Genomic DNA, 48,271 nt, shown 5'->3' with positions numbered 1-48,271 from the left:
GTTACGTCGCGGCCCTGGATCAAGGCGCCGTTGGCGGCCAGGCGGCCTTCGGCCTGGGCCAGGTAGAGCACCGGCACCAGCACCTTCTCGCCGTTCACCTCGTGCTCTTCCAGCCAGACGATGTCGTGGGTCAGGGCCGCGACTTGCTCGCCGCTCAGGGTCACGCCCAGGCTCAGGCCGAGGGCGTCCTTGCTGGCGAGGGCGTTGTCCATCAGGTAGCGGTACATCGCCTCGTCGCTGGTCAACCCGGCGAGGAAGCGCTGACCGGTGCGCGCCACCACGGCGTCACGCACCAGGCGCTGCTCGTAGAGGCCATCGCCCAGGCGTTTTTGCGCCGCGTCCGGGTCGTAGCCGAGGTTGCCCAGCAGGTAGTCCGAGCCCATAAACTGCTTGAGGTTGGTCAGCTCGGGGTTGGTTTCGATCAGGTATTTGTGGCTGCTCGGCGGGGCGACGCTTACGCCTTGCGCCAGTTGTTGGACAGCGGGATCTTCGGGGAGCGCGGTCTGCGCACTGGGGACGCCGGTGAAGACGCCCTGATCGCTGGCAGCGGCTTGAGCACCCTGGGTGTCCACGGTAAAGCTGCGCCCCTGGGCATTGACTGCGGCCAGGCTTTGCTCCTGCTGCCCAAGCGCAACGCTGCGCTCGGCCAGAGCGCTGTCTATTACCACGCCCTGGGCCTGTTGGGCGCTGGCACTTTGGGCTTGCTGGCCACTCAAGCGGAACAGGCCGTTCTCGCCCTGCGGCAGAACAAAGCCGGGGAGGGTCAGCGGGTTAACCTGCTGCTGTTGCAGGTTCGGGGGGAGTTGCGGGTTAAGCAGAACCACGGTGGTTTTGCCGGTGCCCTGAGCGGTGGTGTTGGCGACTCGGTTGGCTCCACTCTGTAGGGCAGAGTTTTCCCGAATCAGGCCGTTTTCCAAACTGCTTGTCGCATTGATAACGACATTTCCACCCGCCTGAATGATGCCTGGGTAAGACGTACTGCCAGGCGTTGTGACCTCAACATCACTCACAAGCCTGTAATTATTTAAGCGTGAAGGAAGGTCCAACAGGTTATTAGCATTATAGCTAGACGCTGGCAACTCGCCCTGCGAGAGCATATTGGTCAGGTAGTTAGATACTGTAGCGCCCGTGACAGAGTCTCTATATTCGTTATAAGGGTACCCGTCATAATCATAACCAGGAACGGGGACTGCCAAGCGGACGCCCCCCGAGCTGGTCACATAGTGAACATTGGGGAAATCTGGACTATTGCGCCTATTGTAAGAGATGACGTCACCGGAGACAAAACGTCTAACCGAACCATCTGTCACAGCAGAGTTGTAAATTCGCGTCCGTTCAATCGTGCCGCTTACTGCACCTTGATTGGTGAAATCATCCGTATTTACGTTGATATTTCTGGCAGCCGAAACATTGCTACTCTGATTAGCAAAGCTACTGCCCTGAAAGTAAAAATCACGGCCAGCCAATATATTTGATGATGGCGAACTGCTTAAAACCTCACTCTTATACGTCTCTCTCGCAACATAGTCGACGTTATAGTTATCGCCACTGCAATCATAACAACGAACAGCGATAAACCCTGAAACCAATGTACGCCCAATACTGAATATATCGCTGCGGTTATTCAGCGTACTGGCGCGAATCGAAACGTCGCCGGCGCCCTCGATGGTAGAGGAAATATTCTCCACCAAACTGGCGTTGGTTAACTGATCATCCTTGGCAATGCTCAGGCCACCCAAACTATAAATATCTGCATATTTATTGGTGAAGTTATCCACCCGCAGCGCCATATCCTCGCCGCTAAAGATCAGGCCGTTCTCATTCAGCAGCGTCGGCGCATATAACTTGAGCGCTTCGGCACTGCCCAAAGTGCCGTAGTTGTTCAGGGTGCCGGCACGTACCGTCATATCACCGGCCGAGGTAAGCCGACCGCGGTTGGTCAATAGGCCTGTGCTGGTGACCGTGGTCAACCCGCCGCCGCTGATGCGTGCGGTTGAGGTCAGGTCGATGCTGCCGGCACTGAGGCTAAGGTTGCCGAGGCTGGTGGTCTGGCCGCTGCCGCTGTAGGCACCAGTCAGGTTGAGGCTGAAACTGCCATCGCTGGCCAGCAGGCCGTCGTTGCTCCAGGTGCCGCCGCTGCCGGTAAAGGACTGGCTGGCCAGCAGTTGGCCGCTGGCGGTTTGGCTGAAGGTACCGATGTTGAGCACCAAGCGGCCGGCTTGCAGCACGCCACTATTGGTCCAGCTGTCGGCGGTAAGAGTGAACAGACCATTGCTGCTGAGGTCGCCACCGGCGCCCATCACCTGGGCCGCGCTCAGGCCGAAATTACCAGTACCGACATGCAAAATGCTGCCATTGCTGCTCTGCAAACTGCCGACATTCATGATCAGGTTGGCGTTGGCGGTTTCGATGGCGCCGTTGCGATTGTCCAGGCCGTCGGCAGTAATGCTGGTATCGCCGCTGGTGCCCAGCGCGCGCAGGTCGCCGTATTGGTTGTCGATGCTGGCGGCGGCCACGCTCAGGGTACTGCCGCTTTCCAGAATGCCGTAGCGGTTGCTCAGTGCGCCGGAGAGGCTGAAGTCGATCTGCTCGGCTGCGGCCTTGCCGCCCATGCCAGGCGCGGCGCCGTCATTATTGACGTCGCCAGCGATCACCTTCAGCAGTTGGTGGGCATAGAGGCCGCCGCCCTGGTTGTTGAAGGTAGCGGTGCCGATAGTGATCTCGGTGTCGCCCGATAGCGCGGAGATATGCCCGGCACGGTTGTCGACGCCCTTGGCCTCAATCTCCAGGGATTGCGCCTGAGTGGTGCCGGCGTCGTTGTCGAACAGCCCGGCGCTGATCAGTTTCAACCAGCCTTTGACGCTGCTAAGAAGCCCGCCGTTGCTGTCAACCGCACTGGATTTTTGCAGGTCGAGATTGCCTTCGAGACTTTCGATACGGCCGCTCTGATTGTCCAGCTTACCGTCCAGGCTTACCGTCAAATCTTGCTGGCTGCTCAGCGCACCGCCGTTGTTGTTCAAGCTCTGCGCCTGAATATCGAGGCTGCCCAACTCGCTGTGAATCAAGCCATCGGCGCTGTTGTTCAGCGCACCGCTGAGCAACAGACTGATGCCGTTACGCGCGGCCAGGGTGCCGCCGTTGGCGTTAGTCAGGCTGCTGGCGGTGAGGTCGAGCAGGCCCTGGCTGACCAGGCTAGCGCCCTGGTTATCGATGGCGGTGGCCTTGAGCACCAGGGGGCCGGCGCTGGCCAGTTGGGCCTTCTGAGTATTGGTCAGCTTACCGGTCAGGGTCAGGGTCAGCGCCGCCTCGCTGGAAAGCTGGCCGGCGCTGTTGTCGAGGCTAACGGCGGTGACGCTGGCGGCCTTCTCGCTGCCGATCTGGCCACTGCGGTTGTCTACTTCGCCAGCAGTCACGGTCAGCACGCCCTGGGTATCGATCAGGCCGCCGTCGTGGTTGTCCAGTTTTTTGGTGAGGATCAGCTCGAGGTCGCCCTCGCTGGAAAGAATGCCCTTGTCGCTGTTGTTCAGGTTGGCGGCATCGACCGTCAATTTGCCCTTGCTGACCAGAGCGCCTTCGCCACTGTTGTTCAGTACACGGGTGCTGCCGCTCAGCTCCACCGTGAGTGCACCGTCGCGGCTGGACAGAGTGCCCAAGCCGCTATTGTCCACATCGCCGGCCTTTACCGTCAGACCTTTCAGGCCGGATATAAGGCCTTCGCCTGCGTTACGTAGCGTGCTTTCACCCAGGTCGATATCGAGGGTATCGGCACTGATCAGCTTGCCCTTGTCGCCGTTGTCGATTTCGCCTGCGTGGAGGCTGTAACTCTGGCTGCTGGAGACTTCGCCTGCGCGGTTATCCAGCTTGCCCAGGTGCTTCAGGGTCAGCAAGCCCTTGGCGCTGAGCAGGCCGCCACGGTTGTCCAGGTCGCCGCCTTTCATGTCCAGGTGCAAACCGGCTTCGCCGATCAGGCGGCCTTGTTGCTGGATCAGTTGGGTCACGGTCAAATTCAGGTCGCCCTTGGCCGAGACCTCGCCACCCGTTAGTGCCAGCTCGCGGCTGGAGTTGAGACTGTCGGCAGTGAGGGTCAGGCCCGACGCACTGCTAATCAAACCGTCATCACGGTTATCCACATCTGCCGCGGTAAGTGTGAGGGCTTGCTGGCTGCTGATTACCCCGCCGCGGTTATCGAGATCGTCAATAGTGGCATTCAACGTGGTTTGGCTGACGATGCTGCCGCCCTGATTGTTCGTCTCGCCGGTGGTCAGTTGCAGGGCGCCGGCGCTGGCGAGCAGCCCCTGACTTGAGTTGTCCAGTTCGTCACTGTCGATGGTCAGCGACTGCGCGGCGGAAATCAGGCCTTGGTCGTGGTTGTCCAGCTTGCCGTCGAGGGTGACTTTCAGGTCGCCCTGGCTGGCCAGTACGCCAGCGCCGGAGTTGTCCAGGCTAGCGGCCTCGACCGTCAACTTGGCGGCAGACAAAGCCCCCTTGAGGTTGTTCAAGAGTGCCTGAGTGATATCCAGATACAGCTCCTGGCGGCTGATGATACGGCCGGCGCTGTTGTCCAACTGGTCGGCCTTGAGCAGGAAGCTTTGGTTGCTGGATATCTCGCCGCCACCGCTATTGTCGACCGCGCCCAGGTTGTTCAGCAGCAGCGCGCCGGGTGTGGCGATCAGGCCTTTTCCGCTGTTGTTCAGGGCGCCGCCCTGCAGATCAAGAGTCAGCGAGGTTTCGCTGATCAGCTCGCCGCTATCCTGTTGATCGAGGCCGGTCGCGGTGAGTTTCGCGGCGCCCTTGGCCGCGATCAGCCCCCGTTGGTGGTTGTTGATCTGGCCCGCCGTAATCGTCAGGCCGGCGCCGGTGGTGATCTGGCCCTTGTTCTGGTTATCCAGTTGGCCGGTTCCGATGGAGAGTGCCTGCCTGGCGCTGATGATGCCGCTATTGCGGTTGTCCAGGCTGCTATTGGTAATCGTCAGTTGGCCATCGCTGACCAGCTTGCCGCCCTGATTGTTCAGGGCCGCTTTATCGACGCTCAGCGCGCCGACACTGGAAAGCAGACCGCCTGCGCTGTTATTCAGGCTGGCCGCTTCGAGCGTCAGGCTGCCGCCGCTGAGCAGTGCGCCCTGGCCTTGGTTATCCAGGGCGCCGGTCAGCTGCACGTCCAGCGCTTTCTGGCTGCTCAGGGTGCCGCCAGCGCTGTTGTTCACGCTGCTGCCGATCAGCACCAGACTTTCGCGACCGGACAAGACCCCCTTGGTGTGGTTAAGCAGGCGTTGCACAGTGAGGGTCAGCCCCTGGTCGCCAATGATCAGACCGGTACCACTGTTGTCCAGCAGCGCGGTCGGTTGCCCGCTGGCCGCCTGCACGCGAACGCTGGCTTGGCCCTGGGTGGAGATTTCCCCGCCGCTGTTGCGCAGGAGCGCGCTGGCGCGAATATCCAACCCTTTGCTGGCAGCGATCAGACCGCCCTGACGGTTGTCGATGCTGTCGGCGACCAGGGTCAGTTTGCCCTCGCTGATCAGCTCGCCGGCCTGGGTCGCGGTATCGGCCTCGCCCTGCTGGCTCAGTTGCTCGACGGTAATCTCGAGATCGCCCTTGGCGGCCACCTGGCCACGGTTGGTGTTGCGCAATTCGGCGGCGGCGACGGTCATTTTGCCGTCGGCGACCAAAGTGCCTTGGTCGCGGTTGTCCAGCAACGCATCCACATCGACGCTGATGTTCGCCTTGCTGCTGACCAGACCGCCACGGTTGTCGAGGCTCTTGCCAGCGACGCTCAGTGGCTGCTCGGCAACGATCGCACCGCCTCGGTTGTCCACGGTGGCATCGGTCAGCGTCAGGCTGCCCTTGCTGAAGAGCACGCCGCCTTGGCGGTTGTCCAGCGCCTGCGCCTGGACGCTCAACGCACCCTGACTGCTGAGCATGCCTTTGCCGCTGTTGTCGAGTTCGGCGACGGTCACGTGCAAGAGGCTGTCGGAGGCAATCAGGCCACCCTGATTGTTCAACGTCCGGCCCTCAAGGGTAACGGCCGTCTGACTGGAGATTTCGCCAGCCTGGTTGTGCAGATCAGCCTTTGCTACGACGCTCAGATCCTTAGCGCTGGCGATCAGGCCGCCGCGGTTATCCAGCGCGTCGACGCCGATCGTCAGGCTGCCTTGGGACAACAGGCGACCCTCGGCGCTGTTGTTCAGGCTGGCGGCAGTGAGGATGGTATTGGTCTTGCCGCTGAGCGTGCCGGCGCGATTGTCCAGTTGCCCGTCGAGGACGGTGCTGAGTTCGCGACTGGCGATCACGCTGCCACTGTTGCGCAGGCTATCGCCGCTCAGTGTCACATCGCCGATCAGGTTGCGACTGTTATCGGCGTTCACGCCGGCTTCGATCAGCCCTTGGTTGTCCAGTTGACCGCCCTTCAGCTCAATACGCTCGCGGGCCGCCAGGCTCTGGCCCTGAGTCAGGCTCAGCGCCTGTGTGGCCTGTGCGTCTACATTGCGGCCGGCATAGGTCTTACTGGTCAGCGCGATGCTCTCGCCCTTGAGGCGGATATCGCGACTGGCTGCTGCCTGCGCCAAGGTCAACTGACCATTGGCGTCGATCTGGATATCGCCCGCACTGGCCGCCATGTCGCCGGCCAGCTTCACCCCGACCCCGCCTTCGGTTCCCACCAGGCGAATGGCCCGGGCGTACATACCGCCCAGCGCCGAGCTATCAAGGGCCAGCATCGGCTTGTCACTGCCATCATCGGCCTTGGCCGTCGCAGCCAGGCTGTCGGCATCGACCGCGTTGCGCCCGGTGACGATGTCCAGTTTGTTCGCATACAGCTCGGCGTTGAGCTTGGCGCTGCGGGTAATCAGGTCGAACTGTTCGACATTGCTGGCATTGAGGCCGGCGCCTTCGATGGCGATCTGCCCGCCATCGACGTCAAAGCGTGACAGCCGGCCATCCTCGACCACAGGCCGCCCCGTACTGAGGGTGGCGCGCGGGGTGTTGATAAAACCGCAGCCGTCGCAGGTGATGCCGTGGGGGTTGGCGACGATGACCCGCGCCGCCTGGCCAGCCACTTCGGTATAACCGCGCAGCTGGCTAGGGTTGGCGCCGGTGACCTCGTTGAGGATCATGCCGGCGGCTTTGCCCTGCAAATTGGGGTTGCCGACGATGATGCCGCCCAACTGGGTGGCCTGGGTGCGACCGGTGACGTTGTTGAGGATCAGCCCCTGCTGGCCGACGTTGTAGTCGCTGAATTTGTTGTGCGACAGGCCCTTGCCGTTGGGCGTGGCAATATTCACCACCGGGACGCCATTGCCCGCTTGGCCCAGGCTGGTATTGCCTGCGGCATTGCCGTCCACCGCCAGTTGCGCCGCAGTGGCGACGATGGGGTTGAGAAACATGACACCGGCCAGAATCAGGGCCAGGTTGCTATAGAGCGGACTGCGAACGTCCATGTAGTAATCCCCCAGGTGTTGCTCAAAGTCGTGTTGGCATGCCTGCGTCGTGGCGCAGGCGGCTTTTAGAAATACAGGTCGACGCGGAAATACAGAGGATGCTCGGCTTCAGCGATGGCATCCGGGCGCTCCAGCGACTGCGCCCAGGTCACGCTGGTCGACAGGTGCTGGCCACGCAGGTAGAACTCGATGGCCTGACCGCTCAGGCGCCCGCTCATACCCGGGTTGTAACGATTGCCCTTGATCACACCGACGTCGTAGGCCAGGGTCACCCCGTACTCACCCAGCCAGGGGCGCAGGGCCTCGACCGTGACCGGACGGCGCCAGCGCAGTTGGTTGCGCCAGTAACCGCCGCTGTCGCCAGTGAGCGATTGCTCCTTGAAGCCGCGTACCGAGTTGAGCCCGCCCACACTGATACGCTGGGGGCTGAACAGCAGGTCTTCACTCTTCTGGCCGGTGGCCAGGCTGTCGACGCTGAAGCTCTCGCCCCACAGCTGGAAAGGCTGCAAATAGCTCAGGGTCAGGCTGTACTTGTTGTAGCGGGCGACCGGCTCGCCGGGCTGCGGGTGGTTGTTGTCCTGCGCATCGAAGGCGCCAGTGCCGTGCTGCCAGCCAAGGTCCAGGTTGACGAAGGCGGTGCCAATACGGCGGCCATGGTTGAAGCCGAGCTGGAACTCGCTGAGGCGGTTACTGGACGCCTCCAGCAGGCTGTCTTCGATGTAGTTGCGTGTACGCAGGTGTGACAGGCCGACGTTGAATGCCGTCTTGCCGACGCTGTCGCGGTACACCACTCGCTCGGCCCGCAGGCTATGGCTACGGCTCTCGCCGTCGGTATGAAAGTCAAAGCCGTTAGCTTCGGCGAGGCTGCGGTAATAACTCTGGCTATAGCTGTAGTTAAAGGTCCACCAGCCATAGGGCAGGTTGTAATACAGGCTCTGACTGGCCGAGTGGCGCCAGTGATCGCTCAGGGTGTCGCCCGCGCCACGCAGGCTGACTTGATCAGCCAGACCAAGCGGGCTGTCCCAATCCAGCCCGGCGCCCCACTGCTGCTCACCACTGCTGGCCTGACCATCGTTATGCCGATTGAGCGACACGCGCCAAGGCTTGTCGCGCGCGCCTGCCAGGCGCACCCGGCTGCCGCCCACCTCTTCGCCTGGCACCAGCTCCAATTGGGCCTGGCGCGACGGCAGCCGGTTGAGCTGGTCGACCAGCTGCTCCAGCTCGCGCAGGTCCAGCACTTCACCTGTCTGGCCGGGGAAACCCATGGCCAGTTCGCGGTCACTGGCAAGCGTGGAGCTGTCCAGGCCCTCCAGGCGGCCTTCGACGACAATGACGCGCAGCACGCCCGAGGCCAGTTCCTGCTGCGGCAGGTAAGCCCGCGAGGTCACGTAGCCTCGATCGATATAGAACTGGGTGATGGCCTTGAGCAGCTCGTTGAGCTGACTTACGCCCAGGCATTGGCCGGCGAAGGGCTGGAAGATGCGGGCCTGGTCGGCCTCAGTAAGCAGTTGGGCGCCTTCCAGCCGGATCTGCTCGATCTCGAAACAGCGTTCGTCCTGGGTGGGGGCACTTTCCAGTTGCGGTGCCTCGCCCGGCAATTGGCGAAGCTCGTCCAGACGCCTCTGCTGCTCCTGCAACAGGCGCTCCTGGCGCTCGCGGATCAACTCGCGGTCGCCCGGCGTTTGCGCCAGAGCGACGACAGGAATAAAAAATAGCCAGACGGCCAAAGCACTACAGCGCAAAGACATGCTTTCAGTCCTTTGAGTAGCAGAAAAACAGCGGCGGAAAATCGACGGCGATTAGATCATGTGGCTTAAAGCCATCAAAGACGGCTTTCGTGCGTCAGTTCACAGGCGCAGGTATAGGTAGCCTTCGCCCGACAAACGGCACTTCGCCATCACGGAGCATGAACTTGATGGTTTTCAGGCCCGCATGGATGGGTGCCGTAGGCCGGCAGGCCCGATCATCGCCGCCGGCTGGCTGCGGAGGCAGCGGCCAGGGGCCGTGAGCCTCAGGTCACGCAGAGGTTGTATAGTGCGCATCGCTGTATACACCGCTATATAGCCAAGCCCCTGCGCCAACCTCACGGAATCCGCCATGCCTAGACAGCTCGTCCTGCTGCTCACTGTTCTGCTGACCGGCAGTGCCCTGGCCGACGAGGTGCATGTGGCCGTGGCCGCCAATTTCACCGCGCCGTTCAAGGCCATCGCACCCGCGTTCGAGCAGGCAACCGGACACAAGTTGGTCGCCTCCTTTGGTGCTACCGGGCAGTTCTACGCGCAGATCAACAACGGGGCGCCTTTCGATCTGTTGCTCGCCGCGGACAGCAGCACCCCGGCCAGGCTGGAGCGCGAAGGGCAGGCGGTTGCTGACTCGCGTTTCACCTATGCGATCGGCAGCCTGGTGCTGTGGTCGGCCACTGCCGGTTACCTTGACGGCAGCGACGCCGCACTCAAGGCTGGGCAGTTCAAGCACCTGGCCATCGCCAACCCCAAGGCGGCACCCTATGGCCTGGCCGCCACGCAAGTGCTGGCCAAACTGGGGCTGAGCGAGGCGACTCAGGGCAAGCGGGTCGAAGGCCAGAGCATCACCCAGACCTATCAGTTCATCGCCACTGGCAACGCCGAGTTGGGTTTTGTCGCCTTGTCCCAGGTGTACAAGGACGGTCAGCTCAACAGTGGCTCGGCGTGGATCGTGCCGAGCGCGTTGTACGAGCCGATCAAGCAGGACGCGGTGCTGCTCAAGCGCGGCGAGCACAATCCAGCGGCTGCTGCGCTGATGGACTACCTCAAGGGAGCGCAAGCGACCCGCATCATCCGTGCGTACGGTTATACGCAGTAAGCGCTTGGGCGAAGGCGGTGCGCGCGGCGCACCCTACGTGTGGGCACTCTCTTTTTCGCTGAGACCGTGGAGCTTCGATGCCGCTGACCCAGAATGACCTCGACGCCATCCTGCTTACCCTGAAGCTGGCATCGTTGACCACGCTGCTGCTGTTGCTGATCGGCACTCCGATCGCCTGGTGGCTGGCGCGCACTGCGTCCTGGCTGAAACGCCCCATCGGCGCCATCGTCGCCCTGCCGCTGGTGTTGCCGCCGACCGTGCTGGGCTTTTACCTGCTGGTGAGCATGGGGCCCAACGGCTTCTTCGGCCAACTGACGCAGAGCCTCGGCCTGGGCACCTTTACCTTCACTTTTACCGGCCTGGTGATCGGCTCACTGTTCTACTCCCTGCCCTTCACCGTGCAGCCGTTGCAGAACGCCTTCGAGGCCATTGGCCGCGCCCCGCTTGAAGCAGCAGCCACCTTGCGCGCCGGGCCCTGGGATAGTTTTTTCAGTGTGGTGGTGCCCTTGGCGCGCCCCGGCTTTATCACTGCTGCCGTGCTCAGCTTCGCGCACACCGTTGGCGAATTTGGCGTGGTGCTGATGATCGGCGGCAATATCCCCGGCAAGACCCAGGTGGTTTCGGTGCAGATCTACAACCATGTAGAAACCATGGAATACGCCCAGGCCCACTGGCTGGCGGGCGGCATGCTGGCGTTCGCCTTTATCGTGCTGCTGGCGCTGTACAGCGGGCGCGCTGGCAAGCTGAGGGCCTGGTGATGTTGAGCCATTGGTTTAGCAAAGCGCCCGTCAAAAAAGCCGATGACGGGCGCATCCAGGCGCGCTTCAAGGTGCAGCATCCGGGCTTTGCACTGGATGTCGCGCTCGACCTGCCGGGCCGTGGCGTCAGCGCCCTGTTCGGCCCCTCTGGTTCGGGCAAGACCAGTTGCCTGCGCTGCTTCGCTGGCCTGGATCGGCCCGCCGAAGGTTATCTGCAGGTCGCTGGCGAGGTGTGGCAGGACAGCGCCACTGGCTACTTTTTGCCGGCACATAAACGCGCCATCGGCTATGTGTTTCAGGACGCCAATCTGTTTCCCCACCTCAACGTGCGCCGCAACCTGGAATACGGCCAGCGGCGCATCCCCACAGCCCAGCGCCGGGTCGCCCTGGATCAGGCGCTGGAGCTGCTGGGCATCGGCCACTTGCTTGCGCGCATGCCAGCCGCGCTGTCTGGCGGCGAGCGCCAACGTGTCGGCATCGCCCGCGCCCTGGTCACCAGCCCGCGCCTGCTATTGATGGACGAGCCGCTGGCCTCGCTGGACCTCAAGCGCAAACAGGAGGTGCTGCCCTACCTGGAGCGCCTGCACGAGGAGCTGGATATTCCGGTGATATACGTCAGCCACGCCGCCGATGAGGTCGCCCGTCTGGCTGATCATCTCGTGCTTCTCGACGAAGGCCAGGTGCGCGCCAGCGGCCCCCTCAAGGATTTGCTGCTGCGCAGCGACCTGCCTTTTGCCAGCGAGGACGATGCCGAAGCGGTGATCGACGGCCTGGTCAGCGACTACGACATGCACTACGGCCTGGTGACGCTCAGTGTACCGGGCACTGCGGCCTGCCTGCGTCTGCCCCACGCAGCCCTGCCGGTCGGGCATCGCCTGCGGGTGAAGATCAAGGCGCGCGACGTCAGCCTCAGCCTGCAACGTGCCGAAGGCAGCAGCCTGCTCAACCTGCTGCCGGTGACCGTGGAACACTGGCACGACCTGAATGCTCAGGTGCTGCTGACCCTGCGCCTGGGCGAGCAGCGTCTGCTGGCGCGGATTACCCGCTACGCCTTCGACCAGTTGGCGATCCATGCCGGGCAAGCAATCTGGGCGCAGATCAAATCGGTGTCGATGCTCGCGCCGTAGCGGTTACAGCGCCGGCGCATTTCCCGGGTATCGCTCCGCTCGACCCAGGCTACCGATCTACCCGTGCCTCAGGCGCGTCGGCGCTGCTGCAGTTCGATACGGTTCTGCAGGCGATACAGGTAGGCGAAACCCTGCTCCCACTGGTGATGACCGGATTGCACGTTGATATGCCCCGCACCCCGCAGAATCACCACTTCGCTGCCCCACTGGCGCCCCAGCTCGATGGCGCGCACGGCACTGGCGGCGGCATCGTTATCGGAACCGACCAATAGACTCGGGAACGGCAGCCACACACGCGCAATCGGCGCGAAGTTCTGCAACGGGGCTGGGCAGCCGGGGCGCTCGACATCTGCCGGGGCCACCAGCAAGGCGCCGCGTACTCGACGCAGCAATTCAGCCGGCGCGTGTTGCGCCCAGTGGGCCACGGTGACGCAGCCCAGACTGTGGGCGATCAGGATGACCGGGCGCGGATCGGCCGCCAGCGCATCGTTCAGCGCCGCCACCCAGTCTGCACGGCTGGGGTTGAGCCAATCGGCCTGCTCGACCCGCACGCTGTTGGGCAGGCTGCGCTGCCAATGGCTTTGCCAATGCTCGGCGGGCGAGCCCTGCCATCCGGGCAGAATCAGATAACGGATTGCTTCGCTGCCCATGTCGGCGCCTCCTGAACCTTCTATGCCGACAGTCTAGGCAGACCTTAACCAATCTAAAAAGAATAAAAATTTATTTGCTTATTACAAAAATAATAAGCCCATGACCCGCCTTTTATTCCATAAAAGCATATAAATGTTCTTAAACAATATTTTTAAGAATATTTCAGGCTCTCTACTATCCGCTCCACGCCCCTGCTGGTGCTCACCTTCAACCAGCCCGGCAGGCGTCATCAAGGAGCCAACCCATGACCGCAACCCTGCGTAACCTCGAAGGCCAGGACGAAGCCAGCATCCTGCGCGAGATCCAAAGCGCCCTGCATGGCCTGAAGTTCGGCTCGGTGGAAATCACCCTGCACAACGGCCAGGTGGTGCAGATCGAACGCAAGGAAAAATTTCGCCTGCAGCCGCCGAGCAGCAAGAGCCTCTGAAAAACCCTAGCCCGACTGGACAACCGGAGGGCGTGACCATGAGCAAAGGCCAAACCATGACCACGCACATCCGGTACTACAGCTGTCGCCCGCGAATGCGCCGCTGAACGCACCCGAACCGCCAACATAAAAATCCAGTTTAGGAGCTGCACCATGTCCATTCGTCGTTTTGCCCTGGCCGCCCTCGCCAGTGCCCTGATCGCCGGCCCCGCTGCCGCGCAGCCCCTGCTCAACGTGTCCTACGACCCGACCCGTGAGCTGTACGTGGAATTCAACAAAGCCTTCAACGCCCATTGGCAGGCCCAGGGCAACGAAGCCCTGACCATCCAGCAGTCCCACGGTGGCTCGGGCAAACAGGCCCGCGCAGTGATCGACGGCCTGCAAGCCGACGTGGTGACCCTGGCACTGTCCGGCGACATCGACGCGATCAACCTGAACCAGCCGCTGATCGACAAGGACTGGCAGAAGCGCCTGGCCGACAACAGCACCCCGTATACCTCGACCATCGTGTTCCTGGTGCGCAAGGGCAACCCGAAAGGCATCAAGGACTGGGATGACCTGGTCAAGGATGGCGTCGAAGTCATCACCCCGAACCCGAAAACCTCCGGCGGCGCGCGCTGGAACTTCCTCGCTGCCTGGGCATTCGCCAAGAAAAAATACGGCAACGACGAAAAAGCCCTGGAATTCGTGACCGAGCTGTACCGCCACGCCCCGGTACTCGACACCGGCGCCCGCGGCTCGACCATCAGCTTCGTCCAGCGTGGCCTGGGTGATGTGCTGCTGGCCTGGGAAAACGAAGCCTACCTGTCGCTCGCCGAAGAAGGCGGCGACCAGCTGGAAATCGTCACCCCGTCGCTGTCCATCCTCGCCGAGCCGCCGGTGGCCGTGGTCGACAAGAACGTCGACCGCAAAGGCACCCGCAAAGCGGCCGAAGCCTACCTGCAGTACCTGTACAGCGAAGCAGGTCAGCGCATCGCCGCGAAGCACTTCTACCGCCCGCGCAACGCTGAAGTGGCCGCCGAGTTCAAGGATCAGTTCAAGAACCTGGCGCTTGTGACCATCGACAAGGACTTCGGTGGCTGGGCCAGCGCACAACCCAAGTACTTCGATGATGGCGGCGTGTTCGACGAGATCTTCCAGAAGATCAATCAATAACTGCGGTGGGTGCCTACACGAGCAGCACGCTCAGCCTGAGGTGCACCGTAATCCGGGAAGACAACCCGGGTTAGGTGGCGCCCGACTGATAAGGCCCACTCCAAGCCCGAACCCGCGCCACTCACCCAGGCCACGCAATGGTGTCCGCCACACACCCGTAGCCTGGGTAGAGCACCGCGAAACCCGGGGGACATCTTCCGGGTTACCGAACGTCGTCATGTGCAAAGGACGTCTTATGTCTCGTCGAACCGCCTCGGTCATACCCGGCTTCGGGCTGACCCTGGGTTACACCCTGACCTACCTGGCGCTGGTGGTACTTATCCCGCTGGGCGCCATGTTTCTGTTTTCCTTCCAGCTGACCCTCGAACAGTGGTGGAACCTGATCAGCAACCGCCAGGTACTGTTCTCGCTCAAACTGTCATTCGGTACAGCCCTGGCCGCCGCGCTGCTTAACGGCATCCTCGGTACCGTCATCGCCTGGGTGCTGGTGCGCTACAGCTTCCCCGGCCGGCGCATCATCGATGCCATGGTCGATATGCCGTTCGCCCTGCCGACGGCCGTGGCCGGTATCGCCCTGACCGCGCTGTACGCGCCCAACGGCCTGATCGGCTCGCTGTTCCCCTTCAAGATCGCCTACACGCCGCTGGGCATCACCCTGGCGCTGGTGTTCGTCACCCTGCCGTTCGTGGTGCGCACCCTGCAGCCCGTGCTCGCGGACTTTCCCAAGGAAGTCGAAGAAGCCGCCGCCTGCCTCGGCGCAAAACCGCTGCAGGTGTTCTGGCATGTGCTGCTGCCCAGCCTGCTGCCGGCCTGGATCACCGGTTTTGCCCTGGCCTTTGCCCGTGGCGTGGGTGAGTACGGCTCGGTGGTATTCATCGCCGGCAATATCCCGATGAAGACCGAGATCTTGCCGCTGCTGATCGTCTCCAAGCTGGACCAGTACGACTACCCCGGCGCCACCGCCATCGGGGTGTTGATGCTGGTGGTCTCGTTCATTTTGCTGCTGCTGATCAACATGCTGCAGCGGCGCATCCAGCCGCCAATCTGAGGAGTCCGTCATGAGCCTTGCAACCCTTGGCAAGAACCGGACGCGGCCCGCCAGCCGCTCCCCCGGCGCCATCGCGCTGATCGTTATCGCCTGGGCGGTGTTCGCGGTGATCCTCGTGCTGCCGCTGTATATCGTCGTCACCCAAGGCCTGAGCCGCGGCCTGGCATTCTTCTGGGAGGCGATCCGCGAGCCGGACGCCATCTCCGCGCTCAAGCTGACCCTGCTGGCCACAGCCATTTCCGTACCGCTGAATCTGGTGTTCGGCGTCGCGGCGGCCTGGGCAGTGACCAAGTTCGAGTTCCGCGGCAAGAGCATTCTGGTGACCCTGATCGACATGCCGTTCTCGGTCTCACCGGTGGTCGCCGGCCTGATCTACGTGCTGCTGTTCGGCGCGCAGAGCAAGTTGGCGCCGTACCTGCAGGAGCAGAACCTGCAGATCATCTACGCCGTGCCGGGCATCGTCCTGGCCACGCTTTTTGTCACCTTCCCCTTCGTGGCGCGCGAGCTGATCCCGCTGATGGAAGAACAGGGCACCACCGAGGAAGAGGCCGCGCGCCTGCTCGGCGCCAACGGCTGGCAGATGTTCTGGCATGTCACGCTGCCTAACGTAAAATGGGCGCTGGTTTACGGCGTGGTGCTCTGTACGGCGCGGGCGATGGGCGAGTTTGGCGCGGTCTCGGTGGTCTCCGGGCATATCCGCGGTTACACCAACACGCTGCCGCTGCACATCGAGATCCTTTATAACGAATACAACATCGTCGCCGCGTTCAGCGTGGCCATCCTGTTGCTGCTCATGGCCCTGATCGTGTTGCTGCTTCGCCAGTGGAGCGAAGCGCGCCTGAGCCGGCAGCTCAAGGCGAATCAGGATATTTGAATCATTCCGCTGGCTGCCCGACGCGCAGCCCGGCAATACAGATCAGCAGGTGTAACCCATGAGTATCGAAGTTCAAGGCATCAACAAGCACTTTGGCCAGTTCAAGGCGCTGACCGACATCAACCTGAATATCAACAGCGGTGAGCTGGTGGCCCTGCTCGGCCCGTCCGGTTGCGGCAAGACCACCCTGCTGCGCATCATCGCCGGGTTGGAAACCCCGGACAGTGGCAACATCGTATTCCACGGCGAAGACGTGTCCGAGCACGACGTGCGCGAGCGCAAGGTCGGCTTCGTGTTCCAGCACTACGCCCTGTTCCGCCACATGACCGTGTTTGAGAACGTCGCCTTCGGCCTGCGCATGAAGCCCAAGGGCGAGCGGCCGAACGAGAACACCATCAAGAAGAAGGTCCACGACCTGCTCGACCTGGTGCAACTCGACTGGCTGGCCGACCGCTACCCGGAACAGCTCTCCGGCGGCCAGCGCCAGCGTATCGCCCTGGCCCGCGCCCTGGCGGTCGAGCCCAAGGTGCTGCTGCTCGACGAACCCTTTGGCGCCCTCGACGCCAAGGTGCGTAAAGAGCTGCGCCGCTGGCTGGCGCGCCTGCACGAAGAAGTGCACCTGACCAGCGTGTTCGTCACCCACGACCAGGAAGAAGCCATGGAAGTGGCTGACCGTATCGTGGTGATGAACAAAGGCGTGGTCGAGCAGATCGGCTCGCCGGCCGAGGTCTACGAACAGCCGTCGAGCGACTTCGTCTACCACTTCCTCGGTGACGCCAACCGCCTGTATGTCGGCGGCGACCACCACGTGCTGTTCCGCCCCCACGAAATCCACCTGTCGCTGCAACCCGACGCCGAGCACCGCGCCGGTGAAGTCCGCGACATTCGCCCGCTCGGCGCAATCACCCGGGTCACCCTCAAGGTCGAAGGCCAGGACGAACTGATCGAAGCCGAAGTAGCCAAGGACCATGTCAGCCTGGACCAGCTAGCCCGCGGCACCACGCTGTACTTCAAACCCAAGGCCGGTCACCCCGCGCCCTGAGCTTTAACGGGCTGTTGTAGGCGCGAAGGAGGCGCCTAGCCTTTATTCGCGATTGGCCTTGATTGCGCTGAAAGCATCGCGAATAAATTCGCTCCTACAAAAAGTACATTGATCGTTCCCACGTCGAGACGTCCACGCAGCGCGGGGGAACGATCAATAAATTCGCTCGCCGTAGCGAATTTATTCGCGATAGAACGTGCAGGCGCTGCAAGCGTCGCGGCTAAAGCGCAACGCCGACCGTTCGCTCCGCCATGTTGCCGCGAAAACCTCAGCAGCGCCTGGCAATCAAGCCGCTATCGTCTGCGAAATCACTCTTTCGGGTAATTACTTGGATGTTCGTCTGCAGTACCCTAAGCACCGCCCTTGAACTACGCTGGGGCAGTCACCCTGCTCACAACAATAATAAGGAGCGCATTGGGAATGCACATCTACATACGTTTACGCCCATTACTCGGCCACCTGCTCGGCCTGCTGATCCTCTTGTCGCCCGTGGCCTTCGCCGAAGCGGTCAGCCCCCAGGAGCAGGTTCAGGTTTTCGCCAGCCGCGCCACCAGTAGCCTGCTGCTGTTACGCGGCGAAGGTTTTCAGAAACGTCACCAGGCCCGCCTGGAGGGCGACATCGAGGCCCTCGCCAGCGCCGTGCAGGACTTGCCACAAGCCAGCGACACCCTGCGCAACAGCCATCAGCTATTGGTTACCGAACTGCGCCGCGGTGTTTCCTTTGGCCCCAGCGAAGACGATATGCCCTGGGGGTATCCCCAGGCCCTGAGCAAAGCACTGCGCGATTTTCTCCACGAAGCCCGTCAGCAACCCAATACGGGCGGCAGCGAGCTGTCGGCCAAGATCGAGTACCTGGCCGTGCAGTACCTGAGCCGCGCCTATATCGGCAGCTTCGAGATTGCCCGCGAACAGCCGGATACCTACCTGGGCCAGGACGAACGCCTGCTGGTGCCGGCCATCGACGCCGAACTGGCCGGCCTGGGAGATACCGACAACCCGGAACTCACCAAGTTGAAGGTGCGCTGGGACTACCTCAAGGCCGCGCTCAATGACATGAACAGCAAGAGCAACACCCTGCAAAGCGTCTCAGGCCGGCCATTCGCGCCCATCACCGTGGACCGTCATACCCGCTCGCTGACCTCGCAGTGGATGGCCATGTACTGACCCGCTCAGGCCCTCACGCGTTGCTCGCGCAGCGCCGTGGGGCCGGCGCGCTCGACCACCACCTGCTCCACCTCGCGGCGCAGGCCGAGGAGGAAGGCTGCCTCAGCGACCACGAACAGCGGGCCGATGATCAGCCCCATGATGTCGTCGACGAACGCCGGCTTGCGGCCCTCGTAGTAGTGGCCAACAAACTGGATCACCCAGCCGATCACGAACAAGCCCAACCCCGCGCCCAGCCAGACGCCGGTCGACTGTTGCGCCAACGCAGCCGCAGCCCACAGGCAGAGCCCGAGCAAGGCCCCCATAAACAGACCAAAGCGCAGATCCAGGCGCAGATAGAACAACCCGGCCGCCAGCGCTGCCAGGCTCGCCGGTGATAGCCACAGGCCGGCGAGCGACAGACCTGGGCGGGCGAGCAAAATGGTCACGGCCAGCAGGATCATCGGGATGCCGATGAAGTGCGTGGCGATATTGCGTGGATCACGGTGATAGGCCGCGTATTGGGCCAGGTGATCGGTCAGTGTCTTCATTGTTATTGTCCTCAACCGGGATAGGTCGGACGATAATGGCGCCAACCGCCGGCATGACACTGTCCGCTAGCCGACACACTGAGGTCCCTGAATGCCCGAACACGCGCTTTACCGCGCCCAGTTGCGCGAAGGCCACTGGTTCAGCGCCCTGCCCGAGATATTGCAAACCACCCTGTTGGCGCGCGCCAGCGTGGTCCGCCTGGCGCCCGGCCAGCGCTTGTTCCGCCGTGGCGATCCGCCCAGTGGTCTGTATGCCGTGGTCGAGGGCGCGATGCGCGTTGGAGCAGTGGCCGCCAATGGCAAGGAGGCGCTGCTGACCCTGGTCGAACCGCCCTATTGGTTCGGCGAAATTTCCCTGTTCGATGGCCAGCCGCGTACCCACGACGCCTTCGCCGACGGCGCCAGCACCCTGCTCTGGGTGCGCCAGGCCGAGTTGCTCAACCTGCTCCAGCAGCACCCCGCCTACTGGCGCGATTTCGCGTTGCTGATGAGCCAGAAACTGCGCCTGGCCTTCAATGCCTTGGAGGAAATCAGTCTGCTGCCCGCCGCCCCTCGGCTCGCCCGGCGCTTGTTGCTGATGGCGCAGAACTACGGTGAAGGTGAGCCGCGCCAGGTGCTGCACCTGGCCCAGGAGCAACTGGCGCTGATGCTCGCCCTGTCCCGCCAGACCACCAACCAGATCCTCAAGGAGCTGGAAGCTCAGGGCATCCTGCGCCTGACCTACGGCGAGATCGAGCTGCTCGACCTGCCGCGCTTGCAGGCTGCGGCACTCCAGGCCGGCGCCGCACGTTAAGATGCTGACACAGTCCCCAAACGAACACTGGCAGCTGGCCAGTGTCTGAGCGCTGTCAGCCACCATTGATCGCCTTGCCGAGAGCCCGCCGTATGCCGATGCCCCATGCCCACCCCGCCCCGTCTCTGCCCGAGGTGCTTGCCGGCCCGCTGCTGCGCCGCCTCGAACAGCAACGGCTGGTGCTCTGGCTGGTCGCATCAACGCCCTTGCAGTTGCGCCTGCAGTTGCACCCAGCCGACGCCGCGCTCCGCGACTACGCGCTGGATCAACACAGCTGCCGGGTGCTGCCGATTGGCGAGCACGCCTTTATCCACCTGATCGACCTGCAGCTCGACCAGGCGCTGCCCCAGGATGCGCAGATCGACTACGACCTGCTGATCGGCAACGCTGAGGGCGCGCGCGGCATCGCCGACTGGGCGCCGCACCTGCTGTATGGCGAGGCGCAACGGCCGAATTTCGTCCTGCGTGCACAGCTCGACAACCTGCTCCACGGCTCCTGCCGCAAACCCCACCATGCCGCCGCCGATGGCCTGCTCTGCGTCGACCGCTTGCTCGGCGAAGCCCACGCGCCCGAAGAGCGCCCGGCACTGCTGTTGATGACCGGCGATCAGGTGTATGCCGACGATGTCAGCGGCCCGTTGCTGCGCGCCATTCACCAGGTCATCGCATGCCTCGGGCTGTTTGGCGAGCGCCTGGAAGGCGCCATTGTCGAAGACAGCGATGCGCTTTATGCGCACCCGGCCGGCTACTACCAGCGTGCCGATCTGCTGCCGGAACTCGACAGCAACGAAACCCTGCGCGAGAAGTTCTTTGGCGGGGTGAAAAAACCGATCTTTACCACCAGCAGCGCCGACAACCACCTGGTGACCCTGGCCGAAATGCTGGCCATGTACCTGCTGGTCTGGTCACCAACCCCCTGGACCCTGCTTGACGCGGAAATGCCGCCGTTGAGCGAGGAGCAGGCCGCGCGCTACCAGACCGAGCGCGAACATATCGAAGCCTTCCGCGGCGGTCTCGGCAAGGTCGCACGTGCCCTGGCGCACCTGCCGACGCTGATGATCTTCGACGATCACGATGTCACCGATGACTGGAACCTCTCGGCCAAGTGGGAAGAAACCGCCTACGGCCATCCGTTTTCCAAACGCATCATCGGCAACGCCCTGAGCGCCTACCTGCTGTGCCAGGGCTGGGGCAACAACCCCGACGTATTCGACGACTGCCTAGAGGCGCTGGACGCCATGCAGGCCGGCCGCGATGGGCGTGGACACCTCGACAGCGACACCCAGGACACACTGATCGACCAGTTGCTGAGCTTTCACCACTGGCATTACGTGCTGCCGAGCAGCCCGGCCCTGGTGGTGCTCGACACCCGCACCCGGCGCTGGCGCAGCGAGCGCAACCTCAAGCGACCGTCAGGCTTGATGGATTGGGAGGCGCTGTGCGAATTCCAGCAGGCGTTGCTCGACCACCGTTCGGCAATCATCGTCTCGCCGGCACCGATGTTCGGCGTCAAGCTGATCGAGGGCATTCAGAAGCTGTTCAGCCTGGCCGGCCATCCGCTGATGGTCGATGCAGAAAACTGGATGGCGCATCGTGGCGCGGCCAAGGTCATGCTGAATATTTTCCGCCACTCGCGCACGCCGGGTAATTACGTGGTGCTGTCCGGCGATGTGCATTACTCGTTTGTCTACGAGGTGCACATCCGCCAGCGCAACGAGGGGCCGGCGCTGTGGCAGATCACCAGCAGCGGCCTGAAAAACGAATTTCCGCCCCGCCTGCTCGACTGGTTCGACCGCCTCAACCGCTGGCTGTACGCACCCTGGTCGCCGCTCAACTGGCTGACCAAACGCCGGCGCATGCAGGTCAAACCGCGCTTCCCGTCACGCAGCAAAGCCGGTGAGCGCCTGTGGAACGGCGCCGGGGTTGGCCAGGTACGCTTCGACGAGCAAGGCCGCCCGCGGGAAATCCTCCAACACAACGCCGATGGCTCGCCCAGCACCGCGTTCGTCAAAGACCGCGACCAGACCCGCCGCCCACGCTAAGCGCACGGAGTAGCCTGGGTGGAGCGCAGCGATACCCGGGAAACGATGCCCCAGTGTCGCTTCGCTCGATCAGCGCAGCTTCTCCAGCATCTGGTAGTACCACATGCCGGCCGCCAGCATCGGGTTACCGAACACGTCGCCCAGCGGCACCTTGATGTGTCTGCAGGCGGCGAAGGTGTCGTAGTGGCCCAGCGTGCCGGTCAGGGCATTGGCCATGATCTCGCCCATGATATGGGTGGTGGCGATGCCGTGGCCGGAGTAGCCCTGGCAGTACCAGACGTTGTCCGAGAGCTTGCCCAGCTGCGGGATGCGGTTGATCACGATGCCCATGGCGCAGCTCCACTGGAAGTCGATAGCGACGCCCTTGAGCTGCGGGAAGGTCTGCTCGATGCCCGGGCGCAGTTCGGCGGCGATATCCCGCGAATCACGCCCGGAGTAGTTGCAGCCACCGCCGAACAGCAGGCGACCGTCGGCGGTCATGCGGTAGTAATCGAGGACGAAGCGGCAGTCGTACACGGCCAGGTCCTGCGGGTTGATCTGCTTGGCCAGCTCACCCAGCGGCGCGGTGGTGACGATGCCGCCCATGGCCGGGAAGATCATGCCCTTGAGCTTTTTCGGTTCCAGCTTGTGGTACACGTCACCGGCCAGCAGCACCTGCTTGGCGTTGATCCGCCCGTTGGCGGTAACCACTGCTGGGTTGGCGCCGTGGATGATCTCCAGCACTTCGCAGTGTTCGAAAATCAGCGCGCCCAGGCTGGCCGCCGCCTTGGCCTCGCCAATGCACAGGTTGAGTGGATGCAGGTGCATATTGCGGGTGTTCTTCAGCGCGCCGCTGTACAGGTCGCTGGCCAGGTGGCTACACACGCCGTCGCGGTCGAGCAGGGTCACGTCGGCACCCATGCCACGGCGCTGCGCTTCGGCGTAGGTGGCTTCCAACTCCTGCATATGCGCCGGTTTCATCGCCGCGTGCAGGTGGCCGTGCTTGAGGTCGCACTGGATGGCGTATTTCTCTACGCGGTTCTTGATGATTTCGTGGCCGCGCCAGCGCAGGTGCCAGATAAAGTCCTCGACCTCATCGCCCAGGCGGTTGCGCATCTGCTTGGTCATCGCCGCATCACCTGACAGGCTGCCGGTGACTTGGCCGCCGTTGCGCCCGGTGGCGCCCCAGCCGATCTTGTTGGCTTCGACAACCGCCACCTTAAGGCCGCGCTCGGCCAACTCCACGGCAGACGCCACGCCGGTAAAACCGCCACCGATGATCACCACATCGACGCTGACCTCGCCTTGCAGGGTCGGGTAGTCGGTTTCTTCATTGAGCGAGGCCGAGTAGTAGGACGGCGCGCGCTCGGCGGCAGGTTGGTTGCTTGCGTTCATTGCATGTCCTTGGGGTGCGCTCGCACCAATGAATCAGTCGTCGCGGCTAAAGCCCCTCCCACGGAGCGGACATCCCATGTGGGAGGGGCTTTATCGAATAGGAGCCTTCAGGCGTTGCTCAGGTACCAGCGCCAATCCTGCTCGCCAACCTCGGCCATAAACTGACGGTACTCGGCGCGTTTGATCGCCAGAAACACCTTGAGAAACGCCGAGCCCAGGGCCTCGTGCGCCCAGCTCGAACGCTCCAAAGCCTGCAGCGAGGTCAACCAATCGGTGGGCAGCAGAGTCGTGGCCTGGGCATAGCCGTTGCCTTCGATGGGCGCACCAGGGTCGAGGTGCTCGACGATGCCACGGTGGATCGCGGCGAGAATCGCCGCCGCCGCCAAGTAGGGGTTGGCGTCGGCGCCGCAGATACGGTGCTCGATATGCCGAGTGACCGCCGGCCCACCCGGTACACGCAGCGACACGGTGCGGTTATCCACCCCCCAGGTCGGCGCCAGGGGCGCATAGCTATTGGCCTGGAAACGCCGGTAGGAGTTGGCATTGGGGCAGAACAGCAGTAGCGAATCGAGCAGGCTGGCGAGCATGCCGCCAACCGCCTGACGCAGCAGCGGTGTGCCGGCAGGGTCTTCGTCGGCGAACAGGTTGGCGCCCGCCGCATCGGCCAGGCTGACGTGCATGTGCATGCCAGTGCCGGCCAGGTGGTCGAACGGCTTGGCCATAAAGCAGGCCTGCATGCCGTGCTTGTGCGCCACACCCTTGACCAGGCGCTTGTAGCGCACCGCCTGGTCCATGGCCGCGAGGGCCGGGCCATGCTCCAGGGTGATCTCCACCTGCCCCGGCGCGTATTCGGAAATCGCCGTGCGCGCCGGGATGCCCTGGGCCTTGCAAGCGGCATAGAGGTCGACGAGGAACGGCTCGATCTGCTCCAGCTCGCGCAACCCGTACACCTGGGTGCTGCGCGGGCGCTGGCCGTCGGCATCCAGTGCCGGCTGCGGATGCCCGGCCGCGTCACGTTTCTGGTCGAGCAGGTAGAACTCCAGCTCGCAGGCCATCACCGGGTGATAGCCCTCGGCTTGCAGGCGCTCGATTACCTGCACCAGCACCTGACGCGGGTCGGCGACCGCCGCCGGCATGCCGGACTGCGGGTGCATGCTCACCTGCACGGCGGCCATGGGCATCTGCCGCCAGGGCATGCGCACCAGGCTGCCGGCCAACGGGTAGGCACGGCAATCAATATCACCGACGTCCCAGACCAGGCCGGAGTCTTCGACGTCATCACCATTGATGCTCAGACCAAGGATGGTGCTCGGCAGCGGCCGGCCGCTCTGGTACACGGCCAGCAGTTCATCGCGGTGCAACAGCTTGCCGCGCGGCACACCATTGGCGTCGATGATAAACAGCTCGAACAGCTCGATATCCGGGTTTTGCGCGAGGAACGCCTCGGCGTGGTGCAAGGGGGCGAATGACATGCGGCTCTCGTTAGCGCACTAGGGCGCAGGGCGGCTCGCGACAGGCGAGCGGGCAATGATCGGCAGGTGCCGAGGGTCTGTTGACGTTTCGTCGCGAGCCGCGTTGCCGCGAAAAATCTCGCCAGGCTAGGCGGAGGACGCAGGGAATGGTTATTCCCTTGCCAAGTCCTCCAACAACGCATGGCGAGATTTTGCGCGCAACCCGAAGGGCCGGGCCCGTTTTAGCGCGATGCGACGTTTCTCGATGGCTCATTTAGCTCACTAAACTTCGCATCTCGTGCCTTGCCTCGCGCTAAAACCGGCTCCGGCGCGGCCGCGAACGAAACGTCAGCAGACCCTAGAAGCGCCAGGGTTACGGATCAAGCCGTGAGAATATCCGGCGGGCGGGCGTGGCGGCAGTGCCACAGCGCCCAGAAGGCGAGCGTCTGGGGCAGCTGGGTGGCTGCCGCAAAGCCGCAACGCTTGCGCAAGGGCGCCGCGTAGAGGGGGGCGAGGGACAGCAACAAGGAAGGACACATGACCTGCAGGTTCACACAGGGCAACAGGTCAATTAAATTCTGTTTTTTGCACGCTTGGTTATTGCCCGACTAAACATTGCGCAGCGCAGATCAGCCTCCCCAACTCAGGGCTCCGGCTTGTAACCCAGGCGCAAACCGCCCCAATGCCGGCCCTGGACCATGATCGGCACCGACAGATCGTGCATCAGCTCGCCGGTGTCGCGCATGTAGGTCTGCAACAGCAACGGCTGCTGATGGCTGCCGCAACGAATCCCGGTGCGGTCATTGAACAGGCGCTTGCTGCGGCTTTTCACGGCATCCACCGCACGGTCGCCGGTAGGCGGGTGGTTGAACGCCGCGTTGTGGGTCGGCACATAGCCTTCCGGCGTGGTGCTGATGGCAAACACCATGCCTTCATGACCCTTGAGCAGCGGCTCCTGCAGTTGCGGCAAAACCTGGTCGGCATAACTGTCGAAGCGTGTGCGGTACTTGGTCGGGAAGGTGTCGGGGATGGCCTGGTAGCGGCGGTCGAACAGGTCATCCAGGCTCAACCGCCCGGCCTGCACATCGGCCTCGAAGCGCGCGGCAATAGCCGCAGCGCCCTCGCGGGCCAGGTCGTAGACGCGCTGGTGGTAATCGTCCAGGCCGACCACCGCCAGTTGCTCGCTGACGGTTTCCGCCTGGCCGACCAGTTGCTCGGCAGCGCTGGCCAACTGGCGCGTCTGGCCTTCGCTGGCCTGGGCATCACCACGCAGTTGCTCGACCGCGACGAACAGGCTCGCCAGGCGCTCATGGTTGCTCGCCGTGCCCTCGTTGATCTGCGCCACCTGGCCTTCCACCTCCAGAGCCAGGTTGGCAATGCCATGCAGTTGCTCGCCGGTGTGCTCGATCTGCGCTGCGGCCTGGTCCAGCTCGCTGGCCTGCTGCTGGATATGGCTGACCACCGCCGCGCTCTGCTGGCGGATGTCGCTGACCATCTGTCCGACTTCCTCGGTGGCCGTGGCGGTGCGCGCAGCGAGGTTGCGCACCTCATCGGCGACCACGGCAAACCCGCGACCCTGCTCCCCCGCGCGGGCCGCCTCGATGGCCGCATTGAGCGCCAGCAGGTTGGTCTGGCTGGCGATGGACTGGATCACCAGGGTGACCTTTTCGATCTGCTCGGTACGCGCGCTGAGCCCATCGATCAGCTCACGGCTGGCGGCTGTTTGCGCACTCAGGCGCTGCATGCGGGCGATGGCCTGCTGCAATTGCTCCTGCCCGCTGGCGCTGTTGTGACGCACGGTCTGCGCGGCGGCCAGGGTCTGCTCGGCGCGCTGGGCGTTATCCTGCTCGGTATGGGTGATGGCATCGGCGCCCTGGCTGATCTGCTCGACCGCGGCCAGTTGCGATTGCAGCTTACCGGCCAGTTGCTGCACCGCATGGGCCACATGAGCGGCCGACAGCGCGTTATGGCAGGTGTGCCGGGAGAGGGTCTGGCTCAGGCTGTCCAACGCTTTGCCGGCCTTGGGCGGCGCAGCATCACTCTCATCCAGACGGCGCTGCCAAGGCCCCAGCCAAGGCCACAAGGCCAGCAGCAAAAAAGACGGGATGCTCACATACCAGGGCAGCACAACCTGCTGATACACCCCCATCAAGGCCGCGAGGCCGATGGCGTGCAGGGCGCACGCCTTGGGGTGGCTGACGAATGCAGTACGACTCATGGCGAACCTCGTTATTATTCTTGGCCGCTGCCGACCACCTCCCTGTGCACGCGGCTCGAGGTGTCGAGGACGGTGCCTGTAGCCGACTGGCGACAGCGTTACACACTGCGTCGGCACGACAAGCGGAATCTGAAGCAGGCACGAAAACCTGACGCCAGAACGCCATCCCCGATTCGAACACTCTAGACGAGTTTGGGCCATGGCACTTTGGTAGCAGTCGTCCCTAGCAGGCGCACTACTCCGGCAGACGGTGGCGCTGGATAAAGCCGCGGTCCAGCCAGTCCTTCCAGCGCCCACACAGGGGCCCGCCAGCACTCCAGGTACGCCAGCCGAGCAAGGCGCCGCCATCGCCCGTGGCCAGCAAGGCCAGGCTGTGGCGCTGCGGGCGATAACGCCGCAACGGCAGACCGCGCAGGACCGCCGAGAGGTTGGCGGCCAACACCGGCCCCTGGCGCACCGCATACACCCCGCTCTTGGCCGCACCCGGCAGGCTGGCGCAGTCACCCACGGCGAACAGCGCCGGGTGCGAATGGCTTTGCAGGGTACGGCCGATTTCGACGAAGCCGCGCTCATCACACCTCAGGCCACTGCTCGCCAGCCAGGGCCAGGCCTGGGCGCCGCTGGCCAGCAGCAACCGCGGCCCACGCCAGACGCAAAGTGACCCGCTGTACAGGGCATCGTCTTCACAGCGATCGATCGGGCAGTGCTCGCGCACCCGCACCCCGCGCTGGCACAGATGGCCCAGCGCGCGCAGGCGCAAACCTGGGTTGAGCCCTGCGAGCAGGGGCCCTGCGCAAAACAGCGACACCCCCGGTACGCGGTCGACCAACGCCAGCGCCAGCTCCACCCCGGCCGCTCCGCCGCCGAGAATCGCCAGCGGCTGTGACGCCTGCTGCCAGCGACTCCAACCCTGCACGAATGCATCGAAGGGTTTCACCGCCAGCAGCTCCAGGCCCTCACCACTGTGCGCTGGCGGGCTGACCTGACCACCGACATTCAAGGACAACCAGCGCGCCTCCAGCGTGCGGCCGTCGGCCAGGTGCACCTGATGGCTGTCGGCTTCTAGGGCTGTGACCTGCGCATCGATCAGCTCGACCTTGGCCGCGCGGCACAGCGGCTGCAGCTCTACCCGGCAATCCTCGGCCTGGAAGCGCCCGGCTAACAGCCCCGGCAGCATGCCCGAGTACCAGGCCGCAGGGCCGGCACTGACCAGGGCAATACGCCCCGGCGGCCGCTCGACCAGCGCCCAGCGCCGCAGCACGCCCAAATGCGCATGGCCGGCGCCGAGTAGCAACAGGTCGTAGCTGCTCATCGGCGGGCCTGACAGGCGTTGGTAGCGATGGGGGCGTTACGGGCAGGCATGGGCACAGGAGTCCGATCAAGGGTGGGGCGCGACCACCACCCTACCGGCTGCGACCCTGGCGGTTCAAGCCGCCCCTGTATCAAGGCGTGATGCGCTGCAGGCGTGGCGCGGCGAAATAGCTCTCGGCCGACTCGCCGGTGTTGTCGCTGTCGGCGGCGAATACCACACCGAGGATCCTGCGTGGCGCGCTGCCAAAGGCGGCGATGGCGTCGGCATTCAGATCGCGGCTTTCGCTGAGCCATTGCCCCAGCGGCGCTTGCGGGCCGCGCAGCACCAGCATCTCCACCGTCTCGGTATAGGCGCTGCGGGCATGGGTACCGGGGGCTGCGCGGTTGTCCCAGACGTAGCTGAGGGTCGCCGCCGGCAGGTCGGGGTCGAAGAAGGTGCGCGCCAGGCGCAGCTTCTGCCGAGTGACAAAGCTCAGCGAATCCAGCGGGTAATCCAGCAGCACATAGACCCGTGCGGCATAGTCGTCGCCTTCACGGGTGGCGAAACGTGCCCGCTCCAGCTTGCGTTCGGTGCGCCACTGCCAGCTCAGTTGCCAGGGCTGATCGCCGGGCAGGTCCAGCGGATGCAGCAGGCCACCCGCCGCTGCATCGGCCTGAATGCGCAGCACCTGCTGACCGTCCTGCTCGACCAAGGTGCGTTCGGACGGTTTGAGCTTGGGGATATCCGCCAGGCGCCAAGGTGTCGACCACTCGCCCTTGGGCGGGCCGGCTGTCCAGGGCGTTAGCTGGTTATCGGCCTGGGCCAGCGGAGCCAAGGCCAGCAGGGCGAGCAGTAACCCGCGCATCAGCTTCTGCGCCAGCTATGAAAACGCTCGACCAGGCGCAGCAAGCCTTGCGGGGCGTGGGCGCGCTTCCACTCGCCAGCCGCATACTTGTTGGCCTCGGCCATGGTCGGGTAGGTGTGAATGGTGCCAAGCATCTTGTTCAGACCCAGGCCATGCTTCATCGCCAGCACATATTCGGCGAGCAGCTCGCCGGCATGCTCGCCGACGATGGTCACGCCAAGAATCCTGTCCTTGCCCGGTACGGTCAGCACTTTGACAAAGCCGTGGGCGGCTTCATCGGCAATCGCCCGGTCGAGATCGTCGATGCCATAACGGGTCACCTCATAGGCGATGTGCTGCGCCTTGGCTTCGCCTTCGGAGAGCCCGACGCGGGCGACCTCAGGGTCGGTAAAGGTGCAGGCGGGGATCACCCGGTAATCCACCTTAAAGCGTTTAAAGCCGCTGAACAGCGCATTGACGGCGGCATACCAGGCCTGGTGCGCGGCGACATGGGTGAGCTGATAGGGCCCGGTGACATCGCCCACCGCGTAGATATTGGGAAAGCGCGTGGCCAGGTACTCGTCGGTCTCCAGGGTGCCGTTGGGCCGCAGCGTCAGGCCCAGTTCCTCGACACCGTAGCCCGTGACATTGGCCACCCGGCCGAGGGCCAGCAGCACACAGTCAAAGGCGATGGTCACCTCCTCATCGCTGTCCAGGCGGCGGGCAACCATACGCTGCTCACCATTGACCACCTCAAAACGTTCGGCGCGGTGTTGCAGGCGCACATCCACGCCGTCATTGCGCAGGCTTTGCAGCACCCGCTCGCTGGCATCGGCGTCTTCGCGCGGCAGCAGACGCTCGGCCAGCTCCACCTGAATCACCTGGCTGCCGAGGCGCTGGAAGGCCTGGGCCAATTCGCAGCCAATCGGCCCGCCACCGAGCACCAGCAGCCAGCGCGGCTGTTCGCGCAGGCTCCAGATAGTGTCCGAGGTGTAGCCCTGTACCTGCTCGATACCGGGGATCTTCGGCACCAGCGGCCGCGCGCCGGCAGCGATAATCAGGTTGCGGCTGGTCAGGGTCTGGCCGTTGACCTCCACCGCCCAGGGCGAAAGAATTTTCGCTTCGCCCTGGAGCACTTCGACGCCCAGGCCGGTGTAGCGCTCCACCGAATCATGGGGTTCGATATCGGCAATCACCCGCTGGATGCGCTGCATCACCGCCGGGAAATCCACCGCGCCTTGCACCCCGGTAAAGCCCAGCGCTGCGCCCTTTTTCAGTTCATTGGCCAGCTTGGCCGAACGCAGCAACGCCTTGGACGGCACGCAGCCGGTGTTCAGGCAGTCGCCGCCCATCTTGTGCTTCTCGATCAGGCTGACTTTGGCCTTTACCGCCGCCGCGATATAGGCGCTGACCAGGCCGCCGGACCCGGCACCGATGACAAGCAGGTTGCGGTCGAAGGTTTTCGGTTTGTGCCAGCCGGCATACACCCGCCGTGCCTGCACCAGGCCCAGCAGCTTGCGCGCGATCAGCGGGAATACCCCGAGCAAAACAAAGGCGCCGAGCAGGCCCGGCGAGAGGATGCCGGCCAGGGAGTCGAGCTGGCCCAGCTCGCGTCCGGCATTTACGAAGACCAGGGTGCCCGGCAGCATGCCGAGCTGGCTGACCCACCAGTAGGTACGCGCCGGCAGACGGGTCAGGCCCATGGCCAGGTTGATCAGAAAAAACGGGAACACCGGCACCAGACGCAGGGCAAACAGGTAGAACGCACCCTCGCGCTCAATCCCCGCATCAATGCCGGCCAGGCGCTGGCCAAAGCGGCTCTGCACCCAGTCACGCAGCAAGAAACGGCTGCTGAGCATGGCCAGGGTGGCGCCCAGGGTAGAGGCGAAAGACACCAGCACAAAGCCTTCGAGCAGGCCAAACAACGCGCCGGCCAGCAGCGTCATCAGCGCCGCGCCGGGTAGCGACAGCGCAGTGACTGCCACATAGGCGAGGAAAAACAGCCCGGCGGCCAGCCAGGGCTGCGCCGCGACCTGGGCATTCAACGCGGCCTGCTGCGCCTTGAGCGCTTCCAGGTTGAGGTACTGGCCAATGTCGAAGATAAAGAAGCTGCCCAGCAGCGCGAGGATCACGCCCATCAGGGCCAGTTTGCGGCTATTCATCAGTCAGCGCCTCCAGGGCGCAAAGGCTTTGGCATAAGCTGAAACCAGCCAGCAGGGCGTGTTCGGGGCGGTCGCTCAGTTGCCCGAGCGCCCGTGCACGGTAGGACAACGCTGCCGGGCTATCGTCAGGCCACTGGCGGTCGAAATCGGCAAGAAAGGCGTCGTGGTCGTAGTTCAGTGGCAGGGCTTCGATAAACAGGCCATCACGCTGGCAGCGATACAGCGCCGCCGGATGCGGCGTCGTTGCGATGCGGCTAAGCAGGCCATAGCGGCCACCGACAAAGTTCGGCAATCCGGCCGCGCCGTTGTTGATCAGTACGCCATGCTCAAGACTCAAGGCTACTGCCGAGCAGGTATGGCTGGTGGCCAGAACCTGCACGTTGTGCGCGGCGAACCAGTTATCCAGCTGCTGCTGGCGCGTCGGTTCGCTGAGCGATTCGCGCGAGCAGCTCCAGCCGGCCAGGGACTGCTCGTCGCCATGGCTGATCGCCACGCGCTGCCCGGCCACGCTGACCAGTGCCGTACTCGGCCGCGCTGCCAGGCGTGCGGCCATACCCGGCAAACCCTGCACGGTTTTATTCAATGCCTGCTGGATGGCATTGGAACGCTCGACCACCGCCTCCTCCACCGTCATCGGGTAGGCACAGCCACAGCCGGCACCGCTGTCATCGGCGCGTCCCAGCTCGGTTTCGACATTGCCGCGCAGGGCCAGGTGGGCCGCAAGGCCCTGTTCGATCTGCGGGAAAATCTCGGGGTCGCGGTCGAACCAGTGGGCATCGCCGTTAAATACCACCCGCGCAGTTGGCTCGGCGGTCAAGCGCCGTTGCAGCGCGGCCAGGGCCTGGCGATTGCCATACAGACCGCCGACCACATAGAGGGTGTCGCACGCGAAGGCGGGCTCACCGCTAAAGGCATCCCGGGCCAGACGATAGTCCAGCGGGCAATCACGACCGGCGCGCATCAGGCTTCAGCCCCAACAGCGGTAGGGTGCGCCGTGCGCACCAATTCCATAGGCAGACTCTTGGTGCGCACGGCGCACCCTACGAGGCCAAAGCGCATCAGGCAGCCCTCCGCAACCAGCCGGGCAGCAGATAGCCGAGTACACAGAGCCCCAGGCCATACAGGTTGGTGCCGAGCAGCAGCGCGTATTTGCCGTCGCCGATGGCCCAGCTTTGCGGAATCCAGTTCAGGGTCAGGGCTACGCCCAGGCCCAGGCCGGTCCAGAAACTCAGGTGAAAGCCCAGGCGGGTGGGCCTGGTCAGGCCATGCAGCACGAACACCGGGGCCAGGCCAATGACCATGGTGCCACTGATGGTGGTGGCCTTGAGGATGTCGGTGCCGGCAATCATCGGCAGATTGCCGAGCAGGGCGAACACCACCATCACCGCCATGCCGACACCGATGGCTTTTTGGCCGAGGTCGCGGCCAGCCAGTTTCGGCAGTTCGCGCCCGGCCAACTTGGCCAGGCTGGAGAAGGTCGAATCCAGAGTCGAGCCGGCAGCGGATACCATCACCACGGTCATCACCAGCAACGCGCCGATACCCAGGCTCTTGGCCAGGGCCGCCGGCACATTGTCCGAGGCGGCAATGCCGCTGAGCTGGGCGTGCACGCCGATCAGGCTAAAGGCGAGGATGGCGATAAAGCCGAGCACCCCGGCAATCAAAAAGGAGCGGCGCATGGCCTTCTCCTCGCTGATAAAGCCCCGGTCGGTCAGCACCGGGTCATGGAAGCCGTAGCTGAAGGCCTGCAGGCCGGCGACCAGCAGTAGGTCGACGCCGGCATTCAGTGCCCAATTACTGGTGCTGGCCAGCTCGCTGGGCGAATGCTGCGGCAGCACCAGGCCGAGCACCCAGACCAGGGCGATGACGAAGATCGCTGCTTGCGCCGCGTCAGTCAGGATCGAGCTGCGCAGCCCGCCGCGCAGGCTGTAGGCCAGAGTCACGGCGGTAAACAGCAAGGCCGAGGCGATAAATTCGATGCTGCCGGAATCGCCGTAATAACCGCCGACCACCGCGGTGTTGCTCCACACCTCGTTGAACAGGCGAATCAGAATGGCGGCGGAGAACGCCAGCGCCGCGCCACGGCCGTAATGGCTGCTCAAAAAACTCACCAGGCCGGTCGCCGCATAGCGCCGACGCAGGCGGTAGATGACAAAGCCGGTGAGCGGAATCGACAGCCAGTACATGGCATAGGCCAGGCCGCCGACCAGGCCATAAGTGGCCCCGAGGTTGGCGGCGTTGGTCACCGATTTGGCGAAGATCCAGCTGATAAAGATGCTGGAGGTGATCAGCCAGGGGCTGGCGCTGCGGCCCTGGTTGTCCTCGCCGTTGAAGAACCCGCCGAGGGTTACCGCGCGTGGCGACAGGGCCAGCATCAGCGCGCCGTAGACCACGAGAAAACCCCAGAAGAACAGCCCGGTAAGACTGGTTGGTTGCATGAAGCGATCCTTGGTTAATGGTTATACCGGCGCGTAGGGTGCGCTGCGCGCACCAACACAGGCGCGGTGCGCACTCTATTCGTTCAGCGCGCCGCCGCAGCTTGAGCCTTGCCCAGCGGTACAGGCGAAGCAGTGATCGCGGGTGACGATGGGCTGGCCGTCCAGGCGCGCCCCCAGCAGATCGCGCAGGTGCGGCCGGTCGCGGCCGATCACCTCGGGCAACTGCAGCGGCAAGTCGAGCATCTGGTTGAAGTCGCAGTCGTACAGATAACCCTGGTAATCGACGCTGACCAGCGAGCGGCACATCAGCGGTTCGAGGTTTTCCGGACGGTAGCTGTCGCGCAACAGTTGCATATAGCCGTTGAACTGGCCCTTGCTGACCAGGGTGCTGCCAAAGCGCGCAATCGGCTGGTTGGTGATGGTCAGCAGGTGGTTGAAGACGATGCCGAAATCCTCGGCCAGGTGGCGTTTGTAATCGGCCTCCAGCGCCACTTGCGGCGGCGGCAGGCTAGGCCCTTGCGGGTTGTACACCAGATTGAGGATCAGGCCGCTGCCTGGTTGGCCGTAGCCCAGGGCATTGAGCTGTTGCAGGCCGCGAATGCTGGCATCAAACACACCATCGCCGCGCTGCTTGTCGACGTTATCGCGCGAGTAGCAGGGCAGCGAGGCACTGACTTCCACGCCTTGGTCGGCGAGAAATTGCGCCAGGTCTTCATAACCCGGCTCGCTGAGGATGGTCAGGTTGCAGCGGTCGATCACCCGCAGGCCTTCGCGGCGCGCGTGGCTGACGATCTCGCGAAAGCGTGGGTGCATCTCCGGCGCACCGCCGGTGAGGTCGAGGGTCTGCACAGGGTGGGCGTCGATCACCTGGTAGAGCAGAGCCAGGCCCTCGTCGCTAAGGCGCTCGGTACGGGTCGGCCCGGCATTCACATGGCAATGCAGACAGCGCTGGTTGCAGGTGTAGGTCAGGTTGACCTGCAGCGCTTGCAACGCACCCCGGCGGATGGCGGGGAAAGCCAGGCGATCGAGCAGGGGAAGCATGGCGTGCACGGTGATACTCCTCGTTAGGGTCAGCCATTAGAGCGCGAACAGTGGGCTGTGTTACAGGGCCATGGACGGCATTTAGTTATACAAAGCTTATACAGTGAGGCAATATCAGCGAACTTCCACGCAGGAGTACCTCAAATGCGACGTCTGAGCCTGTTCTTCATTGCCGGGTTTCTTGCCGTGCCGTTTTTCCACCAGCCGATACTCGGGTTGCTGCACGCCTATGGCGTGGTGCCATTCGCCCCCTTCAATACCGCGGCGACTGTACCGCTCGGTGTACCGGCCTGGCTTTCGGCGTCTTTCTGGGGCGGCGTGTGGGGCATGCTGATGCTCAGCGTGCTGCGCTGGGATGCCACACGGCCACAACCCTGGCTCAAGGGGCTGCTGTTCGGCGGCATCGCCCTGACCAGCGTAGCCCTGCTGATCGTCTTTCCGCTCAAGGGTCTGGGCTTCTCCATCAGCCAGTTGCCGGGGCGCTTTCTGATCGGTTTTCTGGTCAATGCCGCCTGGGGTGTTGGCACCTTGCTGTTCGCCCGCACCCTGTTCACGCGTTAAAACGGAGGTTTTATGCTCGTTCGTCTGACTTACGCCAGTCGCGCCAGCCACCAGGTGACTGGCGAGCTGATCCGGGAAATTCTCGACAGCTCGCAACGCAACAACCCGCCCCAAGGGCTGACGGGTATTCTCTGCTGCAATGCCGAAATTTTTCTGCAGGCGCTGGAAGGTCCACGCGACGCAGTCAATGCCCTCTACAACCGCCTGGCCGACGATACGCGGCATAAGGATCTGACCATCCTCGACTACGCGGAAATCGACAGTCGCCTGTACAGCGAATGGAGTATGGGCTGGGCCGGTGCACGCCAGGCCAACCGTGCACTGTTTCTCAAGTATTCGCGCAGCGACCGCTTCGACCCCTTCAGCATGACCGCCACCCAGGTGAGCAAGCTGCTCAGTGAGCTGAGTGAGAGCGCCAGCGCAATTAGCAGTCCGGTTCTCAGCTAGACTCGCAGCGCGCACGCGAGGCGCTTGTTGATGTCGGCGCTGAGGCCATCGGATGAAACCTGTATTACGCTGGCTGCTTCTGATGTTTGCCTGTTGGGGCATGCAGGCGCCGGCCACGACTTTGCCAAGCCTGACCCTGAGTGCCGAACAGCTGCAGCAGCCAAGGCCGATCGAGCACAGCCTGCTGCTCGAAGACCCGAGCGGCACATTGACCGCCACGGAGGTGTTACAGGCCCTGCCCGCGCGCGGCGTACTACACAGTGGCATCCCGCGCCTTGGCTACTCCACCAGCGCCTGGTGGGCCGCGGTGCAACTGCAGTTGCCTGCCCTGCAGCGGCTCAGCCTGTTGATTGACCACCCCTTTCTCGATGATCTGCAAGTCTGGGTGTTCGACGGCCGCCACCTGGCCCACCCCCTGTACAGCGGCGACCGCTTGCCCTTTCTGCAGCGGGGCGCACCCTATCCGCACTTCATGCTCAACCTGCCGCCGCTCGGTCAGGGCCCACATACCCTGCTGGTCCGGGTGCAGAGCGGCTCCTCGATCAGCCTGCCCATGCAACTGGTCAACGCCGACCAAGCCCCTCTGCTGAGTGCCCAGGCCTGGCTGCAGAGCGGCCTACTGCTGGGAGCAATGCTCAGCTTCGCGCTGTTCTACCTGATCCGTTTCGCCACCCTGCGTGAACCGCAGATGGGCTATTTCTGCATCACCGTGGTCGGCGTGGCGGTGTACAACGCGACGGTGCATGGTCTGACCGGGCTGCTCTTGCCTGACTGGCCCTGGTTACCACCGCTGCTGGCGAACCTGGCCAACCCCGTGATGCTGATTTTCAGCACGCTGTTTTTGGCCAGTGCCTTGAAGCTACGCCTGGGCCGCCTGCGCTGGGCGCGCGATCTGCTCTTTGCCAGCACCCTGGTGGTATGCAGCTGGAGCCTGGTAAGTGACCAGGCCTATGCCACGCTCAATGTTGTGATCCTGATCACTGGGCTTTTCCAGATGCTTTTGGTGTTGCTCGGGCTGTGGCAGCGACGCCCCTACGCCCTGGGCTATCTCCTGTGCTGGAGCACAGCCCTGGTGCTGATGCTCATCGTGCCACTCAGCCGCTCTGGGCTGATGCCGCTGCCTCCTGGTTTTATCTACCTGCACGCCTACTTGCCAGCCATCAGCATGCTGCTGTTCGCCGCCCTGCTGGATCGCCAGCTGGAGCGCGTGCGGCGCGCCTTGCTGGTCAGCCAGGCCCAAGCGATCAGTAATCTGGAGCAGTACCGGGCGCTGTTTCGCAGCGCCAGCGAGGGCATTTTCCGTTGCACCTCTGCCGGCATATTGCTGGAGGCCAATCCCAGCCTGGCGCGCTTTCTCCAGCCGGATATGGCGCCCGACGCGCTGGTCGGCACAGCGATCCAGCGCTTGCTGGGGGCCAGTACCTGGCAGCAACTGACCGCGTCCCTGAACCTTGCGCAACCGGCCATCAGCCAGGAATGCCAACTCCACGACCTGCAGGGCACGCCGCGCTGGGTCTACCTGTCGCTGCACTTGCGCCCAGCTCAGGATTGCATCGAAGGCATCGTTGTCGACCTCAGCGAACGCCGTGCGCTGGAGGAGCGCCTGCAACACCTGGCCGCGCGCGACTCGCTGACCGGTCTACTCAACCGCCGCGAACTGGAGCGCCTGCTGCAGGAAAGCCTGAACGGTGGAGCGCGACGCTTCAGCCACCTGCTGTATCTGGACCTGGACCAGTTCAAACAGGTCAATGACCTCTGCGGGCACTCTGCCGGCGACCAGTTGCTGCGTCAGTTGGCCAGCCGTCTGCAACACCAGTTGCCCCCGTCAGCCGAACTGGCCAGGGTCGGCGGCGACGAGTTTGCCGTGCTGCTGCGCGACACCGACGACCAGGCAGCCAACTGCCAGGCGGAGCACCTGCGGCGCAGCGTCGAACAGTTTCTATTCACCTGGGAAGGCCGGCCATTTCGCCTGTATGCCAGCATCGGCCTGCTGGCGCTCGGGCCCGCAGTAAGCGATTGGCAGGGCGCACTGAACTGGGCCGACAGTGCAAGCCAGCAGGCCAAGCACCAGGGCCGCAACCGGGTGCTGGTGTTCAACCCGGCCGACGGCGCACTGCTCGAACACCAGCGCCAACTGCAGTGGATCACCCGCCTGCGCGAAGGCCTCGACCAAGGCCATTTCGAGCTGTTCTTTCAACCGGTGATGGCGCTGCAGCACAGCGATACACGTCTGCATTACGAGGTGCTGCTGCGCTACCGCGACCCAATCAGCGCGGAGTGGATCGGCCCCGCTCAGTTTCTCGGTGCCGCCGAGCGCTATGGCCTGCTGGGGGCCATCGATCGCTGGGTCATTCAGCATCTGCTGCAATGGCTGGCGGCCAACCCCCGGCATCTTGAGCGCCTGGCCCAGGTCAATGTGAATCTCAGCGCCGCCTCGCTGCTCGACAGTGAATTCCACCAGCAACTCAGCACGCAATTGCACGAGTACGGCCTACCACCGGCCAAGCTGTGCATCGAAGTCACGGAGATGGTCGCCCTGGGCGAACTCGGGGTGTCGTCACGCTGGATCAAGCAACTGCGCAGCCAGGGATTGAAAGTCGCCCTGGATGACTTCGGCAGCGGCTTCGCCTCCTACGCCTACCTGCGCCACTTGCCCCTGGACATTCTGAAGATCGACGGCAGCTTCATTCGCGACCTCGAAGCCGACCCCATCAACCAGGCGATGGTCCGCTCCATGCAACAGATTGCCGCACAGCTCGGCCTGCAGACCGTGGCCGAGTTCGTCGAAAGCCAGGCGACGCTGGACTGCTTGCGTGAACTCGGGATCGATTACGCGCAGGGCTACTTCATCGACCACCCACGGCCGCTGGCGCTGTTGCGCGATGGTTTGGATAACGCGGCCAAGCAGGCAATCCCCGAGCTTTAATGACACTCAATCTTCAGCCTTGCCTGCCGAAATAAATGGTGTACCGGCCTCGCCGAATCGTTTACCTGCCTGGGTTTGGAGTTGTGTTCCATGTTCGATCGTAAATGGCGCCTGCGTTGTGAAAATCTAGAGCGGGAAGTCAGCCGCCTGAACCAAGAAAAAGCCGCGTTGCAACAAGAACTTGAAGCACAGCGCAGCCTGCAGCAGCAAAGCCAGCAGGCGCATACCGAACTCCACGGCGTTACGCGCTACCAGCATGAACTGCATGGCAAGCTGGCGCGTTTCGAGGAGTCTCTCTCGCAAACCCGAGACGGCGTGGTGACCCAGGCCGAACAACTGAACCAGGAAGTCACCAAGCTCGATCAGAGCCGGGGCATTTTCCAGGAAACGTCGACACTGCTCAGTGGCTTCTCGAACTCACTCAACGGCATGGCAGTGCAGGGCGTCAGCAGCGTGCAGAGCGTTGGCCTGCTGCAGCAGCGCGTGGGTGAGATCAGCCGCATCGTCGACCTGATCAAGGCCATCTCCGAGCAGACCAACCTGCTCGCCCTCAATGCTGCCATCGAGGCTGCCCGCGCGGGCGACCAGGGTCGCGGGTTTGCCGTGGTCGCCGATGAGGTGCGCGCCCTGGCCCAACGCACCAGCCAGGCCACCCAGGAAATCAGCACGCTGGTCGCCAGCATCAACCAGGAAACCGATAGCGCCAGCCTCTCCATTGGCAGCCTGTCCAACGAGGCAACACGCTTGTCTGGCGACGTCTCGCACTCGGCGCAGACCCTGGATGAAATGGTGGTGATGGGCGAGCACATGAGCCAGCTCATCGAAAACATCGCGCTGGGCTCGTTCTGCGAAGCGGTCAAGCTGGATCACCTGCTGTTCAAGCTCACCGTCTACCAGCGGTTGTTCCTGCAGGACAGCAACACACAGCTGAGCAGTCACACCAGCTGCCGTCTCGGGCAGTGGTACCAGAACAGCGACACCAACCGGCGCTACGGCAACCGTCGCAGCTTTCAGCAACTGGAGCAGCCGCACAAGTCAGTCCACGACCGCGCACACGAGGCCTTGCACGCCGCCCAGGGCCAGGATTGGAACAGCGTATTGCGCGCCGTTACCGAGATGGAAAAAGCCAGCATGGTGGTCAACTCGCTGATTTCGGAGCTGGCAGGACACTGAGCGCAGGCAAAAAAAAGCCGCTCACTTGCAACAAGTGAACGGCACGACCGCCGAGACGGGTTCTAGGGGTGACGCGACAGCGATCAGGCCAGTTCGTCGAAGCACTCGGCGATGATCGCCAGGCCGCGGTCGAGCAGAGCGTCTTCGGCGGTCAGCGGTACCAGCACACGCAGGACGTTGCCGTAGGTGCCGCAGGACAGCAGGATCAACCCCTTCTCCCGCGCCTTGGCGACAATCTGCCCGGTCAGCGCAGCGTTAGGTTTGTGCACATCGCCACCCTCGCACAGTTCCATGGCGATCATGGCACCGAGGGCGCGTACTTCGCCGATGTTCTTGTGCTTGGTCTGGATGGCCTTGAGGCCGCTGACCAGACGCTCGCCGACCACCTTGCAGCGCTCCAGCAGGTTCTCTTGCTCGAAGACGTCGATCACCGCCAGGGCAGCTGCGCAGGCGATCGGGCTGCCGGCGTAGGTGCCGCCCAGGCCGCCTGGTGCGATGGCGTCCATGTATTCGGCCTTGCCGCACACACCCGCCACGGGGAAACCGCCGGCGATGGATTTGGCAAAGGTAGTCAGATCGGCGGCGACGCCCATCTGCTCCATGGCGAAGAAGGTGCCGGTACGGCCGGCGCCGGTCTGCACTTCATCGGCGATCAGCAGGATGCCGTGCTGATCACAGAGGGCGCGCAGGCGCAGCATGAAGTCTTTCGGCGCGACATAGAAACCACCCTCGCCCTGCACCGGCTCGATGATGATCGCGGCGATGTCGCGCGGCTCGGCGTCGTTCTTGAAGATGCGCTCGATGCTGGCGATCGCGTCATCCGTGCTGACGCCATGCAGCGCGCACGGGTACTGAGCGCGGAAGATGCCGCCGGGCATCAGGCCCATGCCGGCCGAGTACGGCACGACTTTGCCGGTCAGGCCCAGGGTCATCATGGTGCGGCCGTGGTAGCCGCCGGTGAAGGCGATTACGCCAGCACGGCCAGTGGCGGCACGGGCGATCTTCACGGCGTTTTCCACCGCTTCGGAGCCGGTGGTGACCAGCAGGGTCTTCTTGGCGAAGTCGCCCGGAACCTTGGCGGCGACCTTCTCGCACAGCTCGACATAGGGCTCATAGGCCAGCACCTGGAAGCAGGTGTGGGTCAGCTTGGTCAGCTGCTCCTGCACTGCAGCCACGATTTTCGGGTGCAGGTGCCCGGTGTTGAGCACTGCGATGCCGCCGGCGAAATCGATAAACTCGCGACCTTCGACATCGGTCACCGTGGCGTTCTTCGCCGACTCGGCGAAGATCGGGTGGATCTGGCCGACACCGCGCGGAACAGCGGCTTCACGGCGTTTCATCAGGGATGCATTGGTCTTGCTCATAAGGTCCTCATTCGCCGCTCATCGGGCGGCGTGGTCCAAGGATGAATGCAACCGGGAAAAGGCGTGCGCAGCATTCGATGATCGACTGCCACACCCTGCCGGTTGCTCAGGTTCTGTATTGCGCTGCTGCAAACCCAGATGACCGGCTCGTTGGTTGAACCTGGGGTGTTTCAATCTTTCAGCGACTGGTCAGCGAATTTTCGGAGCGTAGCGAGCGAAGGTCAGGCAAGGCGGCGGGGTTGGGAAAAAGCGGAGTTGGCTGTTGCCAATGAGCATTTTTACCAAACCCGCCAACGCAGCATCACCGAAGCGCAGTAGCGACTACCTAGATGCCCAGGCAGAGGTACTTAATTTCCAGGTAGTCCTCAATGCCGTACTTGGAGCCTTCACGGCCCAGGCCCGACGCCTTGATCCCGCCGAAGGGCGCGACCTCGTTGGAGATCAGCCCGGTATTGACGCCGACCATGCCGTATTCGAGGGCTTCGGCCACGCGGAACACCCGACCCAGGTCACGGGCATAGAAGTACGAAGCCAGACCAAACTCGGTGTCGTTGGACATGGCGATGACTTCGGCCTCGTCCTTGAAGCGGAACAGCGGCGCCAGCGGGCCGAAGGTTTCTTCCTTGGCCACCGCGGCCGTCTTGGGCACGTTGACCAGAATGGTCGGCTCGAAGAAATTGCCCTGCATCGCGTTACCACCCGCCAGCACAGTCGCGCCCTTGCTGACGGCATCGGCGATATGCTCCTTGACCTTGGCCACGGCCTTCTCGTCGATCAGCGGACCCGTGGTGGTGCCCTCGTCCAGACCGTTGCCGATCTTCAGCTTGGCCACGGCGGCTTTCAGCTTCTCGGCGAAGGCATCGTAGACGCCATCCTGAATGTACAGACGGTTGGCGCAGACGCAGGTCTGGCCGTTGTTGCGGTACTTGGAGATGATCGCGCCTTCGACCGCCTTGTCCAGGTCGGCATCGTCGAACACGATAAAGGGCGCATTGCCGCCCAGCTCCAGCGAGACCTTCTTGATGTCCTTGGCGCACTCGGCCATCAGCTGACGACCGATTTCGGTCGAGCCGGTGAAGCTCAGCTTGCGCACGATCGGGTTGCCGGTCAGCTCACTGCCGATATCACCCGCGCTGCCGGTGACCACGCTGAGCACGCCTTTCGGAATGCCGGCGCGCTCGGCCAACTCGACCAGGGCCAAAGCGGAGAACGGCGTCTGCGAGGCGGGCTTGATCACCATGGTGCAACCGGCGGCCAGGGCCGGGCCGGCTTTACGGGTGATCATCGCCGCGGGGAAGTTCCACGGCGTAATCGCCGCGGTCACACCGATGGGCTGCTTGATCACGATCAGGCGCTTGTCCGGCTGATGGCCTGGGATCACATCGCCATAAATACGCTTGGCTTCTTCGGCAAACCACTCGATAAAAGAGGCGGCGTAAGCGATTTCACCCTTGGCTTCGGCCAGCGGCTTGCCCTGCTCCAGGGTCATCAGGCGACCGAGGTCGTCCTGGTTCTCGATCAGCAGCTCGAACCAGCGGCGCAGCTTGTTCGAGCGTTCCTTGGCAGTCAGCGCGCGCCAGGCCGGCAGCGCACGGTCAGCGGCTTCGATGGCGCGACGGGTTTCTGCGGCCCCCATCTTCGGTACCGTGCCGATGATTTCACCGGTGGCCGGGTTGTTGACCTTGATGGTCTGGCCGCTGTCGGCGTCCAGCCACTGGCCGTCGATATAGGCCTGCTGGCGGAACAGCTGAGTGTCTTTCAATTGCATAGCAGTCTCCTAAATCCCGACACCCTGGCATCGGCATATCTCATCGAATGCGCGGCAAGGCAGCACATTCAGGCTTGATCGGAAGGCCCGAGCTGTCGATTGGCGGGTGCTGGATAAGCGCAGGCAATTGCAGCAAGAGCGTTTGAAATCTCAAACGAATGCTAGGGAAAAGAGCAATTAAGGGCAATAGGCTGTTCGAAAAAATTAACGGCTGCATGTCCACTGCTCTTACCCAGAAACTCTGGTCGTCTCCGCGACCGATAGACGCACACAATCACCGCCACTGCGTCAGCATGGACGCCCGCCAGCGACATGCGTATGATTGCGCCCGCGCTGCACCAGTAGCTCAGCTGGATAGAGTACTGCCCTCCGAAGGCAGGGGTCGTGGGTTCGAATCCCGCCTGGTGCACCACCTTCAATACAAAAAGCCCCGGATGAAAATCCGGGGCTTTTTGCGTTTTAGCGCCCGCTTATTGCAAACCCAGGCGCTTGGCCAAGCGGATCAGGTTGGCGCGGTCGATGCCCAGTTCGCGGGCGGCGGCGGCCCATTTGTGTTGGTGGCGGCTGAGGGCCTGGCTGATCAGCTGTTTCTGGTAGGCGTCGAGGGCTTCGCGCAGTGGCAGTTCGTTGAGCGGCTCTGCGGCGCTTTGAGTTGCAGGTGCGGCGGCTTGGCTAGCCGGCAAATCCAGATGCGCGCTATCAATGCTAAGGATGCGCGGGCGTTCGCTGTAACCGGCCAGAGCCTTGAGCGCGGCGCGGCCGATCAGGTGCTCGAGTTCGCGCACGTTGCCTGGCCAGTTGTAGGCCAGCAGGTTGGCCTGGGCTTCGGCGGTCAGGCGCAGGCTGCGCAGCCCCAGGCGCGCGCGGTTTTCTTCGAGGAAGTAGCCGGCCAGTAGCAACACATCGCGGCCGCGTTCGCGCAGTGCTGGGACTTTCAGCGGATAGACGCTGAGGCGGTGGTAGAGGTCGGCGCGAAAACGCCCAGCGCGTACTTCCTCGGCCAGGTCGCGGTTGCTGGCGGCGAGCACGCGCACGTTGACCCGCTGTTCCTGGTCGGCACCGACCCGCTGCAGCTGGCCGCTCTGTAGCACACGCAGCAGCTTGGCTTGCGCGGGCAAAGGCAGCTCGCCGATTTCATCGAGAAACAGGCTGCCGCCATCGGCCAGTTCAAACTTGCCGCGCCGCTCGTTATGCGCGCCGGTAAAGGCGCCGCGTACATGGCCGAACAGTTCGCTTTCCACCAGGTTGTCAGGCAGCGCCGCGCAGTTGAGGCTGATCAGCGGCTTGGCCGCGCGGGGCGAGGCGGCGTGCAGGGCTTCGGCGACCAGCTCCTTGCCGACCCCGGTTTCACCGCTGATCAGCACATTTAGCTCGCTGTTGCCGACCAGCGCGATTTCCGCCTGCAGGCGCTTGTGCACGGCGCTCTGGCCGATCAGTTCACGCGGGCGTTGCTGGCCGGCGGCCTGCTTGTAGGCTTCGGCCAGCCGGTGCTGATCCTCGGCGCGTTGCAGCAGTGCGTTGATCCGCTCGCTGGCCATCACCGTGGCGGCAGCCAGGCTGGCGAAGGCCTGCAGGTTGTCCAGATCGACTCGGCCGAAGCTCGCCGGATCGAGCGAATCGAGGGTCAGCAGACCCCAGGGCTGGTCCTGCACATACAGCGGGCAGCCGAGGCAGTCGTGAACGGGCAAGTGGCCGCGATGGCCGTCGACCAGACCGTCGTAGGGGTCGGGCATCTCACAATCGGTGGCAAAGCGGGTCGGCCCACGGTGCGCCAACAGCGCCTGCAGACGCGGGTGTTCGTCGAGTTTGAAGCGCCGGCCGAGGGTGTCGGCGCTAAGGCCAAGGGCGGCCAGCGGAATCAGTACATCGCCATCGAGTTTGAGCAGCGCCACGGCGTCGCACGACAGCAACTGCCGTAGCGCCTGCAGTAGACGGCGATAGCGCTCGACTTCCGGCAGCTCGCGGGACAGATCGGCGACCAGAGGAATCAGTGCGGTGAGCAGTGGACTTGCTGTCATAAGGACACACTAGCTGTCATTAAGACTCTAAATACACGCTGTCATAAAGACACATATATTTATAAGTCCATGATTAATATAAATAAAATAATTGGCATGCTTTCTGTAACAGTCAGGGTGATATGAACCAGACCGCTGCGCAAGTGCAGCGTGTCGCCCTGACGAGGAAGCGCTATGTTGACCCCTGCACAAACCGCCCTGATCAAAGCCACCGTCCCCCTGCTGGAAAGCGGCGGTGAGGCCCTGACCCGGCACTTCTACCAGATGATGCTCACTGAGTATCCAGAAGTGCGCGCGCTGTTTAATCAAGCGCACCAGGCCAGCGGCGGCCAACAACGTGCCCTGGCCAATGCGGTGCTGATGTACGCCCGGCATATCGACCGGCTGGAGGCGCTGGGGCCTCTAGTAGGACAGATCGTCAACAAGCATGTGTCGCTGCAGATCCTGCCCGAGCATTACCCGATTGTCGGCCGCTGCCTGCTGCGGGCGATTCGTGAAGTGCTCGGTGAGGAGATCGCCACCGATGCGGTGCTCGAGGCCTGGGCCGTGGCTTATGGGCAACTGGCGGACATACTCATCGGTGCCGAAGAAGCTGCTTATAGTGCCAACGCCGATGCCGAGGGTGGCTGGCGCGGGGCGCGCAGTTTCCGCCTGAGCCGCAAGGTGCGGGAGAGCGAGGAGATTGTTTCGCTGTACCTGGTGCCGGCTGACGGCGGCGCTTTGGTGGCATTCCAGGCGGGCCAGTACATCGGCCTGCGCCTGCTGCTGGACGGCGGCGAGCAGCGCCGCAACTACTCGCTGTCGGCCCTGAGCAATGGTCGCGAGTACCGCATCAGCGTCAAGCGCGAAGTGGGTGGCAAGGTCTCCAATTACCTGCATGACCAACTGCAGGTCGGCGACAGCCTGGAGCTGTTTGCCCCAGCGGGGAATTTTGTTCTGCGCGAGTCGGCCAAGCCGTTGGTGCTGATCACCGCCGGCGTCGGCATCACCCCGGCGCTGAGCATGCTGGAGGCGGCGCGCGACACGGGCCGCGATATTCACTTTATCCACTGCGCCCGGCATGCCGGTGTGCATGCCTTCCGTGACTGGGTTGAAGCGCAGTGTGACGAGCGCCCGCAGGTGCGCCATTACGTGTGCTACAGCGAGCCGCGTGACGGTGACACAGGCGATGCTGAGGGGTTTCTCAGCCTGGAACAGTTAGCTGAGTGGCTGCCTGAGCAGCGCGATGGATGCCTACTTTCTCGGCCCCAAGCCGTTTATGGCGCAGGTCAAACGGCATCTGCACAGCCTAGGCGTACCGGCGGCGCAGAGCCATTACGAGTTCTTTGGTCCGGCCAGCGCGCTGGACCGTTAATAACCAAGCCTAGGAGGTGATTATGTTGGCGTATCTGTCCTGTCCATCGCGGGTGCTGCAACTGGCGAACCGTATGCTGCTGGCCGGCGTGCTGCTGTTGCTCAGCGGCTTGTTGGGCGCCTATGGCCTGGAGGCGCAGCTGAGCATGGGCAGCCTGGTTACGGCGCATGCGCTGACGATCATCGGCCCGGGCTTGCTCAAGCTCGGTTATGTGCTGCGCCTGGCTGCGCAGCAACACCTGCGCAAGCAACAGGAGCCTTGCTGTGCAGTTGCGTGATCGGCAGCAGGAATTGGCCATTGCGCCACTGTGGCGGCTGGGCTTTCGCCCGTTCTTTCTCGGTGGCGCGCTGTTTGCCGTACTGGCAATAGGTCTGTGGGCGCTGGTGTTGCTGGGTTATCTGCCAGGGTGGCAGCCGGTGGGCGGTAGCCTGGCGTGGCATCGGCATGAGCTGCCGTTCGGCTTTGCCGTGGCAATCATTGCCGGCTTTCTGCTCACCGCCGTGCAGAACTGGACGGGGCGGCCAGGCCTGAGCGGTTGGCCGCTGGCGGCGCTGTTTGGCCTCTGGTTACTGGCGAGGCTGGCCTGGCTGTTCGGCGCGTCGTTGCCACTCTTGCTGGCGCTGCAACTGCCCTTTCTACCACTGCTGGCTTTGTTGCTTGGGCGGCAGCTATGGGCGGTGCGCCAGTGGCGTAATTACCCACTGGTGGTTGTGGTATTGCTGATGGCGGGCTGCGAGTGGCTGCTGCTGTATGGCCTGGCGCTGGGGGATGATGCCCTGCAGCGGCGCGGTGCATTGGCCGGGTTGTGGCTGATTGCGGCGTTGGTGAGCATCATCGGCGGGCGGGTGATTCCGTTCTTTACCCAACGCGGCCTTAATCAAGCGGAGCCTGCTGCACCGCGGCCGCGCCTGGATCTGCTGGTGCTGGTGTTGTCGCTAAGTCTGGCGCTGCTGTTTGCCGGAGGCCTGACCATGCAACCGTCGCTATGGCTGCTGCCATTGTTACTGACTCTGGTTGCGCTGCATGGTCTGCGTTTGTGGCACTGGTATGACGCCGGGATCTGGCGGGTGCCGCTGCTGTGGTCGCTGCACTTGGCCTACGCCTGGTTGCCGCTGGCGTTACTGGCCATGGCGGCCTGGCATGCCGGCTGGCTGAGCGTCGCCAGCTTGGCCTATCACGCCCTGGCATTGGGTACCGTGAGCGGGGCGATTCTGGCGATGCTCGCGCGGGTCAGCCTTGGCCATACCGGTCGACCATTAGAGCCATCGGCAGCCATGGGATGGGCGTTTGCCAGTTTGCAGTTGGCCGTGCTGGCGCGGGTGCTACTGGTGCCGTTTGCGCCCGCTGCGGGATTGGGGCTTTCCAGCCTGTTGTGGATCGCGGCCTTTGCCCTGTTCGTACGCTACTACGCGCAGATGTTCTGGACTGCGCGGGTGGATGGACAGCCGGGCTAAGGTGAATATTTGCAGCATAGCGACGGGGGCACACAGCCCTCTACAAACCTGGCCCAATGCTAAGCAGAACACCCAGCCGTGCTCTAGAGGCTAGCCTGTTGTTCAGCCCCAGAACGAGTCCAACTGCACTTTCCCGCGCACAAAGAAGAAACCCCAGACCTCTTTCAAGGTCTGGGGTTTCGGTATAGGCGCTTGACGATGACCTACTCTCACATGGGGAAACCCCACACTACCATCGGCGATGCATCGTTTCACTACTGAGTTCGGGATGGGATCAGGTGGTTCCAATGCTCTATGGTCGTCAAGCAATTCAGCTGAGGTACCGTGCTGCTGATGCAGTACGCTGCCTCGAATTGGGTATGTGATGTCGTGGTTTGTAGTCTTGCAAATTTTCGGCTGTTGCAGTCTTCATAGAGACACGCAAACATCAAATTGTTTGGGTGTTATATGGTCAAGCCTCACGGGCAATTAGTATTGGTTAGCTCAACGCCTCACAGCGCTT

Annotated in this window: 33 protein-coding genes, 1 tRNA gene, 1 rRNA gene and 2 pseudogenes; 20 read left to right on the top strand and 17 right to left on the bottom strand. The window is 63.4% G+C overall.

Going from position 1 to position 48,271, the window contains the following annotated elements; genetic code table 11:
* A partial coding sequence (locus tag BMW49_RS22740; protein ID WP_090391093.1) for a two-partner secretion domain-containing protein occupies positions 1-7,433 on the bottom strand: 7,433 nt, incomplete at its 3' end.
* A gap of 65 nt (positions 7,434-7,498) precedes the next feature.
* Entirely contained in the window at positions 7,499-9,181 is a 1,683-nt protein-coding gene (locus BMW49_RS22735) for a ShlB/FhaC/HecB family hemolysin secretion/activation protein (protein ID WP_069521363.1), read from the bottom strand.
* Positions 9,182-9,530: 349 nt separating this feature from the next.
* On the opposite strand from BMW49_RS22735, the gene modA reads away from it, so the two are divergent.
* The 3 genes from modA to modC all read left to right on the top strand — a co-directional run bounded on the left by modA (position 9,531) and on the right by modC (position 12,159).
* Positions 9,531-10,274, top strand: a complete 744-nt coding sequence (gene modA, locus BMW49_RS22730; protein WP_069521365.1) for a molybdate ABC transporter substrate-binding protein — start codon at positions 9,531-9,533, stop codon at positions 10,272-10,274.
* 77 nt (positions 10,275-10,351) lie between these two features.
* The gene (gene modB, locus BMW49_RS22725; RefSeq protein ID WP_069521367.1) at positions 10,352-11,032 is read left to right on the top strand and encodes a molybdate ABC transporter permease subunit; all 681 of its coding nucleotides are present in this window, start codon (positions 10,352-10,354) and stop codon (positions 11,030-11,032) included.
* Positions 11,032-12,159 carry a molybdenum ABC transporter ATP-binding protein gene (modC, locus tag BMW49_RS22720; RefSeq protein ID WP_069521369.1) on the top strand — a complete coding sequence of 376 codons (1,128 nt, stop codon included), beginning with the start codon at positions 11,032-11,034 and terminating at the stop codon, positions 12,157-12,159. Before modB ends, modC begins: the two co-directional genes overlap by 1 nt.
* A 68-nt stretch (positions 12,160-12,227) precedes the next feature.
* On the opposite strand, the gene BMW49_RS22715 is transcribed toward modC, so the two are convergent.
* Complete coding sequence (locus BMW49_RS22715; protein WP_069521371.1) at positions 12,228-12,809, bottom strand: RBBP9/YdeN family alpha/beta hydrolase; 582 nt, start codon at positions 12,807-12,809, stop codon at positions 12,228-12,230.
* A 245-nt stretch (positions 12,810-13,054) separates the two neighbouring features.
* Between BMW49_RS22715 and oscA the strand changes: the two genes are divergently transcribed.
* From oscA to BMW49_RS22685, 6 genes are all read left to right on the top strand, one after another.
* Positions 13,055-13,237, top strand: a complete 183-nt coding sequence (gene oscA / locus BMW49_RS22710) for a sulfur starvation response protein OscA (RefSeq protein ID WP_069521373.1) — start codon at positions 13,055-13,057, stop codon at positions 13,235-13,237.
* A 153-nt stretch (positions 13,238-13,390) separates the two neighbouring features.
* Positions 13,391-14,392 (top strand): sulfate ABC transporter substrate-binding protein, encoded by a 1,002-nt coding sequence (locus BMW49_RS22705; protein ID WP_069521375.1) that lies wholly within the window; start codon positions 13,391-13,393, stop codon positions 14,390-14,392.
* A 235-nt stretch (positions 14,393-14,627) separates the two neighbouring features.
* Positions 14,628-15,440 (top strand): sulfate ABC transporter permease subunit CysT, encoded by an 813-nt coding sequence (gene cysT / locus BMW49_RS22700; protein ID WP_069521377.1) that lies wholly within the window; start codon positions 14,628-14,630, stop codon positions 15,438-15,440.
* A 10-nt stretch (positions 15,441-15,450) separates the two neighbouring features.
* Complete coding sequence (cysW, locus tag BMW49_RS22695; RefSeq protein ID WP_069521379.1) at positions 15,451-16,314, top strand: sulfate ABC transporter permease subunit CysW; 864 nt, start codon at positions 15,451-15,453, stop codon at positions 16,312-16,314.
* A 58-nt stretch (positions 16,315-16,372) separates the two neighbouring features.
* Positions 16,373-17,356, top strand: coding sequence for a sulfate/molybdate ABC transporter ATP-binding protein (locus BMW49_RS22690; protein WP_069521381.1), 984 nt, complete (start codon positions 16,373-16,375; stop codon positions 17,354-17,356).
* 420 nt (positions 17,357-17,776) lie between these two features.
* Positions 17,777-18,520, top strand: a complete 744-nt coding sequence (locus BMW49_RS22685) for a hypothetical protein (RefSeq protein WP_090391090.1) — start codon at positions 17,777-17,779, stop codon at positions 18,518-18,520.
* A gap of 5 nt (positions 18,521-18,525) precedes the next feature.
* On the opposite strand, the gene BMW49_RS22680 is transcribed toward BMW49_RS22685, so the two are convergent.
* Positions 18,526-19,050 carry an Mpo1 family 2-hydroxy fatty acid dioxygenase gene (locus tag BMW49_RS22680; protein ID WP_069521383.1) on the bottom strand — a complete coding sequence of 175 codons (525 nt, stop codon included), beginning with the start codon at positions 19,048-19,050 and terminating at the stop codon, positions 18,526-18,528.
* A gap of 91 nt (positions 19,051-19,141) precedes the next feature.
* Here BMW49_RS22680 and BMW49_RS22675 point away from each other — a divergent pair, with 91 nt between their 5' ends.
* Positions 19,142-19,843, top strand: a complete 702-nt coding sequence (locus tag BMW49_RS22675) for a Crp/Fnr family transcriptional regulator (RefSeq protein ID WP_069521385.1) — start codon at positions 19,142-19,144, stop codon at positions 19,841-19,843.
* 98 nt (positions 19,844-19,941) lie between these two features.
* Positions 19,942-21,885, top strand: coding sequence for a metallophosphoesterase family protein (locus tag BMW49_RS22670; protein WP_069521425.1), 1,944 nt, complete (start codon positions 19,942-19,944; stop codon positions 21,883-21,885).
* Positions 21,886-21,954: 69 nt separating this feature from the next.
* Here the strand turns inward: BMW49_RS22670 and BMW49_RS22665 are convergent, their stop codons facing one another.
* From BMW49_RS22665 to arsS, 9 genes are all read right to left on the bottom strand, one after another.
* On the bottom strand, positions 21,955-23,259 hold the full coding sequence (locus BMW49_RS22665) for an NAD(P)/FAD-dependent oxidoreductase (RefSeq protein WP_069521387.1): 1,305 nt from the start codon (positions 23,257-23,259) through the stop codon (positions 21,955-21,957).
* A gap of 107 nt (positions 23,260-23,366) precedes the next feature.
* Positions 23,367-24,731, bottom strand: coding sequence for a glutamine synthetase family protein (locus tag BMW49_RS22660; RefSeq protein WP_069521389.1), 1,365 nt, complete (start codon positions 24,729-24,731; stop codon positions 23,367-23,369).
* Positions 24,732-25,353: 622 nt separating this feature from the next.
* Positions 25,354-26,859, bottom strand: a complete 1,506-nt coding sequence (locus BMW49_RS22655; RefSeq protein WP_083251825.1) for a methyl-accepting chemotaxis protein — start codon at positions 26,857-26,859, stop codon at positions 25,354-25,356.
* A gap of 304 nt (positions 26,860-27,163) precedes the next feature.
* Positions 27,164-28,240 (bottom strand): FAD-dependent oxidoreductase, encoded by a 1,077-nt coding sequence (locus BMW49_RS22650; protein WP_069521393.1) that lies wholly within the window; start codon positions 28,238-28,240, stop codon positions 27,164-27,166.
* Positions 28,241-28,370: 130 nt separating this feature from the next.
* The gene (locus BMW49_RS22645) at positions 28,371-29,084 is read right to left on the bottom strand and encodes a DUF3047 domain-containing protein (RefSeq protein ID WP_069521395.1); all 714 of its coding nucleotides are present in this window, start codon (positions 29,082-29,084) and stop codon (positions 28,371-28,373) included.
* On the bottom strand, positions 29,084-31,225 hold the full coding sequence (locus BMW49_RS22640; RefSeq protein ID WP_069521397.1) for an FAD-dependent oxidoreductase: 2,142 nt from the start codon (positions 31,223-31,225) through the stop codon (positions 29,084-29,086). The genes BMW49_RS22645 and BMW49_RS22640 overlap by 1 nt, the downstream gene beginning before the upstream one ends.
* Positions 31,218-32,186, bottom strand: a complete 969-nt coding sequence (locus tag BMW49_RS22635) for a hypothetical protein (RefSeq protein ID WP_090391088.1) — start codon at positions 32,184-32,186, stop codon at positions 31,218-31,220. The genes BMW49_RS22640 and BMW49_RS22635 overlap by 8 nt, the downstream gene beginning before the upstream one ends.
* Before the next feature lie 97 nt (positions 32,187-32,283).
* Positions 32,284-33,663: an SLC5/6 family protein gene (locus BMW49_RS22630; RefSeq protein WP_069521401.1), complete on the bottom strand. Its 1,380-nt coding sequence runs from the start codon at positions 33,661-33,663 to the stop codon at positions 32,284-32,286.
* A gap of 75 nt (positions 33,664-33,738) precedes the next feature.
* Entirely contained in the window at positions 33,739-34,704 is a 966-nt protein-coding gene (arsS, locus tag BMW49_RS22625) for an arsenosugar biosynthesis radical SAM (seleno)protein ArsS (RefSeq protein WP_208600985.1), read from the bottom strand.
* Positions 34,705-34,848: 144 nt separating this feature from the next.
* Here arsS and BMW49_RS22620 point away from each other — a divergent pair, with 144 nt between their 5' ends.
* From BMW49_RS22620 to BMW49_RS25710, 5 genes and pseudogenes are all read left to right on the top strand, one after another.
* Positions 34,849-35,265, top strand: coding sequence for a hypothetical protein (locus tag BMW49_RS22620; protein ID WP_069521405.1), 417 nt, complete (start codon positions 34,849-34,851; stop codon positions 35,263-35,265).
* Positions 35,266-35,277: 12 nt separating this feature from the next.
* Positions 35,278-35,712 (top strand): BLUF domain-containing protein, encoded by a 435-nt coding sequence (locus BMW49_RS22615; RefSeq protein WP_069521407.1) that lies wholly within the window; start codon positions 35,278-35,280, stop codon positions 35,710-35,712.
* Positions 35,713-35,764: 52 nt separating this feature from the next.
* Positions 35,765-38,638, top strand: a complete 2,874-nt coding sequence (locus BMW49_RS22610) for an EAL domain-containing protein (RefSeq protein WP_069521409.1) — start codon at positions 35,765-35,767, stop codon at positions 38,636-38,638.
* A gap of 507 nt (positions 38,639-39,145) precedes the next feature.
* Positions 39,146-39,421, top strand: a pseudogene (locus tag BMW49_RS25715) (methyl-accepting chemotaxis protein); the annotation flags it as partial.
* Positions 39,422-39,424: 3 nt separating this feature from the next.
* The gene (locus BMW49_RS25710; RefSeq protein ID WP_425272770.1) at positions 39,425-39,811 is read left to right on the top strand and encodes a CZB domain-containing protein; all 387 of its coding nucleotides are present in this window, start codon (positions 39,425-39,427) and stop codon (positions 39,809-39,811) included.
* Between the two features lie 83 nt (positions 39,812-39,894).
* Here the strand turns inward: BMW49_RS25710 and gabT are convergent, their stop codons facing one another.
* The gene (gene gabT, locus BMW49_RS22600; RefSeq protein ID WP_069521413.1) at positions 39,895-41,175 is read right to left on the bottom strand and encodes a 4-aminobutyrate--2-oxoglutarate transaminase; all 1,281 of its coding nucleotides are present in this window, start codon (positions 41,173-41,175) and stop codon (positions 39,895-39,897) included.
* A gap of 325 nt (positions 41,176-41,500) precedes the next feature.
* Positions 41,501-42,943: an NADP-dependent succinate-semialdehyde dehydrogenase gene (gabD, locus tag BMW49_RS22595; protein WP_069521415.1), complete on the bottom strand. Its 1,443-nt coding sequence runs from the start codon at positions 42,941-42,943 to the stop codon at positions 41,501-41,503.
* 335 nt (positions 42,944-43,278) lie between these two features.
* Here gabD and BMW49_RS22590 point away from each other — a divergent pair.
* Positions 43,279-43,355 (top strand) — tRNA-Arg (locus BMW49_RS22590).
* 58 nt (positions 43,356-43,413) lie between these two features.
* Here the strand turns inward: BMW49_RS22590 and norR are convergent.
* Positions 43,414-44,961: a nitric oxide reductase transcriptional regulator NorR gene (gene norR, locus BMW49_RS22585; protein ID WP_069521417.1), complete on the bottom strand. Its 1,548-nt coding sequence runs from the start codon at positions 44,959-44,961 to the stop codon at positions 43,414-43,416.
* Positions 44,962-45,135: 174 nt separating this feature from the next.
* On the opposite strand from norR, the pseudogene hmpA reads away from it, so the two are divergent.
* The 3 genes and pseudogenes from hmpA to BMW49_RS22570 all read left to right on the top strand — a co-directional run bounded on the left by hmpA (position 45,136) and on the right by BMW49_RS22570 (position 47,769).
* A pseudogene (hmpA, locus tag BMW49_RS22580) lies at positions 45,136-46,315 on the top strand (NO-inducible flavohemoprotein).
* Between the two features lie 22 nt (positions 46,316-46,337).
* Positions 46,338-46,592, top strand: coding sequence for a hypothetical protein (locus BMW49_RS22575; RefSeq protein ID WP_069521419.1), 255 nt, complete (start codon positions 46,338-46,340; stop codon positions 46,590-46,592).
* The gene (locus tag BMW49_RS22570) at positions 46,579-47,769 is read left to right on the top strand and encodes an NnrS family protein (protein WP_069521421.1); all 1,191 of its coding nucleotides are present in this window, start codon (positions 46,579-46,581) and stop codon (positions 47,767-47,769) included. The genes BMW49_RS22575 and BMW49_RS22570 overlap by 14 nt, the downstream gene beginning before the upstream one ends.
* 190 nt (positions 47,770-47,959) lie before the next feature.
* Here BMW49_RS22570 and rrf read toward each other — a convergent pair.
* Positions 47,960-48,075, bottom strand: a 5S ribosomal RNA gene (gene rrf, locus BMW49_RS22565).
* Positions 48,076-48,271 lie beyond the last annotated feature (196 nt).

The sequence above is a fragment of the Pseudomonas cuatrocienegasensis genome, from assembly GCF_900110925.1.
Taxonomy (GTDB): Bacteria; Pseudomonadota; Gammaproteobacteria; order Pseudomonadales; family Pseudomonadaceae; genus Aquipseudomonas; species Aquipseudomonas cuatrocienegasensis.
Note: the sequence above shows the minus strand (reverse complement) of the source record. Positions and strands in the feature narration are given on the sequence as shown.

Excerpts from the sequence above, each read along its gene's own strand:
- BMW49_RS22615 (WP_069521407.1), top strand. The coding sequence starts at position 35,278 with ATGCTCGTTCGTCTGACTTACGCCAGTCGCGCCAGCCACCAGGTGACT.
- BMW49_RS22675 (WP_069521385.1), top strand. The coding sequence starts at position 19,142 with ATGCCCGAACACGCGCTTTACCGCGCCCAGTTGCGCGAAGGCCACTGG.
- modB (WP_069521367.1), top strand. The coding sequence starts at position 10,352 with ATGCCGCTGACCCAGAATGACCTCGACGCCATCCTGCTTACCCTGAAG.
- modC (WP_069521369.1), top strand. The coding sequence starts at position 11,032 with ATGTTGAGCCATTGGTTTAGCAAAGCGCCCGTCAAAAAAGCCGATGAC.
- BMW49_RS22645 (WP_069521395.1), bottom strand. The coding sequence starts at position 29,084 with ATGCGCGGGTTACTGCTCGCCCTGCTGGCCTTGGCTCCGCTGGCCCAG.
- BMW49_RS22655 (WP_083251825.1), bottom strand. The coding sequence starts at position 26,859 with ATGGGGGTGTATCAGCAGGTTGTGCTGCCCTGGTATGTGAGCATCCCG.
- BMW49_RS22650 (WP_069521393.1), bottom strand. The coding sequence starts at position 28,240 with ATGAGCAGCTACGACCTGTTGCTACTCGGCGCCGGCCATGCGCATTTG.
- BMW49_RS22715 (WP_069521371.1), bottom strand. The coding sequence starts at position 12,809 with ATGGGCAGCGAAGCAATCCGTTATCTGATTCTGCCCGGATGGCAGGGC.
- BMW49_RS22705 (WP_069521375.1), top strand. The coding sequence starts at position 13,391 with ATGTCCATTCGTCGTTTTGCCCTGGCCGCCCTCGCCAGTGCCCTGATC.
- BMW49_RS22670 (WP_069521425.1), top strand. The coding sequence starts at position 19,942 with ATGCCCCATGCCCACCCCGCCCCGTCTCTGCCCGAGGTGCTTGCCGGC.
- BMW49_RS22635 (WP_090391088.1), bottom strand. The coding sequence starts at position 32,186 with ATGCGCGCCGGTCGTGATTGCCCGCTGGACTATCGTCTGGCCCGGGAT.
- BMW49_RS22685 (WP_090391090.1), top strand. The coding sequence starts at position 17,777 with ATGCACATCTACATACGTTTACGCCCATTACTCGGCCACCTGCTCGGC.
- gabT (WP_069521413.1), bottom strand. The coding sequence starts at position 41,175 with ATGAGCAAGACCAATGCATCCCTGATGAAACGCCGTGAAGCCGCTGTT.
- BMW49_RS22660 (WP_069521389.1), bottom strand. The coding sequence starts at position 24,731 with ATGTCATTCGCCCCCTTGCACCACGCCGAGGCGTTCCTCGCGCAAAAC.
- BMW49_RS22630 (WP_069521401.1), bottom strand. The coding sequence starts at position 33,663 with ATGCAACCAACCAGTCTTACCGGGCTGTTCTTCTGGGGTTTTCTCGTG.
- BMW49_RS22735 (WP_069521363.1), bottom strand. The coding sequence starts at position 9,181 with ATGTCTTTGCGCTGTAGTGCTTTGGCCGTCTGGCTATTTTTTATTCCT.
- arsS (WP_208600985.1), bottom strand. The coding sequence starts at position 34,704 with ATGCTTCCCCTGCTCGATCGCCTGGCTTTCCCCGCCATCCGCCGGGGT.
- cysW (WP_069521379.1), top strand. The coding sequence starts at position 15,451 with ATGAGCCTTGCAACCCTTGGCAAGAACCGGACGCGGCCCGCCAGCCGC.
- norR (WP_069521417.1), bottom strand. The coding sequence starts at position 44,961 with ATGACAGCAAGTCCACTGCTCACCGCACTGATTCCTCTGGTCGCCGAT.
- BMW49_RS22680 (WP_069521383.1), bottom strand. The coding sequence starts at position 19,050 with ATGAAGACACTGACCGATCACCTGGCCCAATACGCGGCCTATCACCGT.
- BMW49_RS22665 (WP_069521387.1), bottom strand. The coding sequence starts at position 23,259 with ATGAACGCAAGCAACCAACCTGCCGCCGAGCGCGCGCCGTCCTACTAC.
- modA (WP_069521365.1), top strand. The coding sequence starts at position 9,531 with ATGCCTAGACAGCTCGTCCTGCTGCTCACTGTTCTGCTGACCGGCAGT.
- gabD (WP_069521415.1), bottom strand. The coding sequence starts at position 42,943 with ATGCAATTGAAAGACACTCAGCTGTTCCGCCAGCAGGCCTATATCGAC.
- BMW49_RS25710 (WP_425272770.1), top strand. The coding sequence starts at position 39,425 with ATGGTGGTGATGGGCGAGCACATGAGCCAGCTCATCGAAAACATCGCG.
- cysT (WP_069521377.1), top strand. The coding sequence starts at position 14,628 with ATGTCTCGTCGAACCGCCTCGGTCATACCCGGCTTCGGGCTGACCCTG.
- BMW49_RS22620 (WP_069521405.1), top strand. The coding sequence starts at position 34,849 with ATGCGACGTCTGAGCCTGTTCTTCATTGCCGGGTTTCTTGCCGTGCCG.
- oscA (WP_069521373.1), top strand. The coding sequence starts at position 13,055 with ATGACCGCAACCCTGCGTAACCTCGAAGGCCAGGACGAAGCCAGCATC.
- BMW49_RS22640 (WP_069521397.1), bottom strand. The coding sequence starts at position 31,225 with ATGAATAGCCGCAAACTGGCCCTGATGGGCGTGATCCTCGCGCTGCTG.
- BMW49_RS22690 (WP_069521381.1), top strand. The coding sequence starts at position 16,373 with ATGAGTATCGAAGTTCAAGGCATCAACAAGCACTTTGGCCAGTTCAAG.
- BMW49_RS22575 (WP_069521419.1), top strand. The coding sequence starts at position 46,338 with ATGTTGGCGTATCTGTCCTGTCCATCGCGGGTGCTGCAACTGGCGAAC.
- BMW49_RS22610 (WP_069521409.1), top strand. The coding sequence starts at position 35,765 with ATGAAACCTGTATTACGCTGGCTGCTTCTGATGTTTGCCTGTTGGGGC.